Annotated in this window: 52 protein-coding genes and 1 pseudogene; 29 read left to right on the top strand and 24 right to left on the bottom strand. The window is 33.0% G+C overall.

Features of this window, described 5'->3' with window-relative positions:
• Positions 1 to 790 precede the first annotated feature (790 nt).
• From LDP15_RS11735 to LDP15_RS11685, 11 genes are all read left to right on the top strand, one after another.
• Positions 791 to 1,413, top strand: a protein-coding gene (locus tag LDP15_RS11735; protein ID WP_373442494.1) for an IS6 family transposase whose coding sequence is annotated in 2 segments (ribosomal slippage) — positions 791 to 968 and positions 968 to 1,413 — 624 coding nt in all. Because the reading frame shifts where the segments join, the coding sequence is not laid out codon by codon here.
• 295 nt (positions 1,414 to 1,708) lie between these two features.
• Entirely contained in the window at positions 1,709 to 3,571 is a 1,863-nt protein-coding gene (locus tag LDP15_RS11730; protein WP_225513546.1) for a heavy metal translocating P-type ATPase, read from the top strand.
• Positions 3,572 to 4,273: 702 nt separating this feature from the next.
• Positions 4,274 to 4,501, top strand: coding sequence for a heavy-metal-associated domain-containing protein (locus LDP15_RS11725; RefSeq protein ID WP_012898751.1), 228 nt, complete (start codon positions 4,274 to 4,276; stop codon positions 4,499 to 4,501).
• Between the two features lie 48 nt (positions 4,502 to 4,549).
• A complete protein-coding gene (locus LDP15_RS11720) occupies positions 4,550 to 5,095 on the top strand; it encodes a DNA-binding protein (RefSeq protein WP_225513547.1) in 546 nt (181 codons plus the stop codon).
• A gap of 85 nt (positions 5,096 to 5,180) precedes the next feature.
• Positions 5,181 to 5,870, top strand: a complete 690-nt coding sequence (locus tag LDP15_RS11715) for a Crp/Fnr family transcriptional regulator (protein ID WP_225513548.1) — start codon at positions 5,181 to 5,183, stop codon at positions 5,868 to 5,870.
• Between the two features lie 363 nt (positions 5,871 to 6,233).
• On the top strand, positions 6,234 to 6,425 hold the full coding sequence (locus tag LDP15_RS11710) for a hypothetical protein (protein WP_058208346.1): 192 nt from the start codon (positions 6,234 to 6,236) through the stop codon (positions 6,423 to 6,425).
• A 51-nt stretch (positions 6,426 to 6,476) separates the two neighbouring features.
• The gene (locus LDP15_RS11705; RefSeq protein WP_003140242.1) at positions 6,477 to 6,653 is read left to right on the top strand and encodes a hypothetical protein; all 177 of its coding nucleotides are present in this window, start codon (positions 6,477 to 6,479) and stop codon (positions 6,651 to 6,653) included.
• Between the two features lie 146 nt (positions 6,654 to 6,799).
• Positions 6,800 to 7,405 carry a helix-turn-helix domain-containing protein gene (locus LDP15_RS11700; RefSeq protein ID WP_225513549.1) on the top strand — a complete coding sequence of 202 codons (606 nt, stop codon included), beginning with the start codon at positions 6,800 to 6,802 and terminating at the stop codon, positions 7,403 to 7,405.
• Between the two features lie 491 nt (positions 7,406 to 7,896).
• Positions 7,897 to 8,349 (top strand): GNAT family N-acetyltransferase, encoded by a 453-nt coding sequence (locus tag LDP15_RS11695; RefSeq protein WP_225513550.1) that lies wholly within the window; start codon positions 7,897 to 7,899, stop codon positions 8,347 to 8,349.
• Positions 8,350 to 8,899: 550 nt separating this feature from the next.
• Positions 8,900 to 9,046 carry a hypothetical protein gene (locus LDP15_RS11690; protein ID WP_225513551.1) on the top strand — a complete coding sequence of 49 codons (147 nt, stop codon included), beginning with the start codon at positions 8,900 to 8,902 and terminating at the stop codon, positions 9,044 to 9,046.
• A gap of 329 nt (positions 9,047 to 9,375) precedes the next feature.
• Positions 9,376 to 9,657 carry a hypothetical protein gene (locus LDP15_RS11685; protein WP_011915250.1) on the top strand — a complete coding sequence of 94 codons (282 nt, stop codon included), beginning with the start codon at positions 9,376 to 9,378 and terminating at the stop codon, positions 9,655 to 9,657.
• Positions 9,658 to 11,094: 1,437 nt separating this feature from the next.
• Here LDP15_RS11685 and LDP15_RS11680 read toward each other — a convergent pair.
• The 3 genes from LDP15_RS11680 to LDP15_RS11670 all read right to left on the bottom strand — a co-directional run bounded on the left by LDP15_RS11680 (position 11,095) and on the right by LDP15_RS11670 (position 13,174).
• Positions 11,095 to 11,196 (bottom strand): putative holin-like toxin, encoded by a 102-nt coding sequence (locus tag LDP15_RS11680; protein ID WP_225513552.1) that lies wholly within the window; start codon positions 11,194 to 11,196, stop codon positions 11,095 to 11,097.
• Positions 11,197 to 11,502: 306 nt separating this feature from the next.
• Positions 11,503 to 12,861: a hypothetical protein gene (locus tag LDP15_RS11675; RefSeq protein WP_225513553.1), complete on the bottom strand. Its 1,359-nt coding sequence runs from the start codon at positions 12,859 to 12,861 to the stop codon at positions 11,503 to 11,505.
• 10 nt (positions 12,862 to 12,871) lie between these two features.
• Positions 12,872 to 13,174: a helix-turn-helix domain-containing protein gene (locus tag LDP15_RS11670; protein ID WP_225513554.1), complete on the bottom strand. Its 303-nt coding sequence runs from the start codon at positions 13,172 to 13,174 to the stop codon at positions 12,872 to 12,874.
• A gap of 206 nt (positions 13,175 to 13,380) precedes the next feature.
• Here LDP15_RS11670 and LDP15_RS11665 point away from each other — a divergent pair, with 206 nt between their 5' ends.
• The 9 genes from LDP15_RS11665 to LDP15_RS11625 all read left to right on the top strand — a co-directional run bounded on the left by LDP15_RS11665 (position 13,381) and on the right by LDP15_RS11625 (position 18,036).
• Positions 13,381 to 13,665, top strand: coding sequence for a hypothetical protein (locus LDP15_RS11665; protein ID WP_058208222.1), 285 nt, complete (start codon positions 13,381 to 13,383; stop codon positions 13,663 to 13,665).
• On the top strand, positions 13,662 to 14,036 hold the full coding sequence (locus LDP15_RS11660; protein ID WP_225513555.1) for a hypothetical protein: 375 nt from the start codon (positions 13,662 to 13,664) through the stop codon (positions 14,034 to 14,036). The genes LDP15_RS11665 and LDP15_RS11660 overlap by 4 nt, the downstream gene beginning before the upstream one ends.
• Before the next feature lie 13 nt (positions 14,037 to 14,049).
• The gene (locus LDP15_RS11655; protein WP_225513556.1) at positions 14,050 to 14,406 is read left to right on the top strand and encodes a hypothetical protein; all 357 of its coding nucleotides are present in this window, start codon (positions 14,050 to 14,052) and stop codon (positions 14,404 to 14,406) included.
• Between the two features lie 379 nt (positions 14,407 to 14,785).
• On the top strand, positions 14,786 to 15,622 hold the full coding sequence (locus LDP15_RS11650; protein WP_225513557.1) for a Rep family protein: 837 nt from the start codon (positions 14,786 to 14,788) through the stop codon (positions 15,620 to 15,622).
• A gap of 162 nt (positions 15,623 to 15,784) precedes the next feature.
• Complete coding sequence (locus tag LDP15_RS11645; RefSeq protein WP_225513558.1) at positions 15,785 to 16,051, top strand: hypothetical protein; 267 nt, start codon at positions 15,785 to 15,787, stop codon at positions 16,049 to 16,051.
• A 4-nt stretch (positions 16,052 to 16,055) separates the two neighbouring features.
• Entirely contained in the window at positions 16,056 to 16,400 is a 345-nt protein-coding gene (locus LDP15_RS11640) for a hypothetical protein (RefSeq protein WP_225513559.1), read from the top strand.
• Positions 16,397 to 16,651, top strand: coding sequence for a hypothetical protein (locus LDP15_RS11635; protein ID WP_225513560.1), 255 nt, complete (start codon positions 16,397 to 16,399; stop codon positions 16,649 to 16,651). The genes LDP15_RS11640 and LDP15_RS11635 overlap by 4 nt, the downstream gene beginning before the upstream one ends.
• Before the next feature lie 18 nt (positions 16,652 to 16,669).
• Positions 16,670 to 16,870 (top strand): DUF3173 family protein, encoded by a 201-nt coding sequence (locus LDP15_RS11630; protein WP_201248385.1) that lies wholly within the window; start codon positions 16,670 to 16,672, stop codon positions 16,868 to 16,870.
• Positions 16,867 to 18,036, top strand: coding sequence for a site-specific integrase (locus LDP15_RS11625; RefSeq protein ID WP_225513561.1), 1,170 nt, complete (start codon positions 16,867 to 16,869; stop codon positions 18,034 to 18,036). The genes LDP15_RS11630 and LDP15_RS11625 overlap by 4 nt, the downstream gene beginning before the upstream one ends.
• Here LDP15_RS11625 and LDP15_RS11620 read toward each other — a convergent pair.
• On the bottom strand, positions 18,031 to 19,917 hold the full coding sequence (locus LDP15_RS11620) for an AbiA family abortive infection protein (protein WP_225513562.1): 1,887 nt from the start codon (positions 19,915 to 19,917) through the stop codon (positions 18,031 to 18,033). The two genes, LDP15_RS11625 and LDP15_RS11620, sit on opposite strands and share 6 nt — an antisense overlap.
• A 609-nt stretch (positions 19,918 to 20,526) precedes the next feature.
• Between LDP15_RS11620 and LDP15_RS11615 the strand changes: the two genes are divergently transcribed.
• Complete coding sequence (locus tag LDP15_RS11615; protein WP_225513563.1) at positions 20,527 to 20,718, top strand: hypothetical protein; 192 nt, start codon at positions 20,527 to 20,529, stop codon at positions 20,716 to 20,718.
• A complete protein-coding gene (locus LDP15_RS11610) occupies positions 20,657 to 21,064 on the top strand; it encodes a DUF5626 family protein (protein ID WP_152994333.1) in 408 nt (135 codons plus the stop codon). Before LDP15_RS11615 ends, LDP15_RS11610 begins: the two co-directional genes overlap by 62 nt.
• A gap of 294 nt (positions 21,065 to 21,358) precedes the next feature.
• Here LDP15_RS11610 and LDP15_RS11605 read toward each other — a convergent pair whose 3' ends face one another.
• Entirely contained in the window at positions 21,359 to 21,487 is a 129-nt protein-coding gene (locus LDP15_RS11605; RefSeq protein WP_255596497.1) for a hypothetical protein, read from the bottom strand.
• Between the two features lie 344 nt (positions 21,488 to 21,831).
• Here LDP15_RS11605 and LDP15_RS11600 point away from each other — a divergent pair, with 344 nt between their 5' ends.
• Positions 21,832 to 23,601, top strand: coding sequence for an oleate hydratase (locus LDP15_RS11600; RefSeq protein ID WP_225513564.1), 1,770 nt, complete (start codon positions 21,832 to 21,834; stop codon positions 23,599 to 23,601).
• 11 nt (positions 23,602 to 23,612) lie between these two features.
• On the top strand, positions 23,613 to 23,792 hold the full coding sequence (locus LDP15_RS11595; RefSeq protein WP_041168157.1) for a hypothetical protein: 180 nt from the start codon (positions 23,613 to 23,615) through the stop codon (positions 23,790 to 23,792).
• Positions 23,793 to 24,223: 431 nt separating this feature from the next.
• Here the strand turns inward: LDP15_RS11595 and LDP15_RS11590 are convergent, their stop codons facing one another.
• The 5 genes from LDP15_RS11590 to LDP15_RS11570 form a co-directional block, all read right to left on the bottom strand.
• On the bottom strand, positions 24,224 to 24,670 hold the full coding sequence (locus tag LDP15_RS11590; RefSeq protein ID WP_046123973.1) for a GNAT family N-acetyltransferase: 447 nt from the start codon (positions 24,668 to 24,670) through the stop codon (positions 24,224 to 24,226).
• A gap of 74 nt (positions 24,671 to 24,744) precedes the next feature.
• Complete coding sequence (locus LDP15_RS11585) at positions 24,745 to 25,194, bottom strand: hypothetical protein (protein ID WP_225513565.1); 450 nt, start codon at positions 25,192 to 25,194, stop codon at positions 24,745 to 24,747.
• A gap of 666 nt (positions 25,195 to 25,860) precedes the next feature.
• Positions 25,861 to 27,378: a relaxase/mobilization nuclease domain-containing protein gene (locus LDP15_RS11580; protein WP_225513566.1), complete on the bottom strand. Its 1,518-nt coding sequence runs from the start codon at positions 27,376 to 27,378 to the stop codon at positions 25,861 to 25,863.
• A gap of 2 nt (positions 27,379 to 27,380) precedes the next feature.
• Entirely contained in the window at positions 27,381 to 27,752 is a 372-nt protein-coding gene (gene mobC, locus LDP15_RS11575; RefSeq protein WP_225513567.1) for a plasmid mobilization relaxosome protein MobC, read from the bottom strand.
• Between the two features lie 211 nt (positions 27,753 to 27,963).
• Positions 27,964 to 28,254: a hypothetical protein gene (locus tag LDP15_RS11570; protein ID WP_225513568.1), complete on the bottom strand. Its 291-nt coding sequence runs from the start codon at positions 28,252 to 28,254 to the stop codon at positions 27,964 to 27,966.
• Positions 28,255 to 28,449: 195 nt separating this feature from the next.
• On the opposite strand from LDP15_RS11570, the gene LDP15_RS11565 reads away from it, so the two are divergent.
• On the top strand, positions 28,450 to 29,262 hold the full coding sequence (locus LDP15_RS11565; protein ID WP_225513569.1) for a sugar phosphate isomerase/epimerase: 813 nt from the start codon (positions 28,450 to 28,452) through the stop codon (positions 29,260 to 29,262).
• 123 nt (positions 29,263 to 29,385) lie between these two features.
• Here the strand turns inward: LDP15_RS11565 and LDP15_RS11560 are convergent, their stop codons facing one another.
• The 7 genes from LDP15_RS11560 to xerA form a co-directional block, all read right to left on the bottom strand.
• Complete coding sequence (locus LDP15_RS11560) at positions 29,386 to 29,940, bottom strand: recombinase family protein (protein ID WP_011915215.1); 555 nt, start codon at positions 29,938 to 29,940, stop codon at positions 29,386 to 29,388.
• Between the two features lie 370 nt (positions 29,941 to 30,310).
• Positions 30,311 to 30,484 (bottom strand): hypothetical protein, encoded by a 174-nt coding sequence (locus tag LDP15_RS11555; protein ID WP_225513596.1) that lies wholly within the window; start codon positions 30,482 to 30,484, stop codon positions 30,311 to 30,313.
• 158 nt (positions 30,485 to 30,642) lie between these two features.
• Positions 30,643 to 31,260: a hypothetical protein gene (locus LDP15_RS11550; RefSeq protein WP_225513597.1), complete on the bottom strand. Its 618-nt coding sequence runs from the start codon at positions 31,258 to 31,260 to the stop codon at positions 30,643 to 30,645.
• A 238-nt stretch (positions 31,261 to 31,498) separates the two neighbouring features.
• A complete protein-coding gene (locus tag LDP15_RS11545) occupies positions 31,499 to 34,516 on the bottom strand; it encodes a type I restriction endonuclease subunit R (RefSeq protein WP_225513598.1) in 3,018 nt (1,005 codons plus the stop codon).
• Between the two features lie 28 nt (positions 34,517 to 34,544).
• Positions 34,545 to 35,084, bottom strand: coding sequence for a macro domain-containing protein (locus tag LDP15_RS11540; protein ID WP_225513599.1), 540 nt, complete (start codon positions 35,082 to 35,084; stop codon positions 34,545 to 34,547).
• A 49-nt stretch (positions 35,085 to 35,133) separates the two neighbouring features.
• The gene (locus LDP15_RS11535; RefSeq protein WP_225513600.1) at positions 35,134 to 36,228 is read right to left on the bottom strand and encodes a restriction endonuclease subunit S; all 1,095 of its coding nucleotides are present in this window, start codon (positions 36,226 to 36,228) and stop codon (positions 35,134 to 35,136) included.
• Between the two features lie 11 nt (positions 36,229 to 36,239).
• A complete protein-coding gene (gene xerA / locus LDP15_RS11530) occupies positions 36,240 to 37,232 on the bottom strand; it encodes a site-specific tyrosine recombinase/integron integrase (protein ID WP_129555511.1) in 993 nt (330 codons plus the stop codon).
• 81 nt (positions 37,233 to 37,313) lie between these two features.
• Here xerA and LDP15_RS11525 point away from each other — a divergent pair, with 81 nt between their 5' ends.
• On the top strand, positions 37,314 to 37,976 hold the full coding sequence (locus LDP15_RS11525; protein WP_225513601.1) for a restriction endonuclease subunit S: 663 nt from the start codon (positions 37,314 to 37,316) through the stop codon (positions 37,974 to 37,976).
• On the opposite strand, the gene LDP15_RS11520 is transcribed toward LDP15_RS11525, so the two are convergent.
• Genes LDP15_RS11520 through LDP15_RS11510 form a run of 3 tightly spaced genes read right to left on the bottom strand, consistent with a single transcriptional unit; the run spans position 37,973 to position 41,867 of the window.
• Positions 37,973 to 38,536: a restriction endonuclease subunit S gene (locus tag LDP15_RS11520; RefSeq protein ID WP_225513602.1), complete on the bottom strand. Its 564-nt coding sequence runs from the start codon at positions 38,534 to 38,536 to the stop codon at positions 37,973 to 37,975. The two genes, LDP15_RS11525 and LDP15_RS11520, sit on opposite strands and share 4 nt — an antisense overlap.
• Positions 38,529 to 40,043: a class I SAM-dependent DNA methyltransferase gene (locus LDP15_RS11515; RefSeq protein ID WP_225513603.1), complete on the bottom strand. Its 1,515-nt coding sequence runs from the start codon at positions 40,041 to 40,043 to the stop codon at positions 38,529 to 38,531. The genes LDP15_RS11520 and LDP15_RS11515 overlap by 8 nt, the downstream gene beginning before the upstream one ends.
• A 21-nt stretch (positions 40,044 to 40,064) precedes the next feature.
• Positions 40,065 to 41,867: an N-6 DNA methylase gene (locus LDP15_RS11510; protein WP_225513604.1), complete on the bottom strand. Its 1,803-nt coding sequence runs from the start codon at positions 41,865 to 41,867 to the stop codon at positions 40,065 to 40,067.
• Between the two features lie 293 nt (positions 41,868 to 42,160).
• Here LDP15_RS11510 and LDP15_RS11505 point away from each other — a divergent pair.
• From LDP15_RS11505 to LDP15_RS11495, 3 genes and pseudogenes are all read left to right on the top strand, one after another.
• Positions 42,161 to 42,478: pseudogene (locus LDP15_RS11505) on the top strand (peptidase M13); the annotation flags it as partial.
• Positions 42,479 to 42,770: 292 nt separating this feature from the next.
• Positions 42,771 to 44,237: a Y-family DNA polymerase gene (locus LDP15_RS11500; protein WP_373442491.1), complete on the top strand. Its 1,467-nt coding sequence runs from the start codon at positions 42,771 to 42,773 to the stop codon at positions 44,235 to 44,237.
• On the top strand, positions 44,227 to 44,394 hold the full coding sequence (locus tag LDP15_RS11495) for a hypothetical protein (RefSeq protein WP_167349368.1): 168 nt from the start codon (positions 44,227 to 44,229) through the stop codon (positions 44,392 to 44,394). The genes LDP15_RS11500 and LDP15_RS11495 overlap by 11 nt, the downstream gene beginning before the upstream one ends.
• 211 nt (positions 44,395 to 44,605) lie before the next feature.
• Here LDP15_RS11495 and LDP15_RS11490 read toward each other — a convergent pair whose 3' ends face one another.
• The 4 genes from LDP15_RS11490 to LDP15_RS11475 all read right to left on the bottom strand — a co-directional run.
• On the bottom strand, positions 44,606 to 45,334 hold the full coding sequence (locus LDP15_RS11490) for a ParB/RepB/Spo0J family partition protein (RefSeq protein WP_011915262.1): 729 nt from the start codon (positions 45,332 to 45,334) through the stop codon (positions 44,606 to 44,608).
• A 3-nt stretch (positions 45,335 to 45,337) separates the two neighbouring features.
• Positions 45,338 to 46,096, bottom strand: a complete 759-nt coding sequence (locus LDP15_RS11485; protein WP_216793493.1) for a ParA family protein — start codon at positions 46,094 to 46,096, stop codon at positions 45,338 to 45,340.
• A 9-nt stretch (positions 46,097 to 46,105) separates the two neighbouring features.
• Positions 46,106 to 46,339 carry a hypothetical protein gene (locus LDP15_RS11480; protein WP_014573541.1) on the bottom strand — a complete coding sequence of 78 codons (234 nt, stop codon included), beginning with the start codon at positions 46,337 to 46,339 and terminating at the stop codon, positions 46,106 to 46,108.
• A 512-nt stretch (positions 46,340 to 46,851) separates the two neighbouring features.
• The coding region (locus tag LDP15_RS11475) for a replication initiation protein (RefSeq protein WP_011915264.1) at positions 46,852 to 48,204 on the bottom strand (1,353 nt) is incomplete at its 5' end.

Below are 48,204 nucleotides of genomic sequence, written 5' to 3'. Positions count from 1 at the left end.
TTTAACCCCTCTTTCAGTATCAAGATAAAATAATATCTGATTTAATCGTAAAAATTGTGTATTTTTCTTTCACTATATATAAGAAAGATAGAAAAACTTATATAAAATACAACATTTTTACGTCATAACCTTTGTTTTTATTAATATACACTATTTTTTTATTCTTGTCTAGTAATAATACAACATTTTTACGATTTACAGCAACATTTTTACGTCACAAGCAACATTTTTACGGCCATATACAACATTTTTACGTCATAGGTACACAATTTTTACTCCCTAATACGCAATTTTTACGACATATGTACAACATTTTTACTCCCCAGTACAACATTTTTACCCCTCAGTACAACATTTTTACTCCTCAGTACAACATTTTTACGATATTAATAGCTATAAACCGTATGGTTAAGCCTTAAAATTGCCCCTTAATTGTAACTGTAACTATAACTTTATATATATAACTATAATTCTTATTCTATAATAAAATAACTAACGAATTTTCAAAAAAAAAATAAAAGGAGCTAAAGCTCCAAATTTTTAAGTAAAAAAATCTCTTTCAATTGGAGTAAATGCAGCAACTACTTTTCCTATAATTCTTGGATTATCATCCCAATATAATTTTATATCTGGAAATTTTCTTTCTCCATTTTGATCCTCTTCTATATTTAAAGACTGTAAAAGAAGTCCATCTTCCTCTACAGTGACACATTTTATAAAAGCATTTCCTATAGAAACATTATCTACTTCACAAACTTGACCATCATAATCAGGAGAACTTTGATATTTTATAAGCGCTGTTGGTTACTACCTGCGTTACAATCTAAGCTATCGTGAAGTTCAGGATTTGTTATATGATCGTGGAATAAATGTTTGTCATACTACGATTTATCGTTGGGTGCAAGAGTACAGCAAAGTCCTCTATTATCTTTGGAAGAAGAAAAATAGACAATCCTTCTATTCATGGAAATGGACGAAACCTATATCAAAATTAAGGGACATTGGCATTATCTTTATCGTGCAATTGATGCGGACGGCTTAACCTTAGATATTTGGTTACGAAAGAAACGGGATACGCAAGCAGCCTATGCTTTCTTAAAAAGACTCCATAAACAGTTTGGTGAGCCGAAAGCAATTGTGACCGATAAAGCACCTTCTCTTGGCTCCGCCTTTAGAAAGTTACAGAGTGTGGGTTTATATACTAAGACAGAGCACCGAACTGTGAAGTATCTTAACAATTTAATAGAACAAGACCATCGACCTATTAAACGACGAAATAAATTTTATCAAAGTCTCCGTACAGCCTCTTCCACGATTAAGGGCATGGAGACCCTTCGAGGAATATATAAAAAGAACCGAAGAAATGGAACGCTCTTCGGCTTTTCGGTGTCTACTGAAATCAAGGTATGTTAGTGACTGCAATTTGTAGTTTCCTAATCAGTTTGCTTACGTTTGTCATCTTGTTGATTAAAAAATCACCAAAAATAAGAACCGTCTCAACTTTTGGGGGGGCACATCAGTTAACGGTTCTCGAACTAAATACGACCACCGACTTTTACTCGGCTATATTGGACTTGTTTGCAGCAAGTCATTTTCCCTTATTATATGACTTTTTTCAATCGTTTTATTTTCTTGATAGTTATCAATTTTTATCTGTAAGGGTAGCGCTATACTAGTATCATAAAGAAAATTAAAGGAAGTAGAAAATATGGCAAAAATAACACTGAACTTTCAAAAACGACTTCAACAACACAGTAATCACTTGGTTATCCTCTCAGCCATTCTCATTGTACTCGGATACCTTGGTAAATATGGTGTAAATCAAATATGGATTTGGAATTCGACAATGATTATTGCAAGTATTATCGGTTTGATACCTGTTGCAATTCATGCCTATCAAGCAATCAAAGTGAAACAAATTTCGATTGACCTGCTAGTTTCTATTGCAGTTATCGGTGCTTTGTTCATCGGTGAATATGAAGAATCAGCAATTGTCACTTTTCTCTTCGCTTTCGGTGGATTTTTGGAGAAAAAAACGCTTGAAAAAACGCGATCAAGTATCAAAGAACTCACGAATATGGCACCCAGCACAGCCCTATCTGCTGATGGCGAAGAAATGGGCATCGATGAAGTTGAAATTGGCGACAAACTCTTAGTAAAAACCGGACGTCAAATTCCTGTTGATGGTCGTATTTACCAAGGATCTGGCTACGTCAACGAAGCCAGTATCACAGGTGAATCACGTGAAATCAGAAAGGAAGCTGGTACCAAAGTTTTTGCAGGTTCTATCTTAGAAAACGGTACAATTTACGTAGAAGCAGAAAAAGTCGGCGAAGATACAACATTTGGTAAAATTATTGAACTTGTCGAAGAAGCCCAAGATACTAAATCTCCTGCTGAGAAATTCATCGACCGCTTTGCTAAGTATTACACGCCAGCGGTACTTGTTATTGCAGCTATTACTTGGGTTTTTAGTCATAATCTAGAACTAGCCATCACGATTCTCGTGCTTGGTTGCCCTGGTGCCCTCGTGATTGGTGCACCTGTTTCAAATGTTGCAGGAATCGGTAATGGTGCAAAAAGAGGCGTCCTTATCAAGGGAGGTGATGTTATGAATACCTTCAGTCACATTGATACGCTTCTGTTTGATAAGACGGGTACTCTGACGAAAGGCAATACAGAAGTTGTTGTTGTCAAAAATTATGGTGCTTCAAAAGAATTGATTGATGCAGTTGCTTCAGCAGAAAATGAATCTGATCACCCATTAGCAACGGCAGTTGTACGCATGATCGGAAAATTCAATCCTATCAAATTTAAAAAAACAGACGTTGTTAAAGGACAGGGAATCATCGCAGACGACCTATTGATTGGTAATGAAAAAATGATGGTGGTTAATCATATTACGATTTCTCCCGAGCAGAAACAGGACATCACAGAAATCACTGATTCAGGTGCATCAGTTGTTTTGGTCGCAGCTGATAACAGATTGCAACTAATTTATGGTATTGCGGACGAAATACGTTCTGGTGTCAAAGAATCCCTCGAAGAACTACGCCACGAAGGTATTTCTCGTATGATTATGCTGACTGGAGACAACGAGACAACAGCTAAAGCAGTCGCCGCCCAACTCGGGATCGATGAAGTACGTGCCAATCTCATGCCTGAAGAAAAAGCTGAAGTTGTCAAATCACTCAAAAACTCTGGTAAAAAAATTGCTTTTATCGGTGATGGTGTCAACGATTCTCCTAGTTTGGCACTTGCTAATATAGGTATTGCAATGGGTTCTGGTACTGATACTGCGATTGAAACGTCCGATATCGTGCTAATGAAATCCAGTTTTGACGAACTTGTCCATGCATATGGTTTGAGTAAACGCACGGTTGCCAACATGACACAAAATATTGTGATTGCGATTGTAGTTGTGCTCTTTTTACTGGCTGGTCTAATTCTTGGAGGTACAGGATTAGTACCTAGTTTTGTCAACATGGGCACAGGTATGTTCGTCCACGAAGCCAGTATCCTTATCGTCATTGTCAATGGCATGCGACTGATTAGGTATCGAGAGAAATAGAAGAATGGAAACAAACCAAAATTTACGCGGTTTGTTTTCTTTTTTTGAAAGGAATCATTTTTTTGATATCAATAAAGTTTATAATGATTTTATCAAAAATGATTTGATAAAATCATCGAGACATTTTCGATTGCTTCTAGAATCTTTACAATTAAAGTTTTCCTTACTAATAGGGAGGTTCAATAAGACACTGAATTTGAGGTTATGAGAGAAACTATCGCAAGCAATGTAGCACGTTAGGGATTTGAACTTGTTTAAAAGCTTTGATACCTATCTCAATATAACTTTTTTATAAAAATAGATAGGAAGTTCCAAATGACAATTATTTAAAAAGGAAACACACACATTTGCTAGACAGGAAGATTGTCAGATAGGAGGGGACATAGCGTTTTCAGAACACTTCAAACATCTTATGTACGATGGATGTTTTAAAAAAATCACTAATGGTTTTGCTCTTTTAAATCTCATACAGGCAAAATTAGGGATTGATTTAAACAGCGTACTGCTGACTATCTCGGCAGACTCTAACTGGTGCTGATTGCGCTCCTCATAGAAGGTTATTCAGCGTTAAAAAAGAGACTCGAGAAACTTTATTATTTTGTAGATAAAAAAATAAAATTGATATTCTTGATAGATATCAATTTTTTGCTAGTACTAACGAGTTATAATTAATTTATAAAGAAAGAGAAAGAGGTGAATCTTATGTCAAAAGTAATTATGAAACTCAATGAATTGAGCTGCCCATCTTGCATGGCAAAAATCGAAGGAGCAATGACTACAACTAAGGGTGTAGCAAATGCAAAAGTGCTTTTCAATGCATCAAAAGTTAAAGCAGAATTTGACGAAAATGTTGTCAGTGCTGATGAACTTATCAGCAAGGTTGAGAAACTTGGATATCCTGTTTTGAGTAGCAAAGTAACTGTTGTGTGATTTCTACCAGTAAAGACAGCACTATAAATTGAATAAAGGAAAAAATTGATGACTAAATTAACGATTGATGAAAAATATGCTAAAGAACTTGATAAAGCAGAGGTTGACCACCACAAGCCTACGGCTGGTGCGATGCTAGGACATGTCTTATCCAATTTATTCATTGAAAATGTACGACTGACTCAAGCAGGAATATACGCGAAAAGCCCAGTTAAGTGTGAGTATTTACGTGAAATTGCAAAAAAAGAAGATGAATATTTCTTTAAAATTTCGGGTTTACTTCTTGACGAAAATGAGATTGTACCAAGTACAACTGAAGAATTTTTAAAGTATCACAAGTTCATTACTGAGGATCCAAAAGCCAAATATTGGACTGATGAAGCTCTACTTGAAAGCTTCATTGCAGATTTTCAAGCACAAAATATGTTCATTACGCGAGCAATTAAGCTAGCAAATAAAGAAGAAAAATTTGCTTTGGCGGCTGTTGTAGTCGAACTTTACGGCTACAATCTTCAAGTTATTCGTCACTTGGCAGGTGATTTGGGTAAAGCTGTTGCTGATTTTCATGACGAAGATGAAGATAATGACAATTAATTTTTACGAAACTGTAGGCTTTAATTGAACAAAGCTTGCAGTTTTATAATTTTAGCGCGATAATAAGATAAGGAGAATTACCAAAATGAGCAAGTATAAACATCATTTTAGTCATGATGAACACCACTGTGTACAGTTTGTCCCACTATTTGCTTTACTTTCAGAAAGTGAACTGGCGCAAGTTGAGCAGGTTGTTCATCATAAGACTTTTGAAAAGGGCGAAGCGGTCATCAGCCCTTTTACGGTGCCTCAACTCGCAATTGTGGCGCACGGTACTTTGAAGATATATCAGCTTTCTAGCGCTGGTAAAGAGCAGTTACTACGTGTAATTGAACCTGGTGGATACGCAGGTGAAGACGCCTTGTTTGGAGTAGTGAATGAGAATCTTTATGGCGAAACATTGCAAGAAACAAAAATTTGCTTTTTGCGACAACAAGATTTCAAAAATTTATTGTTAAAATATCCCGAGCTCAGTTTAAAATTGCTTGAAACCACCGTGAGAAGAGCTGCGGAAATGCAATATCAAGCACAATTTCTCATGATGGAAGATGTTGAAAGTCGAATCGCTAATTATCTTTTGCAACTCGTCAAAGTAGTAGATTCAAATTCTGTTATGATTCCAATGAAAATGAAAGATCTTGCAACGTTCATCGGAACAACTCCCGAAACTATTTCTCGTAAGTTCAAAACACTCGAAGAAAAAGGATTCATTGAGCGCCGAGGAAAGATAATCAAAATACTAGATATTGATAGCCTTGAAGATGATTACGCTTAAAATGGTCTAAAGAGCCAATGGAAAAAGGACGCAATAGATTCTAATCCTACACAAGATCCAGACCTAATGCCAGATATTTTTACGATAGCGATTTTAATTTAAATACTATAAACTTTTTAAGAGAAGATGATAACAATGAAATATAAAATGAGCAAAGGTATGAAAATCATGTTAATAGCTTTTATTTTCTGTTTATCTTGGTAATTTGGTTTTAGATATATTAAGTGCCAAATCTAATATTAATATTTGGATAGCTCGTATCATTGGACTTTTATTGTCCTTATTATTTCTATTCCTTTAAATTTTTTCTGGATAAAAAATTCAAAAAGTTAGAATAATTAATAAAGAGCTGGGAGAAATTAAATGATTTATACGATTGGTTATTACATTGCTGTTATAGGATTAGTCATTATGATGTTCGGTTTTAAAAGTTTTTATTCACAAATGAATAAATGGAGTCGTTTTGGCTTTATCTTTTCAGCATTAGGCCTTGCATTTCCAATAATTTATGATTTTATTGTTGGATTTATAAATGGTTTATTAAAAAATGTTTAAATCATAATTTTTTAAAGAAAGGGCACTTTTAAAAAGTGTAAGTATAATATTATGGGAATTGTGACACCAACACCTACTCCACCTCCTTCAAATGATAACTTTTTTAAGCAAATAGAAAAATTACAAGCCAATTTTTCAAAAGAAGATAATAAAATTTGGACTGATGTCAATAAAGAATATAAAAAACTAAAGAATAAAAAGTCCAAAACAGAACAACATGAAAAATAAAACAATAATAAAAGCAGTTTTTAGTATAATTACTGCTTTTATTATTTCCTCTAAAACTGTTGTTTTACCTTTGTGTCGGTAGATTGTCGTTCTTTTGTCGTCTATCTGTCGTGTACATGTTTTAAAAAATAGTTTATTATATATTCATGAATAAATATAGAGTGGCTGAGTTAAGAAAAAAAAGAGGTTGGACTCAAGAAGTACTGGCTGAAAAAGCAAATATAACTGTTAGAACGATTCAGAGAATAGAAAATGGAACGGATGTTAGTTTAGATACTTTAGCATCAATATCTAATGCACTTTTAGTTCCCGTAAGTGAACTCTTTGAAAGCATTGAGGAAGAAGCAAAAGAGGTAGAAATCATGGATATGTCTAAAGAACAGCTTATTCAACTGAAATATAGACGAACTATAACCGTCTCAATTACTTTATTAGTTATAGCAGCTATACTTTTGGTTATGTCAATTTTAGGTGTTGAAATTAATGAATTAGCGTCTGGCTATAACACTACACTTTCTTGGCCAGCATGGGTAAGTTTATTATTGTTGTTAATAGGTCTAGCAAATTATTATCTAGGAGTTAAATTAAATGAAACACTAGATCAAAAGTACCCTCTTACTAAGGGAATTAAATTAAAAGAAAAAAAAGAACGTTTTGAAAACTTTTGGCAATTTTTTTCAATCTATTGGTGGATGATTTTCCCGATTTTTGGTTTTATAACTTGGTTCATTTCTTTCTTTAATAGTCTATAAAGTTTTTGTTATCGAGCGGAGAGACACCATAATTATTAAAAAAAGTCACATCGTTTTGTGGCTTTTTTTGGATTTACCATGGTAAACCCGTCGCTTGCTCAGTCTATTTAAAAGTTACTGGCAAGCAACGGGTCTGTGTACACAAATCTCCAAAACTACGTTACGTAAATTTTTATTTAGGAGTACCTAATACAGTACCCTTTATATCAATAATCAAATAATACTTTTGATTTGATAAATGTCGCTACACTCGATTACGAAAATAGTAGCAATGACACTTTAAAAGGAGTGTTTTGAATAAAACTCGCTTTCGCTCGTGGTAACGTTGAATAGATAAATCTTTTATCTCACATTTTAAAAAATAAAATGATAAAGTAAGAGAAAACAACACTTCCTAAATGGGAATTGGCATACTATTTAACAGATGTTAAAAGTAATGTTGACTCAAATCTAGTATACTAGAGGAAAGAAAAGATAAAAGGGAGACTACTATGAAACTACGTCCTATAGAAACGACTGATTTTCCATTAATTGTAAAAAAATATGTCGACTTATTTGCTGCCGAGCCTTGGAATGAAACACATGATCCTACTCACATCAATGAATACATTCAAAATATTTACGCAATGAATACCTTTATCGGATTTATTGCACACGATGACCACTCTAACGATTTTATTGGCGTTGCTCTCGGCTTTATTAAACCATGGTATCAAGGCACCGAGTACATTCTAGATACATTTTTTATTGACAATACCAAGCAGTATTCCGGATTAGGTACGATATTTTTAAAACATATAAAACAAGAATTACACATACGTTCAATCTCTGCAATCATGCTCGACACAGACCGTAGCACACCAGCTGAAAATTTCTATACTAAAAATGGCTTTGAAGCGTTAGAGGAATCAGTTCTAATGGTAAGCAGTACGACGGATGTCTAACTACTATTGCGTCAATTTATCTTATTGCTTAGCTTTGAAATCATGTAAAGGATCAGCCTGCGCAAGTTCTTTCGGCAATGAGGTCACTATATTTTTAGGTGTACAAGCGGAGCGACAAGAGGCAAAAGGGATAAAAGAGAATTGATCTTAATTTTGAACATGCTAAAATATATTTAAGTTGCAATAAAAAAATATTATAAAAGGCTTTTTAAATGAATGAAGAAGAGTGGAAAAAACAGAAAAAAAAATAAAAACTTGGGAAAAAAAGAACAATTTTTGGGATTTTGTTATTAGAATGATTGCAGCGCTTTTTGGACAAGGGTATTAATGATAAAAATATGAAAAAATTAAAATTAGTAATTGTTTTTGGACTTAGTGTCGTATTATTTAGTGCTGGTTTTACATCTTTCGCAAGTACTGGAAAAACTCACGTAAATGTAAAATCAAAAAAACAACTTTAATAAAACATATCATACAATGATAATATTCCCGATCTAATTAAAATACCTTCAATCAATGAGATTATACACATCAATAGAAAGAGACTACTATGGGATTTGGATTTAACTTTAAGGATTACAATGATCGTTTAACATTCAAAAAATCAACGCTCAAGGATGTAAAACAAACACTAGATGAACGAGATTTTTTAAAAGTCGAAATATCAAAAAAAGAAAAGAAGTTAGTTAAAAAGTAATAGAATAATATGGATTTGGGCACCCACTTGCTATGCCCGCGAGAGCAAAACTCTCCCCAAAGTGGGTTTTTAGAAATTAAAAAATAAATGGGTTGGCAAAAAATGACTAAATTTTGAAGTAGCTTTACACACTCATATTTTTCATTTTAAGAAGCCTTACGTAGTTTATCGTAAGTAACATTCAAAACGGATAAAAACATCACACTGAGCCTAATATAAGTCCTTCCAGGGTATTCCAACGAATACTTCCGTTTTTTCAAGACTGTCGTATGATTTTTTGTAATAAGGAATACCAACGGAGCAACAAACAATTACAGGAGGAATGACGATTGAAATATTTTGTGACCGCTTTATCTCCATCAAAAAATATGGGGACAATGAATTGGCAAACGATGATATTGGGTGATTATTGTGTCAATGATTCTTACTGGGAGAATGCAAAAAGAGAATTATCTGAAGAAGTTCAATGGGTGACCCAAAGTGATCTTTATAAAAAGATAAAGCGGAATCATGATTCGAACGATGAGATTATATTATCAAAACCAGTAAGTATCATTTTAGAAACGGTAAAATCAGATTTTCCGCATGCCAATGTATGGGTTTATCAGTAAAAAAATATTATGAAAGCAAAGCATAAGCTTGATTATTGCCTCTTTTTAAGCATTGGACAATCCTTTAAAAGACTATATTATGAGGTTTTTCTAATTTCTCCATTTTATATAAAGCTGTATTTGAGCGATTTGAAACACTTTACAAACACTATAAATGAGAAAAAATCTGATTTCTCTCTAAAACAAGTCGTACTACGACTTACATCAACTTTTGGGGACAGTTTCCCTTATGCTCTTGGATAAAAAATAGGAAAATAAAATGAGAAACGTTTTGATAATTATGAGAACATTATCATAACTATCAAATTATCTTATGAATCTGATATAAATTATTGACAAACGTATTTGGTTTTAAGATAATAAAATGGTATAACGAAGTTTGGATGTGCAGTATATCGTCCTGCTAATAAAAAGATAGGTTTATCACATTCCTGTCTTTTTATTTTTATTTAAAATAAGTTTTTGACGACGGTAATATGATTAGTTATCATAATATCTGTTTAAAAATGGTTGTAAGGACTTTCTCTTTGAAATATAACGTTGTTCAAGTGCGTAAGTTTGACAAAAAAAAGAAGATGTGATAAATTTTACTTAACGTATGAATTGGTTTGCGCATCATAGTGCTACCAGAAATAGAGACTTGCCGGGCTCTATTTTTTTATAAAAAAATACCAGGTATTGCCGTATCTGGTATAAAAACTTAATGGCATTTTTTGTGTTTCTTACTAGACCTTTTATCGCTAAGCCAAGCTTTAAAAGACTCTGTCAGTGTACTGACAGCAAGAGCAGAAACAAACTGTATGAATTGATTCATGGTGCTACCTCCTTTCTTTTTTTTAGGATAGGCTTTAACGCCAATATCCATTATATCGTACGGTTTTTATCTGATAACAAGAAATTAGTGCTGAAATGGCCGTATTTTCTATTTTAAGGACCTTTTTATTTGTTTTTGATCATTTAAGCAGAATTTCTAAAGTGTCTTAGATGTCGATTTAAGAGCTTGTAACAGGTTATAAAAAACGTTATAATAGAATTATTATAATAACAGTTATTTTCGTGCATGACCGTAAGCATAGCTCCGAGCAAAGCGTAAGGAGTGAGCGTTGAGAATGCACGAACACCCCGAAAAGCTAAGACTAGGAGTTTGTTATCTTGATATTAAATGGTTGATATAAAGGGCTTTTAGTTTATTAGTTTTTGTGAAAAAATGTTATATTATTTTGTTTGGCTACCAATTTAGCTACCAAAAAGTTAGTAAAAAGTTAGTAAAAAAGTTAGTAAAAAAGTTAGTAGAAAAGCTAGCAAAAAAGTTAGTAAAATGGTACAATAAGTTTAAAAGAAAAAGAGCTTGCTGATAACAAGCTCTTAAAGAGACCGTTTAAGACGGTTGACTTCGTATAATCTAAATAGACCGATACTCTGCCAAAAGTTAGCGGTCTATTTTTTTGTATTTTTTACAATCGCAATAATGAGATTGAGAAGCATGACAATGAAACTTGCAAAAGCAATCATCAGAGTTAAGCTATCTGAAATACTCAAATATAAGCCTTTCTAGTCTGGGACATATGCCACAATTCATAGGCATCACCCCATTTCTATAATGAGCCAACCGCATAAACTTTCTCTAAAAATTATTATAGCATATTTTAAATTGAAAAAGCACCTATCTACCAAATAGGTGCTTTTTTTGTGTTTACGATCCTGAGAGTGTGTTACTTTTTGGAAAATGTCAACTATTAAAATAAGTGGGTGTACGAGTGGAACGACAAGATCAACGAAGGGCTCAAAGACAGTAGTATGTTAAAGATAATGAGACTGTTTTTAAATTTGAGTGTAATCGTTCTTTTAACAATCGATATCCGAATGTTGATCTTTGTTTCCAGTTGTTCCTCCAGTTTTAGTGTCTTCATCATGATTTTCGGTGTCTGTTATAGGAGAGTCGGAATCACTTTCAAAATTTGCAAAAGGTCTCGAAAGTTCTTGTGTTGTTTTAAAGGTTCCAAGATTGCGAATATTCTTTGTAAAATCTAAGAGTTTTGGATCAATTTGGAGGTTTGATAAAGATTTTGAAAGTCCCGCAATTTTTGGATCAATTTGGAGGTTTGATAAAGATTTTGAAAGTCCCGCAATTTTTGGATCAATCTGGAAGTTTGATAAAGATTTTGAGAGTTCTAACATTTTTGGATTATTTGTTAAAGAGTTTAGATACTTTAAATTTTCGAATATAGGACTTATTGAATCTTGGATAGCAGATGCAAGTGAAGCTGAAAGTTCTAGAATGTTTTCGTAACTAGCTTCTATAGAAATTAATGTCATTTCTTTTGTAAATTTCTTTAAAAAAGATTTTATAAATTCGAATTCAGAATAATTCACTTTTTTATTATGTGCCACTTGATTTCTAATTTGGCGCATTTTCTTAAAATTTTGTTCAAAAGTGTCTCCTCGAAACTCTTTACTTATATGTTTTGAAAATACTTCTTCCCAAAGTGAAAATTTTCTAAAGACCCCATCACTATTACCTAATATGAACTCAGGAGATACTACATAATTAGGATTGTCATAACTTCCAATATCTTGCATTATTTCAAAAGTAGTTATAGAATCTTTTTTACATTCAATGACAATTTCTTTAAACAGTAAAGACTCTATATCATATAGGTTCATTTCTTCAATGATATGATCACTTTTGGAATTTTTTATCTTTCCTTTCAGATCATTTAAAGTTTTTCTGTCAATGAACTTTTCTTCCCAATGATGGCCATAGTTTTTGAAAAAGACTAAATGCATAAGTCTTCTTAGAGTTACTTCAAAATCGTTGAAAATACCATACAATTCTTTAGAATAATATTTTGATAGTTCTCGATTAAGAAAAAAAGACTCACAGTGATTTCTATTCAATATTATTTTTATTTCCTTGACAAAATCACTATAGAGAAAAATCTTTTTCTTGTATACATTCGTAAGAGATTTTAGTGTCAAGATATATGCTGATGTACTATTTTTAGAACTATATTCAAATAGTTCAAACGAGAATAGTATTTCACCATTTTTAGACTTAAACTTTAACTTTTGGTCATCAGGGTTATCGAGAAAGGTGATGCACGATTTATTGAACCATATTTTCAAATTGTCTAAAGTAATTTCTTTTGTTTTATCTACTTTATTGTTGTTAATAAGCATTAACTCAAATTTTAATTCTGGCAAACTTAACTCCTCATATTACTTTATTTGAAAAATACTCTTTGATTAACTTTATAATCTCTTTTTTGTCTTCCTCACTGGGATTGTTTTCTCTGATGACATTAAAAATATCATCTAGATCTCCTGTTCTTCCTGCTAAATAGTCTGGAGTTACTTCAAGAGCTTCTGCTAGTCTTTGTATAGTCTCTTCTTTCGGAGTTCTTTTTCCTCTTTCCCACTGACTATACACAGGGTAGGAGACTCCAAGCTTTTCGGCAACTTGAACCATTGTTAAGCCTTTTTGGAGGCGTATAGTTTTTAATCGGTCTTTTAACATAGTTTCACCTTGATAAATGTATTCAAAAAGAATACACTATGTATATAGTCGTTTTGAATACATTTGGTTAATTTAAATTATTTTTGTAAATGAAAGTGAGGTGTTGCTTACAGTCTTTAAACAACAAAAACAACGACTAAATGCTCGGACAAGCATTTAATCGCATTAAAAAGTAAACAATTATATTATAGCATGAAAGGTATCATATGGAAAATCAAGAAAATAAAGTTGAATTAGATGATTTAATCAGAGGACTGGGAATCATCTCAAATGTCATGTTAATGGGACGACTTCTCCCAACAGAAACAAGTGATTTGAAAGATGTGTCAAACGAACAAATGATTATGAATTACAATAATCTTTGCGAAATGACAGAAGTTTATACCGACCATTTAATTAGTGGACTTTCAGAAGTTGAGAAAAACTGGCGTACTGATAATGTTGACGCAAGTAAATTCAGAAAAATTGAAGCTGTCATTAAAGCTGGATGAATTATAGAGAACTTGCTGAAGCAATTGACCGTCCTTATAATACTATTCGTAAATGGCGTGGAGAAATTACTAAGATTTCCGGAAACGAATTTAATCGAATTAAAGTTAGAAACGGTCGAGGGCGGAAAAATAGAACTGCTTATGATTTCGATGATCTAGATGTGAAATGCTTTAAAGAGTTTGATAGATTGCTAAAAACTGGGAAAAATAAAGTGGAAGCAATTCGTGAAGTCTTTGGGAATAAGGAAGTTGAAGAACTCCAAAAAGAACAAAGTGAGCTTGATACTTTGAGAACAAATACAAGTGATCTAACTGAACGCATAAAAAACCTCGAAAATAGGGGATTAATGAATAAATTAAAAAAGAAATAATGGAGGTGCTCTCATGGCACAAATTAAAATCAATATTGAAAAAGCAGACCAAGAAATTTTGGAACAAATTAAGAATGCAAAAGAGTTGTATGTCAATGCTGAACCTGTAGAAAAAACAAAATGGGATAGCGAAACAAAAACCTCTGTTCCTGACGGTTATCGCACAGAGATTCAAATTATGGATACGGGTATTCCGATTTTCCGTCAAACCTTTTTAGTGAAAACCATGGATAAACCAGCAGTTTCCATTAATGATAAAATCGCTTTAGAAGTGACGAATAATGGGTATTATTTTACCAAGAATGAAGTTATCCCTTGGTATTCAGGTATTTTGAAAAAAGCAAGTAAGGGACAAGAATTAAATAAATAATAAATAAAATCAGTTTCAGAGAGTGCGTTGTGGTCTGACTACGTAGCCTGTCGCCCTCCAGGCGATAAGGGCGAGTAGTCAGAAGCTCCGCTAACAAGGCACTCTCGATAAGAAACTGATTTTATAAAATTAAATTTTAATTAAAAAGATTGTGAAATTAGCTTGACTTTGTAGCAAAAATCGCCTGCATAGTATGTAATGGCGAATGACTTTTAATTGGTATAGTTAATAATGCGCACCCTGTAACTCCGTCTAGGGTGCGCGAAGCGAGGATTGAAAATAAAGGAAAAAATAGAGTGGTTTTTACACAGGGGGTACTTTTGTGTAATTGTTCCTCAAAACAGAAACTATTCTGATAATTTGAAAGAAAGGGGGTAAAATGGCCAAAAATGATAAACGATTTAGAACGTGGAACGTCACATTAAACTATGATTATGAAATTCATGACGACAAAGGAAATTTAATTTCTGCTATCACTCCAGCAGAATGGAAAGCTAAGATAGAAAGATTAATTGCTTTTAATACTGATGATGGTTGGTGTGCTTACATTTTTCACGGAAAAGATATTTTAGAGGATGGTTTACCTAAACCACTGCATGTCCATATTTTGAAAAATTTTCAAGAGGCAAAAACACAAACAGCGGTTATGAAAATGTTTAGCGTATCTCGTGAGGCGAATTGTACGAATGCTCGAAGTATTACCAGTTCCGCTAGATATTTAACACATAGAACCAGTCAAGCAATGGATGACGGCAAACATCAATATAATATTGATGAAGTTCAGACTATCAACTGTGATTATTTTGAACTCATTAAAAATAAGTCAGATAGGACGATTTCTCAAAAAGAAGTGGATGAAATTGTCATGGGGCTGTCAATAGATATTGGGAATGGTAAATTATACTGGTTAAAAGCACGTGATTTATTGATAGATAAATTTGATGAAATTGAAGGGATAAAACTTTGGAATAAATACAGTCGAATATTTGAAAAAAACTTTAAAGAGTATATTCAAAATAAGGCAGAAGACTATAAACTAAAAGGACGAAACTTGACTACTTTCTTTATTTGGGGAGATAGTGAAGTGGGTAAAACCTGGTTAGCCAAGTGTATGTGCTTATTATTATCAGACCATATTCACATGGTGCCAGCAAGTGGGAAAAATAAAACGTTTGATATTGCTGGGCTATATGATGGAGAAAAAGCTTCATTATAGAATGAAGTTAGCGGTTTAGAACTTTCAAATAAAGAATTTCTAGATCGTTTTGACCCTAAAACTTATAGTCCTAGTAATTCACGAGGAAAAGATAAGCATTGTTTATCAGATTATTTCTTTCTAACAAGTACAGATGCCCTAGAAACGGTTGTCAATAATTTAATGCCCAATGAACAGATTGAAGAATTCGAAATTAAGCGGATAAAAAGGCACGAAATTAATCGGAGGCTACCAATTGAAATCAAATGTATCAGCCTAGGCTATAAACAAACAGAATTTGTCATTCGATTGTACGACCCTAAAAATAGAGATAGATTTACCTTAGGTTCGGTTATTTGTAAAAATATTGAGAGCGAAAATCAAATAAAAAAAGCAGCGAAAGAAATTCTAACGATACTTGGAATTTTAGAAAAAGAAAAAAAGGATTGAAAATATGGAAAAAGTAAAGCCGGTTTTAACACTTGCGGAATGTCTATTTATTGCGAATGGTTGGGTATCTATGCCATTAGAAATTGCGGAAATGATAGCTAGAGAGGCAGTAAATAAGGGTTATATTGATTCATGGCAATATTTTGAGCTAGATAAGGAAGTCTTAGGAAATTCAATGACTGACAAAGAAGGAGGAAATGCTGGGATTGTTCCAGTTGTGGACGGTTTTGAATTTTTGAAGAAACTTGGAGACTTCTCAAAAGCAGAAAATTGGGGAAAGAATACAAGTAAACTCACTCGAATTGGGGATGTTGAGATACTTTTAAGTAATGAGGAGGAAGAAAAATGATTAAAGAACAAAGTAAAAAAAGTAGATTTGAGCTTGAGGGTGTGACGACAAAAATTAAGCAAAATGAATCGCTTAAAAAAGAAATAATGTCAAATCATCATGGTATGGTCTGCGGCAAATGTCTAAAAAGAACTGATATTACAGCACTTGTCAGAAGTGAATATCTTAAAGGGTTAACTTTTGGGACGTTTCCAATTCATTGTGAGCATTGTGGAAGTGAACGAACCGTAACATTAGATTTTAGTGAGTAAGCAGAAAGGATTAGGAAAATGAAGAAAAAAGTAGCACCAGCGGTCGTACAGTACAAGGATTTAGTAGCGCTAGGTTACACAGTAGGAGCTTCTCGGAGTGTGATAAAACAAGCAAAACAAATCATGGTAAACAAGGGCTTTACTTTTTATGATAATAAGCGCTTGGGAACTGTACCGCTTGAAATTGTTGAGGAAATCTTGGGGACTAAAATTGCATGAGTAAAACAAGCTATACAGGAGTAACCAAAGACGATAAAACAGGTAAATATATGTATTATTTCAAAGCTGGAATAGACCGAGCCACAGGAAAAGCTTATCAAGAACGTCGTCGAGGCTTTAGAACTGCAAAAGAGGCACACGAGGCACGAATAAAAGCAATGAAAAAAGTGCATGATATGGGCGGTATGGCTTATTCTCAAATGTCCTTTGAGCAATTCATAGATGAAATTTATTTGCCTGATTTTTTTGCTCGAGTAACGGTCAATAAGAGATATAGTCAAACTTTTGAATTTAGACAAATGAAAGAATTTTTTGAAAAGAAAAAGCCAAAAGATATCACCATTTTTGATATTACTCGATACAAAAATTTCTTGTTAGAAAAATATTCTAAAAACGGAGCAAGAAAGAAAATGGGCTACTTGATTACTGTCTTTAATTCAATCAGAAACTATGGATTGGTACGTGATAATTTGGCTCAAAAAGTAGGGAATATTCCATTAGAAAAGATTGACATAGACTATTGGACGACAGAAGAATTTGAGAAATTTATCAATAGCTTAGACCGCTCTGATTATTTTGAGCATTTCATTTTCACAATGATTTGGCTTTACTTCTTTACTGGTATGCGTGTAAGTGAAGGGCTTGCTCTATATTGGGAAGATATCGATTTAGAAAAGAAGAAGCTGAGTATTAGCCATAACTTAGATTTTGCGAATAAGAATAACTGGGAAAGAAAGAATAAACTCAAAACTGAAAAATCAAAACGAGTGATTTCTCTTGATGATACGACAATAGAAGTCTTGAAAGATTGGAAAGAACGACAAAAAGAACTCTCGGAAAAATTTGAATTTGTTCTTTCTTATGATTTAACGCCTAATGATGCTCACTTTGTCCGTGATATGCTTACAAAATATAGTAAGCGTGCTGGTGTTCGAAGAATACAAGCAAAGGCACTGAGGCATTCTCATGCCTCTCTATTAATTAATGAGTATAATGTCACTCCTCTATTAATTCAAAAACGTTTAGGACATACGGATATAAGAACGACTTTAGGCATTTATAGTCATCTTTATCCAAATGCGGATGAGGAGATAACAGGACAGTTGAAAAATCTAATAAACTTTGATTCTTTTGAAAAAAATAAAACAGATAATAATATTTTATAATCTGTTTTTATTTTGTAGCAATGTTGAAAGTTGTTCTATGATAATTTTCAAGTCATTAAGACTTGACTTAACTCTATATCTACTAAAATCTTCGTTTTGAAGTAAGCCAGCACTAGAGTGACTTACGGGGTTACTATTTCTAATTTTATGTGCTTCATTAATTATTTTTGTAATCTCATCAGAAGATAGAAAATTTAGTTGTTTTAACCCATCTATTAACTTTCCTTCTTTATAATACAGCTTATAATTAGGTTTTCTTCCAGAGTCAAATCCTGTACAGAACATAGCGTGAGCAACAAACCTATCAAAATAGTTTTTATAATATGCAAAGGATTCAAGAACTTGGTCTAAGGATTCAAAATACTTAGCTCTAAAATATATGAAATTGAGTATTGTATCCTTACTTATTAAAGGATAAACTTCTTTCTGATTAGTATAAAAAATAATTTTATTTTTTTCTAGACTTTTTATGAAATCAGAAGTTTGATATGCCTTAATATATTCCTTAATACCATGGTCGTCAGTTTTCAAGATAGTCATTAAATCTTTATGATTAAACTTTCTTTGTACCAAGTATTCAATTAATATAATTTCATCAATAATATCATTTGTACCATTTTTGAATGTAGTAAATAAATTATTAAGTAGTCCTTTTATGATATCACCATCTCTTGTATTCAAGACAAGAGTTATGAGTGCTTTTGCAGAATATCTTAGTTTTCTATAATTACTATTTACTAATAAACTAATTTTATTTTTTATATCATAATCCTGTGACCACGTACTTTTATTGTAAACAATAGCGTTTAATATATAACTTCCGTCAGATACTATTTCAGGGTTTTCCAATGTATGCAGGACTTCTTTTTCGTACTCTGAAAAGTCAGCATTAACAGACATATTATTTAATTTATCTAGAAATTCTATTAAGGTATTTTTTGAAAAATATTGCTCAAAATCAACATCTTCGTTATACACAAAGAAATTATACAAATCTGTATTCATTTTAGTGCTTAGTTCACTTGTGGGAGTAAATGATTTTGTTTTTGAAAAATTTATCTCAAGATGATGTTTCGTTGCTTTTTCGCATAACAAATTATATACTTTATAATTTAAAAAATCTAAATCTTTATTTGCACATTTTATGAAAATATGTAAGTCATCTACATATCGAACTAGTTTAAAACTTTCGATTTCAACTATCGTTTTTAAGGAATCAATAATTTCTTTATCAAAGTCATCTAGATACACAACAGTATTTAAAAAAGAAAGACCTGAATTTCCATCAACTATGGGCATTCTTCCTTGTCCAATCATTTTTATTAGGGAAGAGTAGACTAATGCACTTTTCGGATCTAATTGGTCTATTTTATTGAATAAGTTGTCTGTATCTACTAGATGAAAAAATGTTGAAAAATCTGTTTGAAAATAATAATCAAACTCTTCTTGACAGGCATTAAGTTCAGTCATATAAGCGTTATAACTTTGTTTATAATGTGCAGTGTTTTTTTCTTTTTCAAAAGAACCTGAAAAATATACTGACATATCATTAGTACGCTTTTCAACATATATTCTTTCCACTTGCGAAGCAATTGCTATTAAAAATATATAGATGATTGGAGATACAATTCGAGTTTGTCGGTATGCTCCATGGCTCTTTTGAATTGTCCTATCGTAGAATGAAAGGTTTTCTTGATAAGTCAGAAACTCTCCTGACTTTATATATGAGTAGAAAAAATTTTCAGAAAGTAACTCTTCCCAGCTGGTTTCACTTAACAAAAAGAAAGGAAAAGTTTGAAAGTATTTATTTTTGGCACTTGGTGGAATGTTTTTAATCATATTGACTGCACGTTCCCAATCTTGATGTTGCAAAGTTATCATTTACCTACTCCCTGTTCTAAAAATCTATTTATTCTATTTTACCAAAATAAAATAGCTAATTATTAATTGGATACCATTTCAGCTACCAAAAATAAAAAACAAGAACTTCAATCCCTATGAAATATGAGGTTAAGTTCTTTTTTTATTGCGATTTGTAATGAGGGGGTGTACAAGTGATACAACTTTAACTATCCTAGTGGTGTCAAGGGTGTAGCTTGTATCACTTGTTATACTAAGTAGTGAAATTAAATTAGAGAATGAAAAGGACTAAAATGCCCTCTTTTTGTTTCACGTGAGAATAAAAGTTGTTAAAACTTAGTAGATATCAAAAGTAAACTCACTTAAAACAATGCTAGATAAAATTTATAGAAGCCATAAATCAGCATGTTTAATTAAAGGAATCACAATCCAAAGTATCCGCAAAATATTTGCCTACGTAGTTCTTTTTGACAATAATGTTTCTTTTTTTATCAAGGAGTACAAGAGCAATAAGGGATATAGGAAGAAAGAATTATTTATTATTTAATAATTGAAGCGATGAGGTAAATGTAGTATAATAACCTTATCGGTAAGCGCTTACAAATCTTGATTTATACCAGGAGAAAATCAATGAAAAAATCATGGAAAAAACTTGCTATATCTAGTGGAATAGTATTACTTTTATCAGGAGCTTTAGCCCCTAGCCTTATTGTTAAAGCTGATACAACTGAACAAAAAAGTTCACCTGTGGAAGTTCAAAATGATTCAAACTTATCTGCTGAGTTTGATTTATCTAAGTTACCTCTTATATGGGGAAACTAAATCAGTTACAGATTCACAAGGTAATGTAACATATTTCAAAGTTGAATCTGGTTCAAATCCTATGGCTCGTATTTCAAATGGTTCTCATAAGGTCACTGCTTGGGATGCAGCTTGGCATGTTTCATTTTATATAACAACCAGTGGTAATAAAATTACAAGCGCACGGGATTTAAATTATACGATTGTTGGAGCACAAGTTAATTCGGCATCCTTGCGTGTTGATAATAGCAAACGTGCAAGTGCTCATTTTTCATTTACAACTCCAATATGGAATGTAATATCTTGGACTGGGTGGGTTAGAGCTACAATAAATTCGTCAAATAATCTTGTAGTTACAAGAAATTAAAAAACTCTATTATAATAATATAAAGGAGGTTTTTATGAGATTAGTTTCTATTGTTTTTTTGATAACAGTCATTTTAATTGGGCTGGGTATTTATTTCTTGATTAAATTTTTTAAAAATAAAAAATAAAAAAGAGCTTAAAAATTCTTTTTTATTTCTAAAATTTTTCAACAAAACCTTGAGGGAGAACTTATGAAAATAATTTTTTGTAGCTATTTTAAGCCTAATTACATTTTGGGGCAAAAATAATAAAATTTGGTTAGTGCTGTGTTTTAGTTGTCTATGTATATGATTAACTAATATTGTGGACTAATGTCATCAACAACTTGGTTTAATTTGTCAGAGTCTATGTCAGAGTAGATTGAATCATCGAGGGCTCTCATATCAAGCGTTAATTTACGATTTTCTCCTACAATTTTAAGCATGTTATCTTCATAGGGTTTAACAGAGCCACTTTCAATCTTGGTTGCACGTCGAATTAAGTCATCAATATATTCAGCTTAAGCACTTGTAACAGTTGTATAGTGAGGAGTGGTTACCGCTCATAATAAACCTTTTCATGATTTCTCTTAACTTTGTGTCTAGTTTATTATAACCTTTCCAAAAATATAACTCATTTTGTGTCTAATTATTTGCCTTTAGTACAATAGACAAATGTGTTGATTTGTCTAATAGTTTCGAAAGGGTTTTCTTTACAAGAAGTAATGAAAAGTCTATAATCAAGTTAAGAAGGACGTTTATTTAGTGTCTATACAAAGGAGGCCCATTTATGTATTACAGTAACGGAAATTATGAAGCATTTGCAAAACCTAAAAAACCAAAAAATGTAGAAAATAAATCAGCTTATATTGTTGGTTCAGGTCTTGCTGGATTAGCATCGGCAATTTTTTTAATTAGAGATGGTCAAATGCCCGGAGAAAATATTCATATTTTTGAAGAACTCTCTTTAGCTGGTGGTAGTATGGATGGAATATATAATGAATCACGTGGTTACATCATTCGTGGTGGTCGTGAAATGGAAGCCCATTTTGAAACCCTTTGGGATTTATTCCGTTCAATTCCAACTCTTGAAAATCCAGAAATTTCAGTATTAGATGAGTTTTATTGGTTAAATAAAGAAGACCCAAGTTATTCTAAAACACGTGTAATTGAAAAATGCGGAAAACAATTAGAAAGTGACGGAGAATTAACGTTATCTCGTAAAGCTATTGATGAAATGTTAAAACTAGTCTTAACATCAGAAAGTCAATTAGATGATGTTAAAATCAATGAAGTCTTTTCTGATGAATTTTTTGAATCTAACTTTTGGTTATACTGGTCTACAATGTTTGCTTTTGAACCATGGGCAAGTGCGATGGAAATGCGCCGTTACTTACTACGTTTCGTACAGCATGTAGGTACACTAAAAGATATGTCAGCGTTAAAATTTACTAAATTTAATCAATATGAATCTTTAGTAAAACCAATGATCCATTACTTAGAAGGGCATAATGTACATTTCCAATACGATACAGTTGTCAATAATATTATAGTGAACCGTTCGGACAGTCAAAAAATCGCCACAGAAATTCAACTTACTGAATCTGGTCAAACAAAAGTGTTACCTTTGACAATAGATGATTTGGTCATTGTAACTAATGGTTCAATTACTGAAAGTACAACGTATGGAGATACCGAACATCCTGCACCTCAAGAGCATGAAGTAGGACAAAGTTGGCAATTATGGGAAAATATAGCCAAACAAGATAAATCTTTTGGTCGTCCTTGGAAATTTTATCGTAATGTTCCCGTTGCAAATTGGGTAAATTCAACCACTTTAACGTTCTCAGATGATCAAGTTGTTCCATTTTTAGAATCTATTACTGGTAAAGATCCGCATAGTGGTTCTCTAGTAACAAGTGGTCCTATAACAATTCGTGACTCTAATTGGTTATTAGGAATTTCCATTAGTCGTCAGCCTCACTTTGAGCAACAAAAAGACAATGAATTAATTGTTTGGTTGTACGGTCTATTTTCAGATTTACCCGGAAATTATATTCCTAAAAAAATTACTGACTGTACTGGTCGTGAAATATGCGAAGAATTCTTATATCACATTGGAGTTCCTAAAAATAAAATTTCAGAAATTGCAGCAACAGTGAAAGCTGTTCCTACAAACATGCCTTATATTACTTCTTACTTTATGCCTAGAGCAGCTGGAGATCGTCCAAAAGTGGTACCGGATGGTTCAGCTAATCTTGCATTCGTTGGAAACTTTGCTGAAACAGAACGCGATACAGTCTTCACTACTGAATATTCTGTTCGTACAGCCATGGAAGCTGTTTATCAATTACTAGATGTAGACCGTGGAATTCCAGAAGTATTTGATTCTTCTTTTGATATGCGCATGATTCTAAATGCTATCTATTATCTTAATGATAAAAAAGGATTACGTGACTTACCTGTAACAAAAGTTGAAAAATTTGGATTAGAAGCATTTCTTAAGAAAATTAAAGGAACATACATTGAAGAAATATTAGTCGATCAACACTTATTATAGGAGGAATAAAGATGAAAAAAGGAAAATTATTATTAGCTACTACTCTTGTTGCAGGAACAGTTCTTGGATATTGTTATAGAGATGAATTATTAAAAATCATTCCTATTAATAAGAAGCCAGTTCCAAAATCTGAAATAAAAAATATCCCAGTCTATATTCGTGAAACAAAAACAAAGGGTGAAGGATTATAAAATTTATTTAGAAATAGATAGTAAAAAAAGCTATAACACATAGACTTACTGTAATTAATTTTTTAATGATTAATTATTGGGTTCTATTTCAAAGTCTCCTGTTAAACTCATTTTAGGATAAGAAATAGTAAAAAGAACTCAAAATGAGTTCTTTTATTTGTTTTTTATTTAAACCTTTTTTTAGCGAGCTTTGCTAATGTAACTGGATATTTATCATATCTTGGAGTACTTTTTACACAAATTTACTTTACCACAAAAATATTATTTATCTATAACGACTCCCTTTGGGAATAAAATTTTTACTAGACCAATCAATAGTGACTCTAAGATTTAAGGATAGCATCAAAGATAGCATTTCTGGAGTGAAAATCATAAAATTTTATTTATAAAAGAATTTTCGTAAATTTATTTCACTTTTTCAAAAATATGGTTCAATTTGTATCTAAATTTTTTTGTAGAAAATTTTTTTTATAAAACTTGTATCCTTTTTTTTGATAAAAATAGTATGATTCAATCCATTGATTTTTGGGTTGTCCTAGATGAATTCTTATTTTCGTTTTCCCAAGTTTTTTTAAATAATCTTCCACAAAATAAAGTAATTTACTCCCCAGCCCTTTATTTTTCAGTTTTGACTTTATAAAAAAACGATGTAAAAATACTTCCGATGAGTTTGGAAGTGAAGAATAAGAAATAGAACCAATAACCCTATCCTCTACATCTATTAAAAGCCAAAAACTATCTCCTTTATCAAGGTATTCTTCCTTTATATTTAGTAAGTCTGGATTAATTGCTGGAATCCTACCAATTGAATCTTTAGCTTCTAAAATCATAAATATTAAATCATCTCTATATTTTTCTTCATAAGTTATTATTTTCAATTTTTTTTCTTTCTAAAAAAAATATTTCAGGAATAATGTTAGGCGATTAGAAATAAAATCTCCTTCATTTTACACTAAGATTGGAGACATGGAAACTTTGCAATAAAACTATTGATAGACCTATGTTCCACATCATCTAATATCATTTTTAGAATATCCTTTTCTGTTAAGTCACAATTAATAGTTTTCTCATTACCTAATCTTAAAAAGTCCTTTTCTAACCACCAATGTTTCATTGTTTCTTCTCCCCATAGACTACTCTTATATCTTGTATTGTGACGACGAACTGTTTCTTCAAAAGGAATATCAAAATAATATAGATAGGAATTATATTTAAAACTGGAAACTAAATCAGAAAGCATATTTTTATATTTATGTGTACTTAATATGCCTTCTATTATGATGATTTTAAATCTCGATTTTCCAAATAAGGCAATGGTTTTAATTAAGTCAGCAGTGGGATTATCTACTCTATCTTTAACATTAAGAATTTTCAACCTGATTTCATCTTGAGAAATTAACATGACCTCTCCTCTGGGAAAGCTTTATCTTATTTTTAAAGCCGTGGTTGATTTACCGCTTGCCGAATTTCCACGAAGAATAACTAATTTAGTATCTTGTTTTATATTATTTACTTTTTTCTCCATATTAATTCACCTTTCAACCAATCATGAGTAGAAATTCTTTCAATATATTTAGCCTTAGAACTTTCTTCTCTTAGTTTATCACTTTATTTTTAAAGGGTGAAATAAAAACATTTAGGTTCTGTTGCAAAACATAGTTACCCTTTCTAGAACTGACGTTAAGTCAATTTATTAGAGTCAAAAATTATTTTGGACAACATTATAGAGTCCGCTCAAGAACATTGATAGTAATTTTGCGATAATTTCTGAAAATATTTTTTCAGTCAGATATTACAGAAAATTTATATTAGAATGCTTTTTAAAGGGCTTAAAAGGCAAAACATGAGCTTATAGGACGATTCAAGCATTAAAGGGAGTGAAAAATTCATTTTTCAATTTCTTTAGTGCTTTTTCGTTGGTTTGCTCAACGACAGGAACATTATTTTTTACTTTGTAAAAAATAGAGTTTTTTCAAAACTCAAATAAAAAAGTCCGGTCTGAAATTTTAAAGCCCAAAAATTTCAGATCCGACTTTTTTATTGTTTACTCATCAGATTTTTCAACGGACTAAATTTCAAAATCATCATCACGTGCTTTATGTTTTGGACTTTGATTTTTTTGATAGGCTTCTAATCGCTGTTCTGATTTTTGATAGTATTGAATGTTTTTATCGACTTTATATAAAGTATCTCGCAAATCATCACGTTCTTTTGTTAAGTTTTTAATGGTATCTCTGATAGAGGTATCTTCATAAGGCAAGGTTTTTGTTGTTTCCACGTACTCTAAAATCTTTGTGTCTAGCTTGTCTAATTGATGTTGTGTTTCTTGATAGGTGGCTTTTAACTCTTCTCCTATGGTTTCAAAACTTCTATCAAAACCAAGCCCTTGACTGATTAAGAAATCGAACTCATGAAAGACTTGTTTGAGTTTGATATTGACATTGTCAGAATAAAGAGGGATATTTCCACTTTGTCTTTGTAAATTTTTAGCAACGGTTGCCCCAACCATGATTTTATGGTTTGCCGGACTTCTTTTATCAATATACGAAAAGCGGTCGCCCTTTTTAATAAATATTTTATATTGTCCGTTTTCTAATTTGTCAACACAGCGTGCAGGTATCTTAATCGTTGCTTCATTATCGAATGCAGTATCAATGGTTACAACTAAATCTTTTTCAGTTTCTTTTGTTACTTGCCAATGTTCAAGTAAAATTTCAATTTCTTTTTCTTGTCCTTTTTCTTGAATGCTTTCTTTGTCATTCCAAAGTTTCACGACTTCCTCAACGGAATAACCAATGGTGTTTCTTTCTATCCGTTCTTTGAGATTTTCCTTTAAAAATTTATCATTTTTTAAACTTCTATCTCTAATTTTTTTGGTTTGTTCGCTTCCCTCTAAAAGATAAGTGGTATATTTTTTTGTGTCGTCCACTTTTAAATTTAAGGCTCTTGCTTTTGTTTTAAAATCTTCCCAAGTGTGAGAATGGTTCATTAAAAATTCAAGTTTGTTTTTAATCTCTTTTCGGTAAGAATTTTTCGCAAGATAGACCAAATAATTTTTGTGAGAGTTTCCTAATTTTTGTTCAGGACGGTCAATAATTTTACAACCATACTCTTTAGAGATACGGTCAGAAATTTCTTTCAATCGTTCCAAATCATTTTTTGATTGTTGAAATTTATTTAAAGTCAAAGGGTCAGTTGCATTAAGCACAATATGATTATGGAGGTGTGGCTTATCGGTATGAGTGGCAATAATAAATTCCGCAGAACTTCCTAGATATTCTTTCATGGTTTTTAAACCAATTTCATGAGCTTGTTCAGGCGTTAAATGGTCATCAGGAGAAAAAGATTGGACAAAATGATAACCAAACCTTTCGTTTTTTCTTGGCTTGTTTTTTAAAGCATTTGCCATTGTTCGTGTCGCTAACATTTCATCACAGGTTGAGTGAATATCTAAAATATTTTGACCGGAAACATATTCAAAGTCATTTGTTTTTTCAGGGTTCATCACATAATCAATGAGTTGGTTTAAATCTTTTGAAGAATGAACCGTTCCGTTCGATTGTTTTGGCATTTTAATGACTGTCATTTTTACTCCCCCTCTGAAATATAATGAACGACTTTTTGAATTTTATCTTCCAAATTTTCTAATTGATTTTGATAATCAGACATCCATTCTTTTGTCTGATTATTTTTATTTTCGTTTAAATGTTTAGCAATTTGATTGATATTATTTCCGATACGTTTAAGTTCAGCTTTTGTCGAGGAAATTTCAGAAATAATATTTTTATATTCTGAAAAATCAATAGAAAAAATCTCTTTATTGCAACAAGCTCGTCTTGCAAAAATAGAAAAATTAGTGATGCCAGTTTTTCTCATCATCAATTTAATTCTTTCGTCTTCTTTTTCATTTACGAAGAACCTTTTTAAAATATTTCTCTCACGATTTTTGAATTTTTTCATCTTGTCAACCTCACAAATATCTGTCAACTCTAAAAGCTCAAAATAGGGGGTGAGTGTCTTTAGCGAGCTTCGTAAGTGTGGCCACACTTACAGTAAAAAGTATTCCTCTTTCACTCACAAAACCTAAAATTTCCAATTTTATTTTTGTGAGTTTCAGACGAATCTTTTTATTTTTGGTGGTGTCCCCCAATCCCCCTTTTTGAAAAAAAAATTAGAGCTTAATTTCAAATTCTTTTAAGACATCTTCGTATAAATCTTTGAATTCAAAACACAAATTTTTAACTTCATCTTCGGTCAAAGTTTGAACATATTTTTTTGCGTGAATGTAATGATTTAATTCTTCTTTATCAATTAAATCTAATTGTTCATGTATCATTTCTTCTAACATCTCTATCAATACTTTTTTTGGAGTTGGAAATTTATTTGTCAGTTGAATGGCTTCTAAAATTTCACGTCCATAAAATTCAGTTTCTGTAAAATCTTCGCCTTGATAATTAATCATAATTCATTTTCTCCTTTGATTTTATTGTTTGAAAGTTTATCATTTTTTAGTTCAGTTTCTTGTGGCTTTTTTTCAGATAACTTTGTTTTTGCCTTATCAATTCTTTCTTTCATTGTCATTGATTTTTTGGAAAACTTTGCAACAGAACCGTTTATGATATAATATTCGAATATTAAAATGTCAAGGAGATTATATATGGTTAATTTCGGACTAAAATCAAGTTCAGACCCAAAGCAATTAGAAAGTCGACTTAAATATCATCCAGAAGTATTTGAGTTTTATACTTCCGAAAAAGATTTCACTCCTGAAGGTTTAGAAAGATTAAAAAATTCGATTGAAGAGGTTAAAAGACTTGCCACAGATAAAATTATACTTCATCATCCAATGATGTATAACGGAGATTTTTTAGAAGTTATTGTTCCAGAAAAAGAAAAACCAGAATTATATTCTTTTTTGATGAAAAGTACAAATGCTCTCTTACAACTTGCTTGGGATTACAACATTGAAGTTCTTATACATGGGTCTTACGGCCAGCAAACACAAAAATTCTTATCAATGTACTCTGGAATAGAAGTAGCTCGCAACTATTTGTATGATAAATTAGATGAGTTTCAAGAATTAGGACAAGAGCATATTATGTTCGAAAACTCTATTTCTCCTCTTTTCTATTTTGGAAATAAAAAAGAGGATGAATTTATTTACAATAATGGTTATAGACTTGCCTATGATACATCACATGCTCTTATAAAACTACAAGGAAATCAAAAACTATTTCTTGAATCATTGGAAAGACTAAAGAAACACATTGTCCATTATCATTTAGTCGATACTCTAGGAAAAGAACATGATAGTTTGGTGTTAGGGAAAGGAATCACAAACTGGAGCAAAGTAATCCCTCTTTTGAATTCTGAAGCTTCTAGTATCTATGAAATTGATTTGGAAGATCTTAATAATCCAAGAGAGCAAGTGGAAAGTCATCTATACGTTCAAAGTTTGTTAAAGAAGTAATAAAAATTAATAGAATCTTTTTTACTACACAATTTCTGTTTTCTTTCCGAAAAATAAAATTTTTAGGAAACTTATATTGTCAGCTCATAACTTAATAATTGTGAGCTGGTTTTCTAGTTTATTCTAAAACTTATTAATATATCTATAAATTGTTGTTCTTGAAACTCCCCAAGAATCCGCAATCGACTTAATTGGTGTGCCACTTTCTACCAAGGTTTTAAGAAGCTTTACGTCTTGCTCTGAAAATTTCTCAGGTCTTCCTCCAAGTCTTCCTCTTGCACGTGCGGCTTCTCTACCAGCGGCAGAGCGTTCTAAAATAAGATTTCGCTCAAATTCCGCAAAAGCCGCAAACAAATGAAACATCAATTGTCCAGTCGAACTTGATTTATCCATTGTGATATTTTCTTGCAAGCTATGGAAGCTTACTCCTTTATCATTAAGTGAATTAACTATGCTAATTAAGTCCTCCATATTTCTTCCTAATCGATCTAACCGCCAAACAACAATTGTATCTCCAGAACGAGAAAATTCGATGGCAGATTTTAAACCAGGTCGCTCTTTTTTACTTCCTGACATATGGTCAGTAAATATTTTCTCACAATCATATTTTTTAAGACTATCTTTTTGTAAATCCAAATTTTGAAGTCCAGTTGAAACTCGTGCATATCCGATATTCATTTTATTCTCCTTTGTTCTAATTTATTGTATCATAACTTAAAAATATATATATAAATGAACATAGAATAAATTACGGGTTAATGAACAAGAAATGTAAATAATTTTGAGAATTTTAATAAGAAAAGAAGAGTGTTCAGAAAATGACCATTTTCTGAACACAATATAAAAAAAGAAAAACAATTATTAACGCTTTTCTTTTTTATGTCTAATTATTTGATAATAGTCCAGAACGAAATTGTGCCATAAATTGAGTCAAACCCTTAACATCATTCGTACGCCAATATGCACCATTTTCTTGCCAAACTAGTCCATCTGCAAATTTTTTTAGCGATACTAAAACCTCATCATTTACTGAATGATTTCTTTTATTTTATTCCAAAAAATCTAATGCTTCAGCAGGCGTCTTAAAGCCTTCCTTTTTACAATATAATTTCGCTAAAGAAATCATTTCTTTCTGTCTAATCTGTTTTCGTTTCGCTCTAATCTTCGCTTCTTTTGCTTTCAAATCCGCCATTTCTTTTGCCAATATTTCTCTATTGTTCATTTTGATTCCTCCTAAAAATAAGTCATATTTCTAGTTTAAAATATTTATTTTACGAATAGAGGATTTGAACAACGAATGACACAAAAAAAAAAAGAGCAATCATCATAAGATGATTGCTCTAAAAAACTGTAGTATTTTTGGCCAAATTTTTAATTTTTTCAATCCAAATTAAAAATTTGGGATACTCTATTTTTCAAAAAACTTCTAAAGGTTTGCTCAAATTTTAAAATAGTACGTCTATCACCAGTAGAACCATAGCGCATATTTGCAACAAGATCATAAGTGCATAAACGACCATTCATTTTTAATTTAACTTTGAAAACAGGCATTGAAGTACCTGAATTTGTTTCTAAAAAAAAGGCTGCATATTCATCTGGTTCTAATGAAATTTTGTTTTGACCTCTTATTTGTACCTGTTCAAACATCTGTTTTTCAACGTTTTTTGCAGAAAAATCTTCAATGACTGGAGGATTTTCAAGCATTTTCAACAATTTAATCTCCAATGGTTTTTCTTCGCAACCAAATACCCAATAATAAGATGGAGAAGTACTGTTAATTTCATGACTATCGTACAATTCAACTCTTTGTTCCTTTGAAAAATCATCGAATTCATTTCGATTCATTTTTTTCACTATTACTTTCTCATAAGAATTTTTTTTATCAACAAACCAGATCCACATAGATCCTAAAAATAAAAAAATAAAAAATAAGATTCCCCAACCTAATCCATCTAAACTAAATAATTTAGCAAAGATTTCTTGTTTAAATATCCACAAAACAATTTTCCTCCCACTTTAAAATAATGGTTCTGTTGCGAAGTTTGAAAATCAAACGCATTCTCTCTGAACTCCAAATATCTTAGGCTGGTATTCCCATTAATACCTTGATTTCAGTAGACACCGAATAATTGATTTTGAAATCTTTTCTTGAGAAATTGTGTAAATGAACTTGGCATGATCACCTTCTCCTAACATTAAAATCTGTAATTACATAAACTGATGACGACAGAAAAATTTAACTATTATCGACCCACATCTCGCATTGGCCAATTACGGTAGCTACTGCATCATCCATGCCTTCAGGTGGATATTTATACTTTTTAAGAAGTCTCTTAACCATACGCCTCATCCCAGCTCTTGCAGATTCTTTCTTCTGCCAATCCACTGTTCTACTCTTGCGTAACAAGTCAGTTAATTCATGAGCCAACGAAACGAGTTCATCATTCTCATAAAAATCCTTAATTGCTTCTGGCTTTGTAATAGCGTCATAAAAAGCTAATTCTTCTGCAGTTAGTCCCAAGTCGTTACCTTCTTGACTGGCATTAGCCATATCTTTCGCCATCTTCATCAGTTCTTGAATGACTTCCTCATTCGAGAGCATACCGTTAAGATAAGCTTTCATAGCACGAGAAAGCATGTCAGAGAATTTTTCTGATTTCACTAGGTTTGTACGTTTATACAGTGAGACTTGCTCAGCAATTAGTTTCTTTAGTAATTCCACTGCAAGATTCTTTTCCTTCATTTTAGAAATTTCATCCAAAAACTTAGGATCAAACAAGGAGAAGCCAGTGTCTATATCTGAGAATAAATTGATTACTCCCTCACTCTTGATACTAGACTTCAACAGTTCGTTGATACGCTGATTGATTTCCTTCAAAGATAAAGGTTTTCTATCACCTGTGATGCGTGTCAACAAAGTACGAACTGCTTCAAAGAATGCAGCCTCGAATCGCTGTTCTGGCGTTAATAAAGAACGACATAATGAGAGGGCTTGGCGAAGCAAAAGTGCTTGTTTGATATATTCCTCTTTATCCTTTTCTTTATTAACCGCAGAAAGGAAGTTAACACCTCTACTAATCGTTTTAGCACGGGTCAAATCTGTGGCAGAATCGTCCATGAATTTGGAGTAGTCAAAGCCATGGAACATATCTCGACAAACTTCTAGTTTTTCGATAAATTTTGGCAGAGCTGTCTCAGCAATATTTGGGTCTCCAAAGTTCCCCTTATCTCGTTTCGTATAATCATTCATGGCTTGTTTCAACGCACTAGCAATTCCCACGTAGTCAACAACTAAACCACCTTCTTTATCTTTATAGACACGATTTACACGAGCAATAGCCTGCATCAGATTATGACCACTCATAGGTTTGTAAACATACATAGTTGCCAAACTAGGAACATCAAATCCAGTTAGCCACATATCTACCACAATAGCTAATTTAAATGGGTCATCATCATTTTTAAATTTCTTTGCCATTTCGTCTTTATGGCTCTTGTTTCCAATGATGTCATGCCATTCTTCGGGGTCATTATTTCCAGAAGTCATGACCACTCCAACTTTTTCAGTCCAGTTTGATCGCTTTTCAAGAATCTTATGGTAAATCTTCATCGCAATTGGGCGAGAGTAGGCAACAATCATAGCCTTTCCAGTTAGTTCCTGCGCACGATTGTTTTCATAGTGGTCAATAATATCGTCAACTAATGCATTCAGTGTCTGCTCCGCACCAAGAATTGAGTCCATGCGTCCCAGTTCTTTTTTGCTTCTTTCAATTACATGGTACTCTGCCGTTTCCTCCATGACCATATATTCATTATCAATGGCTTCAAGAACAGACTCATCTAGTTTCAAATGAATGACACGGCTCTCATAATAAACTGGGCGAGTTGCTCCATCTTCTACCGCTTGAGTCATATCATAAACATCAATATAATTGCCAAACACTTCAGTAGTTGATTTGTCCTTATTAGAAATTGGTGTACCAGTAAATCCGATATAAGTAGCGTTTGGTAAGCTATCTCGGATTTTTCTTGCCGTTCCGATTTTCACTTGGCCAGTTGTTGCATCGACTTTCTCCTCTAGCCCATACTGTCCCCGATGCGCTTCGTCAGCCATGACAATAATATTCCTACGTTCAGAAAGAGGTTCATCTGACTCTTCAAATTTTTGCATGGTAGTGAAAATAATTCCATTTGCTTCTCTACCATCAAGCAGTTCTTTTAAATTTGCACGGTCAGAAGCCTGGATTGGTGTCTGACGAAGAAACTTCTCACATTTCGCAAACTGTCCAAAAAGCTGGTCATCAAGGTCATTTCTATCTGTAAGTACAACAATGGTTGGAGAATTTAATGCTTGTTGCAATAAATGAGTGTAAAAGACCATCGACAAGGATTTACCACTTCCTTGAGTATGCCAAAACACTCCGCCACGGCCATCTGTTTCTGTCGCTTTTTTGGTCGAGTTAATCGCTTTTCTCACTGCAAAATACTGATGATAGGCAGCTAAAATCTTTGCATCGTTAGAGAAACAGATAAAGTTTTGAAGGATGTCAAGGAATCGCTTTTTGTCAAACATTCCTTCGATGAAGGTGTCAAAAGTTGCGTACTGCGTATTTTCATAACTACCGTCAATGGTTTTCCATTCCATAAAGCGGTCTTCACCAGCAGTAATTGTGCCAGCCTTTGAAGTCGCCAGGTCACTCATGACACAGAACGCATTGTATGTAAAAAGACTTGGGATTTCCTTTTGATAGGTTTTAAGCTGTAAAAAGGCATCCGAAGCATCCGTTTCCTCACGAGAAGGACTCTTCAATTCAAAAACCACCACAGGTAAACCATTCACAAACACAATAACATCTGGCCGTTTATTGCTATATTCAATAATCGTCCACTGGTTAATGACAGTAAATGAATTATTCTCGATGTTCTCAAAATCAACAATCTTAACTATGCCCGCAAGATGCTCACCATCATGAAAATAAGACACTTCAATCCCATTTTGCAGATAATTCATGAAGACTTCGTTCTTTTGCAGAATCGATCCATTCTCAAAATTTTTTAGCTTATTCAATGCCTCTTGAATAGCCCCTTCTGGTAAAAGGGGATTAATCCGAGTTAAAGCTGGCTCCAGCTCATCAAGATATAACGGCTCTGTGTAATCACGTTCTACATCTGGACCATATTGATATGAGTAGCCTAATTCATCTTGAAAAAGCTGAATAATCGCTTTTTCGTAGTTATCTTCTGCAAAAGCCATGACTTATGCCTCCTTATGCATAATATTGTTAAATTCCTAGTTCATCATAAACTGACTGCTTATAATGATAAGCACCCGTTTTTCCGTCTTTACGATAACTTGCATCTGACGTGGGCCAATTTTCCAAAGCATATTGCATTATCTTACTTCCAAATAGAATAAAGATGCTTAACTTATCATCTAAACTCTTTGGACAAAGGGTATCTTTACTCTTCTTTCCATTTAAAGACCTCTTAGCAATAATCACATCATCCACTTGTGTGTCAAAGTACTCATTAAAAGCAATAGCTTTCAATCCGTCCTGTTTAAATAAATCTCCCGATTTTATTTGAACTGTTGTCGCTCCTATACTTATTGAAATATCGTTTAAGGTATTAGCTCTGTGCCAAGTCAAAAAATAAATAGCAACCAAAACCAAGAGAACAACACCACCAGCAATTAGTCTTAAATTCACTGGAATATCAACAAATATTAGTACGGCAGACAAAATGACAAATAATGTTGCAGAGCGACTGCCAAATTGCCTTATAACTTGCTCATCAAAAAGTGGAACTTTTTTAGTTTTCAAAATGATTAACTCCTTTCTTTCAGTATTTGATAAATCATCATTTAGTGGCTTAATCGGTGACTGAAATTTCACCAGACATGAGTTTTGGAAGTAATGAATCTCTAAGTTGTACCAGCGATTCGTTCGCTACAATGTTTGACTCATATTGTTGCATTATAGTTCCAACAGTATCTTCAAAATCAGAAAGTTCAATTTGTGTTGGAATATAAATAGCAACATTTTTCAAATCAGTTTGAGTTATTAGAGGTTGTGTAGAGCCTCTGTTCATACTTGAAAAGTCAATGCTCAGAAGATTTTGATAAACTAGCTCATAATCATCGCTTTTCAAAACTAATGCATTATCAGACGGCCAACATGGTCTATTATATCTTTGAATTATTCCATGTGTACCAACTCGACCCGTAACTAATATTTTTTCAGAGTATAGTGATTTGCTTGTGTAGCCCATGATTGATGCTGCACCTAAAATAGGGATATCTTCAGTAGCAGTTCGCTCTGAAACCTTAATTGGCGGTCTCTTTCCACTCGAAACTGAGGCTAGGTCTCCTAGAAGCCCATTTGGTACTTGATTACCAAATTTTTCATAAAATATAGCCTTTGCTATCTGCTCTAAATGATGATTTATCTTCCTATTATTCTCGATCTTGTCATCTAATGAGCCAAGGATTTTTGCTATCTCATGTTGTTTCTCTTTATTAGACGGAACTGTAACATCGATAGCTTTTACAGTTTTACCAGAAACCTCCTTAAAGGTAGTTCCACTACCCATATTTTCAATTTTATCTTTATTGAACTTGAGCAAATAATATAAAAACAAATAATCTGTGTCATAATTGGGAACAATGGACTTAAAACCCTGATTAGTTGAAACCTGATTTTCAGCTATAGCCACATACCCAATAGGTGCTCTAGAACTAAACAAAATGGTATTTTTAGGCATTAATCTGGCTGAACTACCCTTCAATCCCTCTTCAGTAATATTTCGTTCTCCATGTTTAATGAATCTCCCTGAAAAGGTAGATAAATCTTTTGGAGTAATCCAAGCAATATCTCCTCCATAATACTCAGGCTTTTTGGTAGAAGGTGTTCCACCACCAACGACTTCACCTAAATCTCCCAAAGTACAATTTTTCCATTCGGACATCTGATCTCTCCTTATCCTATAAACTTCCGATGCGAATTCTTCACATTCGCTTGATTGACCATCGCATAATGCATAGTCGTATCTATCTTTACATGCCCGAGCAGGTGTTGCACCTGCTCTATTGGCATTCCTTTATCTATTGCTCGTGTTGCCAAGGTTCTTCTAAACTTATGAGGATGAACTTTTTGCAAATCAACCCTTTTTCCGATTTCTCGAAGTCTCGTCTCCACGCCACCAATTTGTAATCGCTCATGCGGTTTTCCTAATGTAACAAACAATGCAAGATTGCTATCCGTTCGACTTTCCAAGTAAGTCATCAAGTGTATTTTCGTTCTGGCATCAAAATAAACCAAACGTTCACTACCACCTTTACCAAATACCACACATTCTCGTTCATGGAAATTGATGTCTGCTTGGTCTAATCCAACCAGCTCACCAACACGCATTCCTGTTGAAGCCAATAAGTCTATCATTGCCAAATCACGAATTTCTGTGCAAGAATCACGCAATAATTCCAAAGATTCATCCGATAGCGTTTCCTTGATAGGTTTATCCGTCTTTATCTTATGAATTCTTCGAACAGGACTTTTCAAGATATAATCCTCATCTTCTAGCCAACCAAAGAAACTACTGAAAATGCGACGCATATTATCAATCGTTACCTTGCTTGATTTGCGTTCTTTTTGATAATCTGACAAATACCCACGAAGATTATCAGTATCAATCTCACGTATTGGTATATCTGATTTTGTAAGAAGCATCTGAATAGTTGATTCATAGTACTTGAGCGACTTATCAGAACACCCCTCAACTCTCTTTGCTGACAAAAACATTTTGAGCAGCCCTACGTTATCTATACTTTCTTGAATAGTGTTGTCCGTTCTTTTTACGACTTCAACGCTTTGAAAAACAGCCGACAGTACTTGCGTTAGTTCTGTTAATTGCACTTGACTCAACACCCTTGACATCCTCATTTGTATTTCTGTAATAACCCTATCTTTCATCTCTTCCTCCAAAAAATAGTTTTCCTCTATTTTATCAAGGAATGATGAGAAACTTGTGTACTAAATCATCATTTAGAACAGATGGCACAAGCCATTTTCAAGTCATGGTTTGTGAACTTTGAACCGTTTGGTGGGAACGCACCCTTAGAGTGGAACGAAGTTGACTTTGATGAAATATCAACTGTTCAAAACGGTTACGCATTCAAGAGTAAAGACTATGTTTCTGACGGGGTTCGAATGATTCGTACGACTAATTTTGATAATGGTTATGTCAACAATAATGACTTGATTATGTTGCCTTCAGAGTACTATGGTGATACAAAATATCGTAATTTTATCTTTAAAAAGTTTGATACAGTACTAGTAATGGTTGGTGCAAGTGTTGGGAAAATCAGCTTGGTTACGGAGTTGAATATTCCTTCGTTACAAAATCAAAATATGTGGCGCTTTAGAACAATTAAGCCAGACGTTCCAGAATCATTTGTTTACTTTCATGTTAAAGATATTAATGACAGGGTTCGTGGCTGGTCTAGTGGTAGTGCCAGAGATTTTTATCGAAAAGATATCTTCAAAAAAGCGACAATATTATTGCCAACATCACAAGTGCTTGATGATTTTTCTAAGTTAACAATTCCAATTTTTGAACAGATTAGCATCAATATCTTAGAGAATGATAAGTTAATCAAAACAAGAGATTCATTATTACCAAAACTCATGTCAGGTGACCTCTCAGTCACAGATTAAGCCGCTAAATGATGATTTATCTTCTTGTTTTCAGCAATTCTGTTATCCAAAGCACTTAATAAATTGGATACTGCTCTCTGCTCTTTAAGACTAAATTCAGGAAGTTCTAGTTGTTCAAAATCTCGTTGATACAGATGGGGGATTACACTACCTTCGGTTCTCGACTCGATAAAAGACTTGAAAAACGGGGAAATTAAATAATAGTATAGAAATTTCGTATCCCATTTCTCTGGATTGATATTTCTTACAACAAAGAGTCCTGATGCAACAGTTGTTGGCTTGGTTAACTCATCAATCAATGCAACCTTACCAATTGTGCCGTCTTTGGTAATAACGATATCACTAGACTTAAGCATAATCTCTGGCGATTCATCGTAACGCTCTTTTGTTATATAGCCAGTCTCTCCCCAGTCAATCCCCCCTTCTTTAACAGACTTACCATTAATAATTCTAAAGTCACTATTAGGTAAGTACTCCTCTTTCTTGAGTCCTTTCCAACCAATACGCCCTTTGATATACAAAGAGTCAATGATTTTGCTGTATTTTATTTCTTTATTCAATATCAAATCCAATCGCCCCCAATCGTTCTTTGATTTCTTTCTCCAATTCATGAGAACGTGCAAACATTTCTGAAAGCTCTGAGGTTAGTCGTTCCATCTTTTCTTCAAATGGTTCATCGTCTTCCTCTTGTTCTTCAATTCCAACATAGCGACCTGGAGTTAAGATGTAATCCTGCTTCTCAATATCTTTAGTTTCTACAACGGCGCAGAAACCTTTGATATCTTCTAAGTCACCATTTTGAAAAGCTTCAAAGGTATCCGCAATTTTATTGATGTCATCATCGCTAAAATCACGGTGCTTACGGTCAACCATCTGACCCATTTTACGAGCATCAATAAAGATAGTCTTGCCTTTTTGTTTCTTATCACGAGAAATAAACCAAAGGCTAACAGGAATCGTAACACTATAAAAGAGGTTAGATGGTAATGCGACAATTCCTTCTACCAAGTCAGCTTCAATGATGTTTTTTCGAATCTCTCCCTCACCACTGGTCGTAGTTGAAAGTGACCCATTTGCCAAAACCAATCCAATCTTTCCTTTCGGTGCTAGATGAGAAATCATATGCTGCATCCATGCATAGTTAGCATTTCCAGTCGGTGGAACACCGTACTTCCATCTCACATCATCGGTAAGACGTTCGCCACCCCAATCTGAAATATTGAATGGAGGATTTGCCATGACAAAATCAGCCTTTAATGTTGGGTGCAAATCATTATGGAAAGTGTCTGCTTGGTGAGCTCCAAAGTTTGCCTCAAGTCCACGCAGAGCCATGTTCATCTTTGCCATTTTCCAAGTGTCAGGATTTGCTTCTTGACCATAGATAGACAAATCATTGATATTTCCGCTATGTTCTCTTACAAATTTTGCAGATTGTACGAACATCCCACCAGAACCGCATGCGGGATCGTACACTCTGCCCTTGAAGGGCTTAAGGATTGCAACTATTGTTTTTACAATACTGGATGGTGTATAAAATTCTCCACCATTCTTCCCTTCCAAAGCGGCAAATTTCTCGATGAAATACTCATAGGCACGGCCTAACAAATCTTGCTCTTCATTTTCACTGTGCATTTCAATATTTGTAAAGATATCTACTACATTGCCTAGAACTCGTTTGTCAATATCTGGGCTTGCATAAATGATAGGAAGTACATTTTTCAAAGATTTATTTTCTTTTTCGATTGCACGCATCGCTTCATCAAGTTTTACGCCGATTTCTGGCGTGTGAGCACTACTTGAAATCATGCTCCAACGTGCTGTTTCTGGGACAAAGAATACATTTTTCTCAATATAAGCATCTCTATCTTCTTCGTCTCCCTCATAGTAATCCTCAGCGTTTAATAACTCTTGATATCTGAAATCAAAAGCATCTGAGACATACTTTAAGAAAATCAATCCAACTACAATTTTTCGATAGTCTGAAGCTGATACATTTCCCCGCATAGCATCTGCTGCCGCCCATAATTCATTTTCAAAACCAATTTTTGCATTTGTCTGTTTTGCCATTCTATATTTTCTCCTACTTGCTTATTTTTTCTCTGGAATAATCTCAAAAGCAGCTGATACTGGCAACTTCTGATAAAACGCTCTCTTTATATTATATTCCTTTTGTCGTAATTTCTCTAACTCTGTTTGTACTTCTTCTAAACCGATTTGATATTCTTGTTTAGCCAGTTTTTGCTCCTCAAGAGTCAACTCTGGGATAGGGAAGTTCTTCAAGTCCTGAAGGCTGATTTGCCGAATGGTTGTCCCTCGTGAAATCCTTTCTAGCAGAACTTTTGCCATAGGACTTTCTAGATAAATTTTTAACCATTCAGGGTCTGTAGTTCTATTTGCTCTAATTCTGATTAGGTTGGCATTGAACAGCAGCGAATCATCATCTTTATCTACCATTCCGATTTTATTTGTTGTACCACGAATACTTAAGAGTAAATCGCCTTTCTCTACCCGATAATCATCAACATTCTTTACATCTGATGTAACCCTGACTAATTCATCATAATTGATTCCATCTTCTGTGATGTCTGATATTCTAATGACTTGGTACTTTCCGTTTTCACTTTCAGTGGCACGAGTATTATTAAAGCCTCTACTTAAACTTGCTACTTCACTCAGTTTTAGAGTTTTAATTCTATCTAGCTTATTGAAATCTGCTTTGACCTCAAGGCCATCGAAATGATAACTATCCTGAACAACGTATGAATCTACTACAAGGTCACCGTTATGGATATCATTTAGATTAACAGTCTCCGAAAATCCTTTAATTGATTCTTTGTTTCCATAAACAGTAGAGATTTTGGAAATCAATTCATTTGACAAAACCCGTTCACGGCGATTGACAACCGTCACCATATCTTCGGTCACTTTGATGAACTGAACTCGATTTTTTGCATTCTCCTTCTTATTGGTGTTTAGCACTAATATTACTGTTGGAATCATCGTGTTATTAAACATACCATTAGGTAAAGAAATGACGGTTTCAATAAAATCAAAGTTAAGAATAGATTGGCGGATGATTCGATCTGGCCCACCTCTAAACAATGCTCCATTTGGAACAACAATCACAGCTTTTCCATTATTGGGTTTAAGTGCTGATAAGGCGTTGCTAACAAAAGCCCAATCCCCTGCAGAACGTGATAAGGGGCCAAATTTGAAACGGTCATCATTTGATAAATCAGCCTCTACTTTCACCCCAAATGGAGGGACTTGAACGACTTTGTCAAATTTACCATATTTGGGATACTCAGGATTTTGCAACGTATCTCCTGATAAGATAACAGACTTTTCAGCACCATTCACAATTAAATTAATGGCAGCAAACGTACTTAATTCTGCGTTAATTTCTTGACCGACTAAAAGTGATGGCTGATGTTTGATAGCCTCAACAAGAGTTCCAGCTGTGCCTGCTGTTGCATCCAAAACCATATCTCCAGTCTGGATATTGGCTAAGGAAACAATCAGTTTATTCAAACTCTCCGAGTTAATATGCTCTTGATTTCTCATTGCCTCAAATCCAGAATTTATTAACATCTTAGGACTGTAGTCGTTAATCAGTTTCAGTATTTCTCGATACTTGCCATCAGGGAGTTTTTCAATTAATTCTTTTGTTCTACTTAGAAACTCTTTTAGCTCTGGGATATTGTCTTCTTGCATAATCTCATGTTCCAATGAATCCAAGAAGGCCATTTTATATTGAAGCATTAGAGTCTTAAAAATGTCGTTATTTTTGTATTTCAAATATGCACTTGCAACTAACATATTCGGTATATCAACAGGACTCATAGTGCCACGCCATTCATTTGTTAAGTTTAATTCAATTGCTTGTGTCATATTTTAGACCTCCACCTTTTACTTTAACTTAGTATTCGAAATACTAAGTTTTGTATCTTAAAAAAATATAGCCCTTTTCTAGCCGAAGAATAAACTGATATTTTCTTGATTAAATAAAGTATATCATAATATTGTTTTGATGTCAAATAAAAAATACGTATACTTGAGCTTAGTATAGCTAATACTTTTTAGTGTTTAACCATAAAATATCCTCACTTTAGTTTTCGCAATTCTAAAGTTACAGAAGTTCAAATTTATGATTTGAGCTTCTTTTATTAAAAAAGAAGTTTGATATGACAAGGATTCAAGATGATTTATTCGCTACTGTTAATGCTGAATGGTTAGAAAATGCAGAAATTCCTGCTGGCAAACCAAGAATTTCAGCTTTTGATGAATTAGTACTAAAAAATGAGAAAAATTTGGCTAAAGATTTAGCTGAGTTATCATAAAACCTACCTACTGATAATCCAGAATTGCTTGAAGCAATCAAATTTTATAATAAAGCGGGAGATTGGCAAGCAAGAGAAAAAGCGGATTTTTCTGCCGTAAAAAATGAACTTGCTAAAGTTGAAACTTTAAATACTTTTGAAGATTTTAAAAATAATTTGACTGGTTCTGTTGCGAAGTTTGAAAATCAAACGCGCCCGCTCTGAACTCCAAAAGACATTTGATTCATTCTTTGATAGGCTCGCCTTAAGTATTTATCCATTATTTCTCCTCGTTCTCTTTCAAATGATAATATGCTTAACTCTATTAAACCAAAAGCATAGGAAGGATGTTGAAGGACTAAGAATTTCCCTTAAATATTCCAAGTTATCAGTTTTGGTGTTTATTTCGATTGTTTTTCACTCTAAAAAAAGATATAATATCAGTAAAACTGATATTTTTGATTTAGGAGGAACTATGGAACAATTAAAATTAAATCAATACTTTGACTACTCGCTTGAACCACGTCGTGCCATCCTCTTTCAAGATGTCAAGTCTAATTATGCTTCAATTGAATGCGTTCAGCGAAATTTAAATCCTCTGACCACTTCTCTTTGTGTCATGAGTCGAGCAGATCATTCTAAAGGGTTAACGCTTGCCTCTAGTCCAACCTTTAAAAAGGTTTTTGGTATGAAAAATGTCAGTCGTGCCAGCGATTTACCTTTTCTTATAGAAACACGAAAGTTCAATTATCCGCAATGGTATCGAACACATACAGACATTCATGGACAGCGAACTGAACCAACTTTGCAATATGTCGCTTTTATTGAGTCTTGGGCGAAACGCACGTGGATTGTTCCTCCACAAATGCAGCTCTATGTGGACTATAAAATTGAAGTGACAGATATCCTGACCAATTATACGTCAATTGATGAGATTCACTCCTACTCGATTGATGAATCTTTTTTGGATATCACAGAATCATTGAACTTCTTCTACCCTGAGATTAAAAATCGTTATGAACAGATGAATCGAATTGCTTTAGACTTGCAACGTGAGATTCGAGATAAACTAGGACTATATGTGACTGTTGGGATGGGAGACAACCCCTTGCTTGCCAAACTTGCAATGGATAACTATGCCAAGCACAATGATAATATGAGAGCCCTAATCCGTTATGAAGATGTCCCTAATAAACTATGGACAATTCCTAAGATGACAGATTTCTGGGGAATTGGAAAGCGAACTGAGAAACGATTAAACAAACTTGGAATCACTTCTATCAAAGAGCTTGCGAATGCTGACCCACTTCTCCTTAAACAAAATTTGGGAACAATTGGACTTCAACATTTTTTCCACGCAAACGGAATTGATGAAAGCAACGTAAGAGAAAAATATGTTCCTAAAACAACAAGCTTCAGCAATTCTCAAATTCTGCCACGTGACTATCATAAGCAAAGAGAAATTGAACTTGTGATTAAAGAAATGGCTGAGAACTTAGCGATAAGATTGAGAAAGGGCGGAAAACTAGCAAGCAATCTTTCACTTTATGCAGGTGCTGCTTCTACTTCTGAATACTCTTCTGTTAAGGTTTCTCGCAATATTGAAGCAACGCAAAACACAAAGGAATTGCAAGACCTCGCAATCTCTTTATTTCGTGAAAAGTACCAAGGGGGAGCGATAAGACAAATAGGGATAAGCGGAAATCAACTCTCTGATAGTTCTGTTAAACAACTCTCTTTATTTGAAAGTGTTGAAGAAAATCACTCAAACGAAAAGCAAGAATCACTCCAAAAAGCTATTGATGAGATTAGAGAAACATTCAATTTCCTATCGATACAAAAGGCAAGTAGTTTATCCGAGGGGTCACGTGTCATATATCGGAACAAACTCATTGGAGGTCATGCAGCAAGTCAAGAGAGGGAGGAAAAAGATGTCAGTTGACCGTTCATATAGCCCCTATGAAGTCATCCGTGCTTATCACGATAGAGGGATGATGAAATGGGGCGCATTTGCGACTGGAGAACTCACGGAGGCTCAAAATACTTTTGAAAAAGAAAAAAAGATGATAAGAAAATTCAAGCTTTACCACATCATGTAGTCCTTTATCTTCTCAATCAGTCTTTTTCAAATCAGCTACAAATCAAAGTTAAATATCAATCAAAAAATAAATTAAATGAAGTCTATGGTTTTGTATCAGAATTTATCAATAATCAAGTAAGAGTTAAATCAACGGATAAAATCTATCTCATATCCATTGAACAAATTATAAATATTTCCTAAATAAAAAGGGGCTAAATTTAGCCCCCTTTTTATTTCATCAACAACTCAATCAATTTTTTCTTGATTTCTTGTTCTTCTTCCGTTCCCTCAAACTCTAATTTTTCTAATTGAGTTTCAATTTTCTTTAACTGCGTGATTGGCTTTTTAGCGGTTTTCTTTTGGGGGCTAATTTTTGCCCCCTCTTCTTCTCCACCTTGTTCTTTAGCTTTTCTAATCAGTTTTTGAGCGGTATAATGACTGATACCAAATCTTTCGGCAATTAAGTCCCTAGTCTTTCCTTTAACAGGTTTTCCGTTGATTTGTACCCCTTGTTTTTTGGCTTTATCTAAAATATCCATATAGTCATCAATGATGGCTATTTTTTCTTCTTCTGGCATTTTTAAGAGCGAGCGAGTTTGTAGGTTAGTTTCATGCAACTTTAGTCTTGTTACAAGCTCGTCCTCGTCTTCATCAACTTTCTTAGCGAGAACTTCGTAATCTTCAGGGAGTCTATTTTCACTAATTAGTTTTTTAATAGCATTAAATCGTCTATGCCCTGCAATCAATTCATAGCTATATTTATCACGTTGTTTAACAAGAACGGGTTGTAATAAGCCTAACTCGTCTATGCTATCAGCTAACTTATCAATGTCAACTAAATCATAGTTGTTATTCTCATTTTCCTTTATCTCCTCAATAGGAATATTTTTTGTATTTGTTTTTTTTCGCTTGTGTTCGTCCTTGTTCATAAGGTCTGTAAATCCGAAACTATTACTCATTTTTTAACCCCTTTTTACTATTTCATCAATAAGATTTAAATAATCATCTTTTACTTTAGAACTTTTAGAACTATCAATTAACACCTCATTCTTTAAAGCACTTTCTGTAACTGGCTTAGCTTGATGTCGTATTGTTGTTTCAAATCTATTCCCAGATATTTCTTGAATAAATTGTTTATCAATATTATTTCTGTTGACCATTGTGTAAAGTACGATCACCTCTGTATCTAACTCATAATCATCAATAATTTGATTGATGTTCTTTAAAGTCGTTCTATAACCTTCAAGTGCAAATTTATCAATTTTTATTGGGATGATAATTTCATCACTCGCAATAATAATATTGAGAGTAATTAGATTAATTGTTGGAGCACAATCAATAATACAATAATCATATTTAGAATCTAGTTTCTTTAAAACTTTTTTTACAATGTTTGATGAATTACGATTGAATGAATTTCTTACTTTCAATTCACTTTCAGCAACTGCTAAACTTGAACCAATCATGTCCAAATTCTCACTTACGTTATAAACATACTGGTCAATATCCTCTAGTTTTTCATCAACTATGAGTTCTGCAAAATCTTTATAATCCTCTTTCGAGCGTTCATCTTCAAGAAAAATACTCGTTGCATTAGCTTGCATATCTGTATCAATCAACAGAGTTTTGAACCCTCTATTTGCTAAACCTTTTGCTATATTTCCACCTGTTGTTGTTTTAGCAACTCCGCCTTTTAAGTTTAATAGACTTATTGTTTTCATATTTTCTCTCTATTCTTTATTTATATTTTCATGAGTCTTTGCGAAATGATAAAGTCCCTCTAACGTTTCAAATTTAGTGTTCCCCAATGTCGTTTTTTTATTTCTTAGGTTTGAAATCGTCATCCTAGAAACTTTTATTCCAATTTTTTCGAGTTCTTTCTCAATATACCAACCAGAAAAATTTTCGTCATCATCGAGTAGTCTCTGTACCACATTTTTAATTTCATCTGTTACTTTTTCCATATCAACCTTTCTTCACAAATATACGATACTTGCGAAAACTATATTTTTATAATTCATTATTTCATTCTCAGCCCTCTCACATTTTGTGGTAAACATTCTTACTTTTTCTCTGTCCAAAGGTTTGAAGCAAGAAGTTGTTTTATTTTTACTATACATCTATTGTATTGTAAATTTATATTTACGTCAAGGATTTTTACGGTTTTTCTTAAATTTTTTATATAAAAATAAAGGGGGCTAAATTTAGCCCCCTTTATCAATTAAGAATCAAGTTTAATTCCCTCATTTTTTTGGAGGGAAATTTTGTCGAATATTGATAAGAACAATTAATTTTGATATACTTACTTATATCAAACCTCTCTGGTTTGTGGTAGCTTTTTGCTCTTTCTCTGTCCAAACGGTTGAGAGTAAAAAGTTTTTTTAGAGGAAAAGTTCATTCATATATTCGTTCCAAAAAAAGGGGCTAAATTTAGCCCCTTTTTTTTCATACTTAATATTGAAGGTAAATATTTAGTTTATTTACTATCCCAAGGACCATTCATTGGTACATAGAAATCAGACGAACTATCAAAAACTAATTTATGTATATTTTGAGCCTTATACGTTGTTAGAAATGCTCTGTATTCTGAAAATTTATTTCCAAAAACAACACTCGGTCTAAAATTATTAATCATTTGATTGCTGTCTAGCTTCCAATCGATTGCTTTCATCTCAGCCACTTGTAACAATTCATCTATCGCTACACCACTTTCAAGCAATTTATGAATCGGTTGAAGAAGTTGTATATCATCTAGTTCAAATTGAATATCATAATAATTTGGTAAATGTTTAATTATTCCGTTTTCATCTAAATTAAAATTTACTTTTGATAAGTAATTAAAGTATTCTAATACCATTCTTGCTTCGTTTATAAATGGACTAGCTGTACCAGGAGAAGAAGTACGAGAATTCATAGATATATGATTGCTGCCTGATAAATCAGCATTAAATGGCGTATATGTAAATTCAATAGACTGTATTCTTCGTCCAGAAGTGTGATAAATATAATCTAAATTTTTAACAATTTGAGTTCCTTCAGGAGTAGTTAATTCTGATATTTCTTTAACCGCAGTTTCTAAATATTTTTTACGATTTTTTCTGAGGTCAAATACCTCTTTGGTGTTAAAGGAGTCTTCCTGAGTCTTCAATATTTTAAGTATTTTTTTATCAAAATCATCAATTCTCATTTTTGTACCTTTTGGAAAACTCCTAAACTCGCTTATAAAGCGGTAAACACGTTTGGAGTACTTAGATGGCAGACTATTGTTGATTCCTCTGTTATATTGTAAGTGTTTAACCGTTCTCCAATCTTTGGAATTGATTAAGTCATAAACATATAGCGGTTTATCAATCACATGCCCTTTTGCATCAACTTGTTCTGAACTAATTTGAGCATTAGAAATTGTGAGTTTTACTTCTTTTTTAGTACCATCAAAATCAATTACACTGAAAATATTTATTGTTTTCCATGATTTGGGAGTGCCATCATCATTTGTTTCTCTTACTTGATAGTATGAGAAATTTTTCAATGCCTCGTTTAAATCATACATTATTTTTTGTAGCCGTTTACCATTGTAGAGCGATTTCACACCATTTTTACGTGTTACCCACAATCCACCTAATTCCGCTAATTCCTGATAAGAAAATGTTACTGGTTCACTCCCGTTATAACGGTCTCTCAGCTCTCCAAGTATAGCATAAGTAATATTTTCACTTGCAGCATTTATATCTTCAGTAGAGAACATCTCAGGCAATTGACGGCTGTATTTAATATCTTTTCTAAATTTATCTTCACTATCAAGTTCATCAAGTAAATCGTAACTTTGCAT

Source organism: Lactococcus sp. SK2-659, from assembly GCF_020218185.2.
In the GTDB taxonomy this organism is placed as follows: domain Bacteria; phylum Bacillota; class Bacilli; order Lactobacillales; family Streptococcaceae; genus Lactococcus; species Lactococcus lactis.
Note: the sequence above shows the minus strand (reverse complement) of the source record. Positions and strands in the feature narration are given on the sequence as shown.

Excerpts from the sequence above, each read along its gene's own strand:
- LDP15_RS11570 (WP_225513568.1), bottom strand. The coding sequence starts at position 28,254 with ATGATTAATTATCAAGGCGAAGATTTTACAGAAACTGAATTTTATGGA.
- LDP15_RS11715 (WP_225513548.1), top strand. The coding sequence starts at position 5,181 with ATGAGCAAGTATAAACATCATTTTAGTCATGATGAACACCACTGTGTA.
- LDP15_RS11485 (WP_216793493.1), bottom strand. The coding sequence starts at position 46,096 with ATGAAAACAATAAGTCTATTAAACTTAAAAGGCGGAGTTGCTAAAACA.
- LDP15_RS11625 (WP_225513561.1), top strand. The coding sequence starts at position 16,867 with ATGAGTAAAACAAGCTATACAGGAGTAACCAAAGACGATAAAACAGGT.
- LDP15_RS11620 (WP_225513562.1), bottom strand. The coding sequence starts at position 19,917 with ATGATAACTTTGCAACATCAAGATTGGGAACGTGCAGTCAATATGATT.
- LDP15_RS11700 (WP_225513549.1), top strand. The coding sequence starts at position 6,800 with ATGAATAAATATAGAGTGGCTGAGTTAAGAAAAAAAAGAGGTTGGACT.
- LDP15_RS11545 (WP_225513598.1), bottom strand. The coding sequence starts at position 34,516 with ATGGCTTTTGCAGAAGATAACTACGAAAAAGCGATTATTCAGCTTTTT.
- LDP15_RS11690 (WP_225513551.1), top strand. The coding sequence starts at position 8,900 with ATGGGATTTGGATTTAACTTTAAGGATTACAATGATCGTTTAACATTC.
- LDP15_RS11490 (WP_011915262.1), bottom strand. The coding sequence starts at position 45,334 with ATGAGTAATAGTTTCGGATTTACAGACCTTATGAACAAGGACGAACAC.
- LDP15_RS11640 (WP_225513559.1), top strand. The coding sequence starts at position 16,056 with ATGGAAAAAGTAAAGCCGGTTTTAACACTTGCGGAATGTCTATTTATT.
- LDP15_RS11660 (WP_225513555.1), top strand. The coding sequence starts at position 13,662 with ATGAATTATAGAGAACTTGCTGAAGCAATTGACCGTCCTTATAATACT.
- mobC (WP_225513567.1), bottom strand. The coding sequence starts at position 27,752 with ATGAAAAAATTCAAAAATCGTGAGAGAAATATTTTAAAAAGGTTCTTC.
- LDP15_RS11595 (WP_041168157.1), top strand. The coding sequence starts at position 23,613 with ATGAAAAAAGGAAAATTATTATTAGCTACTACTCTTGTTGCAGGAACA.
- LDP15_RS11525 (WP_225513601.1), top strand. The coding sequence starts at position 37,314 with ATGGCACAAGCCATTTTCAAGTCATGGTTTGTGAACTTTGAACCGTTT.
- LDP15_RS11480 (WP_014573541.1), bottom strand. The coding sequence starts at position 46,339 with ATGGAAAAAGTAACAGATGAAATTAAAAATGTGGTACAGAGACTACTC.
- LDP15_RS11670 (WP_225513554.1), bottom strand. The coding sequence starts at position 13,174 with ATGTTAAAAGACCGATTAAAAACTATACGCCTCCAAAAAGGCTTAACA.
- LDP15_RS11535 (WP_225513600.1), bottom strand. The coding sequence starts at position 36,228 with ATGTCCGAATGGAAAAATTGTACTTTGGGAGATTTAGGTGAAGTCGTT.
- LDP15_RS11705 (WP_003140242.1), top strand. The coding sequence starts at position 6,477 with ATGGGAATTGTGACACCAACACCTACTCCACCTCCTTCAAATGATAAC.
- LDP15_RS11730 (WP_225513546.1), top strand. The coding sequence starts at position 1,709 with ATGGCAAAAATAACACTGAACTTTCAAAAACGACTTCAACAACACAGT.
- xerA (WP_129555511.1), bottom strand. The coding sequence starts at position 37,232 with ATGAAAGATAGGGTTATTACAGAAATACAAATGAGGATGTCAAGGGTG.
- LDP15_RS11695 (WP_225513550.1), top strand. The coding sequence starts at position 7,897 with ATGAAACTACGTCCTATAGAAACGACTGATTTTCCATTAATTGTAAAA.
- LDP15_RS11515 (WP_225513603.1), bottom strand. The coding sequence starts at position 40,043 with ATGGCAAAACAGACAAATGCAAAAATTGGTTTTGAAAATGAATTATGG.
- LDP15_RS11725 (WP_012898751.1), top strand. The coding sequence starts at position 4,274 with ATGTCAAAAGTAATTATGAAACTCAATGAATTGAGCTGCCCATCTTGC.
- LDP15_RS11500 (WP_373442491.1), top strand. The coding sequence starts at position 42,771 with ATGGAACAATTAAAATTAAATCAATACTTTGACTACTCGCTTGAACCA.
- LDP15_RS11655 (WP_225513556.1), top strand. The coding sequence starts at position 14,050 with ATGGCACAAATTAAAATCAATATTGAAAAAGCAGACCAAGAAATTTTG.
- LDP15_RS11560 (WP_011915215.1), bottom strand. The coding sequence starts at position 29,940 with ATGAATATCGGATATGCACGAGTTTCAACTGGACTTCAAAATTTGGAT.
- LDP15_RS11645 (WP_225513558.1), top strand. The coding sequence starts at position 15,785 with ATGCCCAATGAACAGATTGAAGAATTCGAAATTAAGCGGATAAAAAGG.
- LDP15_RS11720 (WP_225513547.1), top strand. The coding sequence starts at position 4,550 with ATGACTAAATTAACGATTGATGAAAAATATGCTAAAGAACTTGATAAA.
- LDP15_RS11610 (WP_152994333.1), top strand. The coding sequence starts at position 20,657 with ATGATTCAAACTTATCTGCTGAGTTTGATTTATCTAAGTTACCTCTTA.
- LDP15_RS11630 (WP_201248385.1), top strand. The coding sequence starts at position 16,670 with ATGAAGAAAAAAGTAGCACCAGCGGTCGTACAGTACAAGGATTTAGTA.
- LDP15_RS11565 (WP_225513569.1), top strand. The coding sequence starts at position 28,450 with ATGGTTAATTTCGGACTAAAATCAAGTTCAGACCCAAAGCAATTAGAA.
- LDP15_RS11580 (WP_225513566.1), bottom strand. The coding sequence starts at position 27,378 with ATGACAGTCATTAAAATGCCAAAACAATCGAACGGAACGGTTCATTCT.
- LDP15_RS11510 (WP_225513604.1), bottom strand. The coding sequence starts at position 41,867 with ATGACACAAGCAATTGAATTAAACTTAACAAATGAATGGCGTGGCACT.
- LDP15_RS11605 (WP_255596497.1), bottom strand. The coding sequence starts at position 21,487 with ATGCTTAAAATTGTAGGAGAAAATCGTAAATTAACGCTTGATATGAGA.
- LDP15_RS11615 (WP_225513563.1), top strand. The coding sequence starts at position 20,527 with ATGAAAAAATCATGGAAAAAACTTGCTATATCTAGTGGAATAGTATTA.
- LDP15_RS11665 (WP_058208222.1), top strand. The coding sequence starts at position 13,381 with ATGGAAAATCAAGAAAATAAAGTTGAATTAGATGATTTAATCAGAGGA.
- LDP15_RS11710 (WP_058208346.1), top strand. The coding sequence starts at position 6,234 with ATGATTTATACGATTGGTTATTACATTGCTGTTATAGGATTAGTCATT.
- LDP15_RS11650 (WP_225513557.1), top strand. The coding sequence starts at position 14,786 with ATGGCCAAAAATGATAAACGATTTAGAACGTGGAACGTCACATTAAAC.
- LDP15_RS11555 (WP_225513596.1), bottom strand. The coding sequence starts at position 30,484 with ATGAACAATAGAGAAATATTGGCAAAAGAAATGGCGGATTTGAAAGCA.
- LDP15_RS11585 (WP_225513565.1), bottom strand. The coding sequence starts at position 25,194 with ATGTTAATTTCTCAAGATGAAATCAGGTTGAAAATTCTTAATGTTAAA.
- LDP15_RS11600 (WP_225513564.1), top strand. The coding sequence starts at position 21,832 with ATGTATTACAGTAACGGAAATTATGAAGCATTTGCAAAACCTAAAAAA.
- LDP15_RS11635 (WP_225513560.1), top strand. The coding sequence starts at position 16,397 with ATGATTAAAGAACAAAGTAAAAAAAGTAGATTTGAGCTTGAGGGTGTG.
- LDP15_RS11495 (WP_167349368.1), top strand. The coding sequence starts at position 44,227 with ATGTCAGTTGACCGTTCATATAGCCCCTATGAAGTCATCCGTGCTTAT.